Source organism: Tsukamurella pseudospumae (assembly GCF_001575205.1).
Taxonomy (GTDB): domain Bacteria; phylum Actinomycetota; class Actinomycetes; order Mycobacteriales; family Mycobacteriaceae; genus Tsukamurella; species Tsukamurella pseudospumae.
Map to the genome: position 1 here is coordinate 109,471 of NZ_LSRE01000002.1, position 55,580 is coordinate 165,050.

The following is a 55,580-nucleotide window of genomic DNA, read 5'->3' on the forward strand; positions in this document are numbered from 1 at the left end:
GAGCTGACGATCCGCCTTCTCGAGTCCCCGGTGGACCAGACGAAGCTGCAGCTCGGCATCCACAACACGGCGAAGCACACCGTCGACTACTTCGCCGGGGACCCGTACTGGTACGGGCCGCTGGACAGCGTGACCTTGAAGCGCTCGGACATGGTGCTGCAGCCCGACGGCGTGACCTACCGGGGCACCGTCGACGTGTGGAACCCGACGGACTCCCTCGGCTGGCTGGAGTGGGCCAACGGACAGGAGACCGCGCCGTTCACGTGGAAGATCCCGGACGCCGTGAACCCCGATCTGACGCCGGGCCGGCTCGTCCCGCTCACCCCGAACGGGCCGCTGCAGCCAGGCCAGGAGTTCCTCGTGCAGACCTACCCGACGAAGCCGCGAGTGCTGTGCCGTGACGACTCTCTCGCGGGGTGGGCGAACTTGCGCGGCATGGAGTTCGACAACCCGCTCCCGCCGGAATTGAACACGCCGGTGTCCCTGCCGGTGGAGCTCGTCGGCGGCTCTGCGACGTCGCAGATCACGTGTTACATGCCGCGCCGGTGGGAACGGTTCGTCGGCGGCGAGAGCGAGGACCTGTGACCGCACCAGCGCTGCTCGAACCGGACCAGGTTCGCGCCTCCCTGCTCACGGTCTGCGCGGACATGGTCCGGCAGGCCCACGCCCCCCGGAAGATCTGGATCTACGACAAGAACTGGACCGAGCGCACCCGCATCTTCGGCGAGATCAGTGGCAAGTTCGTCCACAAGCTCAACGACTCCGGTGAGGGCGAGCTCGAGCTGTTCGGCGATCACCCGATCCGTGACTGGGTGGTCGACGAGCTCGGCGAGGACGAGGACCTGCACATCGTCGTCGAGACCGCTGGCGTTCGCTGGTCGGGCAAGTGCACCACGATCACCGAGGAGGACCGCGACAACGGCTTCTCCTACCTGAAGCTGCAGTTCATCTCGGAGTTCGAGCACGTCAAGAAGATTGTGACGTACTGCAATCCGTTCCTCCCCGCGGAGGTCCAGTGGCCGAAGATCTGGGCCACGGCAGGCCCGGCGGCCAGCACCAGCCTCATCGCGATCTTCCTGAACCTACTGCGGCGGTTCGCGCTGCCGTGGACGTTCTCCGACAACATCCTCGACCCGGGGTCGTGGGTGGCGAACCTGAACCCGGAGAACTGGCCGATCATCATCAAGCCGATCGACGTCCTGCAGGACACGTCGATGTGGGCGGTGATGGCGACCCGGTTCGGCCTGCTCTACGACATGATCCTGCCGACGCTCAAAGACGCTGGCCTGCAGCTGAAGGCGGAGCGGTGGCTGCCAGGCGACCCGCAGCCCGCCGAAGACTGGTACACGCTCGAAAAGCCCACCTTGGTGCTGTCGATCGAGAACAAGTCGGGGTACCGCGGCCTGACCGGCACCGTCCTCGATGGCTTGGCGTACCTGGTGCTGCAGATCACCGAGGACTTCATCAACGAGACCGCCCAGGAGATCCAGGGCGTCCCGAACCCGTCCGAGTACTCGCGGCCAGGCTGGAAGGGCTCGCTGAAGGACTTCCCGTGGGTGAATTTCCGCAACATCAAGCGGACGCACGGCATCTCGGGGGTGAAGTCGAAGGCGACGACCATCCACAAGGCGTCCGCGTCGGCGGTGGTCACGGGCGGGAAGTCGCCTCAGTGGGTGAACTCTGGGCTGAAGCTCCTGCTCAACGCGACGCTGGGGTATCTCGGGCAGGTCATCGGCAACCCGAACATCTTCGTCGACATCGTGTACCCGCAGGTCGAGGACGTGATACTTGCGTTCGACCGCATCCCGAACCCGTTCCGGCAGACCAGGATGGGCCTGAACGGGCCGCCGTTCGGGGAGGTGTGGGAGGCGTCCGGCGGCACCGGCTTCTCCCTCAGTGCGTTGCAGAGCGTGCGCACCGGGTTCTGGAAGTCCCGGGCGTACACGTCCACGAAGGTGGAGGTCGAGAACGGCGCCCCGTACCTCATCGGCCAGCACTTCGGGCTCGGCGACCGCGTCGCCACCGAGGTCGGCCGCTCCGGCTGGTACTACGTCGACCAGGTGTACACCGTCGAGGACTCCTGGTCCCGCACACAGGATCCGATCTTCCAGGTCTCCATCGGCAACGACCACCTCGAGGACACGCCGGGTGCGCTGCTCGCCCGTCAGGTCGCGAACATCCGGTCCGTCGTCCAAGCGCTGGGGGTGTCGTCATGACCAGAAAAACGCGGGTCTAGTCCGAGTAGTTCAACGATAGGAGGCGTCGTGGCGCGACGCAGGAACAAGGAAAAGAACAAGCTGAACAAGGGGATTCACCGCAACGCGGACGGCGTCGTCGTCGCCCGCGAGACCCGGCATCCGCTCGCGCACTACTTCCGCTCGGTGCCGATGGGCGAGGGCCTGCCGGACATGTCCATGACCGAGCACACCGCGCAGGTCCTCGCGATGCACGTCTTCGACAACCTTGACTGCTCGGCGCCGCGGCAGCCGCGGTACAAGGCGATCCCCCCGGAGCACGGGCCCGACGTGTGGGACAACCCGCCGCGGTGGGTGCCGATCAAGGACGAGGCGGAGGAGTCCCGCGTCGGCCGTGACCCCGTGGAGGACCCGGACTTCGACGCCTCCCGTGTCCCTGCGCTCGACGAGCTGACCGACGACGAGCTTGACGTCCTCGAGTCGCGGCTCCTCGCGCGCCGCAACCAGCTGGTGCAGGAGGAGAACCTCGACGGCGCGGGGTTCGACGCGGATCCTGCGGCCGGCGCGCCGGAGGGCTTCGACTTGTCGAAGGAGCCGGAGTGGGTGCAGCGCGCTGCGGGCCGGATGGCGGCTACGGAGGGCAAGATCCGCGCGCAGCAGGCGCAGGCCGCCCGCGACCGTGTCGAGGCGGCGAAGAAGCGTGCCGACGACGTGCGGAACGGCGTGTTCGACGCCACCGGTGAGGACGAGGGCGGTGATGCCCCGTGACGTCCCCCGACGGTGCCGCCCCGCCGGGCACATTCCCGGCGCAGCTGCTCAACACCCTGCAGGACATCCAGGCCTGCGGCGTCGGCAAGGAGGGGAAGCTCCTCATCCAGGCCCTTGCCGCGTTCGGCGACGGCATCACTCGCGAGTTCTATCACGGGTTCACCAACGTGGTGGACGCCGTGCAGGCCGGGTTCGACGCGCTCGGCGAGGCCCTGTCGGGGGAGCCGGGCATGGGTGGGATCCTCGGGTTCGCTAGCGACATCCAGGGCACGCTGCTCGGCGCGATCGAGCTGTCCGAGGTGCTGCTCGGCGACGTCACGGAGATCCTCAAGCAGCTCGCGCTGGGGCTCGGCTGCAACGACGTCACGGGGCCGATCGCGGAGAACATCGGGCAGGCGCTCCGCGATGCGCTGAACAAGCTGACCGCCGTCATGCGGATGCTGTTCACGCTGATCGAGGTGATCGTCGGGATCCCCGGCGCGACCATGGAAGACCTCGCGGCGTTCCTGTCGGGGAAGTGGGACGCGATCGGCGCCGTGTCGGCGCTCGCGGGCCGGATCCGCGACATGATCTTAGAGGCGTTCGGGTTCACTCCGACCGGGGATGACGCGGCGGACCTGCTGGGTGCGCTCACGTCGATCCCGCAGCAGGCGGTCGCCGGGCTGCAGGGCGCGCTGTCGTCGATCAACACGTACATCCAGGACCTGGTGAACGCGATCCTCCGCGCGATCCGCGGTATCCCGGTGGTGGGCGGCACCCTCGCCGACATCATCGCCGAGATCGGCGGGCTGCAACAGAAGGCGGTGGACGCGGAGTCCTCTGCGACCGCTGCTCACTCCACCGCGGCCGCCGTCGCGTCGTCTGCGCTCACCACCACCGTGGTGAATCCCAATGAGACGATCACCCGCACGGTGTACGGCCCGGGCACCACCACCTGGAACCGGCCCACCGCGTCGTCCGGCAAGAAGATCACCAAGTTCGGTATCCACGTCATCGGCGCGGGACAGGGCGGCGGCAAGGCCGAGAAGGGTAACGGCCAGGGCGCCGCGGACGGCATCGACGGCGGCGCCTACTACCTCGAGGTGCTCCCAGCAGACATGCCCGCGAGTCTGTCGGTCGTCGTTGCGAACGGCGGCGCGGGCGCCACGTCGACCGGCCCTGGGGCCATGCCGAGCGCAACGCGCGTCATGAACGGCGCCAGCGTGTTCGCCGAGGCGACGATGGGCGCCGCCTTCGCGAAGCTCGCCGGAGCCGTGCCGGTGCGCCTGGAGACCAAGCCCGGCCGCGGCGGCCGCGGCGGCGACGCGCTGCTCAAGGACGTCAGCACCGATAGCAACGGAGCGGTGACCGGCAAGTCGTACAGCCGCGGCGACGGCGAGGACGGCGAATCGTGCGCGGGCGGCGTCGGCGGCGCGGGCGGGCGTTCGTCGGGCGGCTGGCTCGGCGGCTCGACCACGAACGCGGCGGCGGGCCCGGCCGCGCGCACCGATCCGGTGTACCGCTTCGGCGCTCCCGGCGGTGGCGGCGGGTACGCCGGCGCGAACTCCGCGACGACGTCCGGCGCAGGCGCCGCGGGAGGCAACCCGGGCGGTGGTGGAGGTGGCGGCGGCGGATCGCCCTACACCGGCTTCGGAGGTGGAACCGGGAACGGCGGAGCTGGCGGCCCGGGCGAGATCACCTTCTACGTCTTCGAGGAACCGCTGTGACCGATCAACCAACGACAGGAGATTCAGTATGAGCAGTCCACTCGGCGGAGGAGCGACGCTCCTCACGCACCGGCCGGTCAAGGCGGTCATCGAGGTCTACCCGGGGCAGGACATGGAGTTCTTCCTGGAGGTCCCGGCGGGCGGTGAGCCGTGGCCGGCGGGCACGTCGGCGGAGTTGCGCTTCTACGCAACAGCAGCCGCGGACGCTGCGACGGTCGACACGGTCACGTTGGAGGTCGACGCAGCCGGGGCGTTCATCTACGGCCGGATGGAGTCCGCGGACCTCGCGGCCCTCCCCACTGGTGCGGTCTTCGCGGTGTACGCGTCGTTGCCGACCGCGCCGACCACCGACTACCTGATCGTCACGGGTGTCACGAAGCCCGGGAAGCGGGGCTGACATGCCACCGGTGAACAACGCATCGCTGCAGGCGATGTTCGTGACCTTCAAGGGGCAGGGCGACGTGCTCACCCTGCACACGGCCGACCCGGGCACGACCAAGGCCACGGCGCGCGTGGCCGGGAACACCGACCAGGTGACCACCTGGCCCGCGGGCTCCAACGGTTCCGGCACCGGCTCGACGGTGGCCTGCCCGGTCAACGCCGGGCAGACGGTCACCCACGTGTGCCTGTGGCACTCGTCCGGCCAGCACGTCGCGACGTACGCGCTCCCGACCGCAGCGGTGTACTCGTTCGCGGGCGTGCTGAACGTGACGCCGACGCTCACCGTCCTCGCGGGGTAGTCCGATGGGGTGCACGCGGATCACGGTGCCGTGCCCGGCGCCGCGGCCACAGCGGGTCGTCGTCGGGTGCCCGGGACCCCGGATCACGGTGCCGCGCCCGGCGCCGCCTCGGCCCGCTGTGGCCCGACCGCGCCCAGCCAGCCTGCCGGCGGACCTGCCCGAGCCAGCGCGGCTCGCGGCGCGCCCCGGCGCGGCACGCCTCATCGTGGCGGCCCCGCGCGCCGCGCACACGGTCCGCGTGATCGTGCCCCGGCTGGCACCGCCCCGGCTCACGGCACGCCGGCCGCGCGCCGCCGTGGCCGTGCCGGTCCCGGCGGTGCGCGTCGCCGTCGCGGTGCCGCGCGCGCCGTCCGCGTCCGTCGGCCGGCCCGCGGTGTGGGTGACGGTGGCACGCCCGCGCGTCGCGGTCGAGGTGTGCGCGCCGCCGATCTGGTGGCGGATCCTCGCGGAGTACGCCGCCACAGCGTCGTTCGGCGCCGACCTCACCGCGGCCATGAGCGTCGCGACCGAGCTCTCCGCGGCCGGGAGGCTCACCGCCGAGGTGGAGCAGAGCATGACGCACGCCGCCACGCTGGCCGCGGCGGGGAAGCTGACCGCGGCGCTGGCCCAGCACTACGTCGCCGCGCCCCTGATGGGCTGTATGGCAAAGTTCTCCGCCGCCGTTGCGCAGCGCTACAACTCGAGCATATCTGCGCGCGCGGCCGCTGCGATGACGGCGCAGGCCACCGAGGCCATGAACGCCGGGCAGACGGTGCCGATCGCGGCGACCATGAGCGTCGCCTGCTCGCAGCTCCTCAACGCCCCGGCCGCGATCGGGGCCCAGGCCGCGATGACCTGCGCCATCGCGTGGATGGACCGGTGGGAGGGTTCCCGCGGCGCGACGACCCTCAACCACGCCACGTGGACGGACCTGTGCAACTACACCGCGAAGGGCGCCGGCACCGGGACGGTCACGTTCACCGTCGCGCACTCCTGGGGCTCGAACGGCCTGCACTGGGCCTCCGAGCAGCGCGGCATCCGCATCCTCGTCAACGGCGTCCAGGTCGCCTCCCAGATGCAGACATACACCACGTCGTCGTGGTCGACGACGCTCACGCAGTCCGGTGTCGCGGTGCCCGCCGGCGCGACGGTGCAGATCCAGGGCTACGGCGAGACCACCGTCTACAGCGCCTGCCGCACCGTCACCGTCAGCAGCGCGTCCATGACCGTCCAGGGAGCGACCCCATGACCGAATACACCATCGCCGACATGCACGACGCGCACCTCCTGCTCGCAGGGCCGGACCACTGGCTGATCGTCGACCTCGTGCCCGACCAGCCGATCCGTATGGAGCGATTCGACGACGAGGCAGCAGCGCGCGCCGCCTTCGGCAACTGAACTGCCGCGGCGCGATACCCTTGGGGTGAACAAGCTGCTGGCGTTGGGCCGGGCACCTTCTCACTCGATGAGGTGATCCCGGTGGCCGCTACCCACGCTGCGATCTGGCTGGTCGGCACCAACGAGCCGTTCCCCGCCGACGCGCGGAAACCGCTCGGGATGATGCGTGGTGTCGCCGACGAGCTCGACCGGCTCGCGCCGGGCCGGTTCGAGCACTGGACGCCCCGCTACCTCGCTCAGTACGCGAACCCGAATTCGTACGGGGAGTCGCGCGCCGACGGTGTGCAGCGGGCGCACGCGGCGATCGAGCTGGTGCGCCGCCGCGGGCTGATCCCGTTCGTCGCGGGCTACAGCCAGGGCGCGGCGTCCGCGAACATCGCGACGGACGAGTCGCCGTACGTGCCGTGCGGGTACCTGCTCAGTGACCCGCTGCGACCCGCAGGCGCGAATCGCACCGGGCAGGTTGGCGATCCCGGGTACCGGGCGCAGCCTGATCAGCACGAGTTCCGCGGGTTCGGCGTCGGCGGCCAGCACCGCGTCGGGCGTGCCCGCTGGTACAGCATCCCGGGCGACGTCATCACCGACTGCTCGCCCGGCTCGCTCGTGCGGGACTTCGCCGACGTCTCGGAGTGGTTCTCGATCGCCGGGCCGCAGGGCGTACACACCTGGGCCACCGAGACGCTGGAGAAGGTCAAGGGCGGAGCGTGGCAGAACGCGCCGTTCTGGGCCCGGTTCTTCGCTCGCGGCGACCTGGCGAAGGTGCTGCCGCAGCTCCCGCAGATCGCGGCCACCAGCCTCGCGGAGGCCACCGGCTATCCGAAGGTGCACACCGCGTACGGGGCGCGGAACTTCCCCGGCACGACCTACACCTACGTCCAGCAGATGGCACGGGACATGTTCTTCGACAGCGCGTATGGGAGTGGTGTCCTGTGACAACTCGGTACTGGCCGCTCGACCGCGGCTGCATGGTGACGTCGCCGTTCGGGCCGCGCGACGGCGGCTTCCACACGGGGATCGACTTCGGATGGCCGGGCGGCTCGGCCGGGCGCGCGGTGTACGCGGTACAGGCGGGCACCGTCATCAAGGCCGGTGCGGCGCAGGGCTACGGCGGCCCGGACCCCGCGGGCTGGCTCGTCATCGACTCCACGGACGAGCAGGGCTCGGGGTGCTTCGAGTACGGGCACATCGTGCGCCAGGTCGGCGTCGGCGCCACGGTGGCCGCCGGCCAGCGCATCGGCTACGTGAACCCGAACCAGGCGACGAACGGCGGCGTCGCGCCGCACTGCCACGTCTCGTTCTGGCCGCGCGCCTACGGCGGGCCGGAGGGCAAGCAGGACTGGAAGGACAAGCTCGCGGCTGCGATCTACCCCGGTGACACGCCGCCCGCGCCGGAGCCACCTACGGGGATCGACGCCGCGACCTTGGCGCAGGCGATGGGCTGCAGCCTGGCGCGAGCCGCCGAAATGCTGCCCGGCTACGTCGTAGCGATGGAGGCCGCCGAGATCACGAACGTGAATCGCGCCGCGATGTTCGCCGCGCAGATCGGCCACGAGTCCGCCGGCCTGGTCTACATGGAGGAGATCGCCGACGGCTCGCAGTACGAGGGCCGCGCCGACCTCGGGAACACCCAGCCGGGTGACGGCCGCCGGTTCAAGGGCTCAGGCCCGATCCAGCTGACCGGGCGCCACAACTTCACCCTGTTCTCGCGGTGGGCCTACGACCACGGGCACATCGCGTCGCCGACTCTGCTCGTCGAACGGCCCGAGCTGGTGCGCTCCGACCCGCGGCTCGGGTTCCTCGCGGCGTCCTGGTACTGGACCGTCGCCCGCCCGAACATCAACGCGATGTGCGACCGCGGCGACCTCGACGGCGTGACCCGCGCGATCAACGGCGGCCTGAACGGCATCAACGACCGGCGCGCGCGGTGGAACAGGTGCCGCGCGCTCGGCGACCGACTACTCCCACCCAACGACGGAGGTTTCCTCATGGCGCTCACCGACGCTGAACAGCGTGAACTACTCGACGGCATCCGCTGGCTTCGGGACCAGTTCGGCCCGAAGCTCCCCTCCTGGGGCGAAGGCTCCTCGATGGGGAAGACCCCCGACGGCAAGGAGCTCACCGTCCGCGACGGCCTCGCCCAGATGAAGCGCACCATCGAGGGAGGTTCGAAGTGAACGCCCTGAACATCCGCACGTGGGGCGACCTGCGCGCGTTCATCCACGCAGCCGCGCCCGCGCTCGCCGCGGTCCTCCTCGGCTCCGCCGCGTTCACCACGCACACTGCGCAGCTCGTCACCGCCGTCGTCGCGCTCGTCGTCGCCGTCACCGACGCGAGCCTCGCCACGATCAACACCACCGACGGTCTCCGCCGCTGGCTGTACCCGGTTCTCGCCGCGCTCGGCGTGCTCCTGGTGATCGTGGGCCTCGCCACCGACGAGCAGTGGGCGCTCGTCACCGCCGTCGTCCCGATCCTCCTCGGCGGCGGGACCGCGGCCGCGAACACCGACACCACCCCCGCCTACGGGCGCCACGCGGGCGGCCCCCGGTGATCCGGCGCGGCTCGTGGGTGCCGCTGCTCCCGCCGGCCGCGCGGTACATCGTGATCGGCCTGGTACCGCTGGAGCCGATCGGCCGCGGCTACGACTACGTGACACCGGGGGCCGAGAACGCGGCGTCCCTGTCGCTCGTCGAGGAGCTGTTTCCGCTCAGCGTGTGGGGCGTGGGCTGCCTCGTCGCGGGCATCGTCGCGTTCGTTGGCCTGAACATGCGGTGGCCGGTGCCCGCGATCCTCGGCCTGTTCCTCGCGGGCTGCGTGGAGGCCACGCTCGCCGGGGGCCAGTGGGCGGCGGTCGCCGGCGTGCCCTGGCTCGACGGCATCCGCGGGCCGATCATCACCAGCATCTTCGCGCTCGCTCAGTTCGGCATGGCCGCGGGCTACTTCCAGCAGGCGCTCAACGACCGCGACGCGCGGGAGGCTCCCCATGCTGGCAAACAGTGAGGTACCGGAGGGAACTCCGTGGTGGATCGCGATTGTCTTCTTGTCGCTGACCGCGGGCGGCGGCAGCTTGGCGGTGCTTCTCCGCTCGGGGATGGCACAGGTGCCGGGCATCTGGGGCGCGCTCGCGCGGCGTCGGCAGGCGAAGGCGGCGGAGCGGCGCGCACGGGCCGCGGAGCTGCCGTCGGAGCGGGTGACCAACGCCGAGATTGAACGGCTGGAGCGCCGGTACAACGAGCTCGCGAAGGACTACGAGGAGGACAAGCGGAAGGCGGACGAGCGCGCCGAGGCCCAGGATCGGCGCGCCGAGGCCCAGGAACGGCGCCTCGACGAGCTAGAGCGGCGGATCACCGTCGCGAACAACCGGTTCTTCGTGCTGCTCGGGTTCACGCGGCAGGTGATCGACGTCGTCCGCCGATTGGACGCGAACCACCCGCTGCCCGAGGTGCCACCGGACCTGCAGGAGTGGTTCGGGCACGGATAGCCGGAGCTCGGGTGACCTGGGACTTCTGAACCATCGACTCACCACCGCCGCCCGCCGTGATCACCACGTAGTAGCTACGAGTGCCGCGCGTGCGGGCACCGGACGTATGTGCTGCACCTGCGGCACCCCACCAGCATCCGGCGCGGCCCGAACCGCGAACCGCACGCCTCGCACCGCTCCGGCCCCACCTCGACCCATGCCATGCCCGCGACGGTACGACTGAGCGGCGACAAGCCGGGCGGGAACCGATCGCAGGGCTGGTGCGTCCAATAGGTATGAGCCTCGTTCGCTATGGCCTCGTCCGAGTCCGCGGCTGGTGCGCCCTCGCGGTGGCCGGCCGCGGACGTGGTGCCCCGCCGGCGCCGGAGAAGGACGCCCGGATCGTTGCGGCGATCCGCGCCGCCGCGCCGCCACAGCACCACGAACCCAAGGACTAGTTCCCGAGGGTAGAATACTCGGCGTGAGACCATACGGCTGGAACCGCGACGGCACCATCATCGACGACGAAGCCGGCCACCTCCGCTACATGGCCGACTGGATCGCCCGCGGAGAACCCGTTCTCCCACTCATCGACGACCTCAACGACCGCGGCATCCAGACCGTGTCCGGCAAGCCCTGGCGGCGCAGCACCATCAAACAGGCCCTGCTCAACCCCCGCATCGTCGGCAAACGCGACAAGGCCGGCAAGCTCGTCGACGCCGACAACGAACCGATCCTCGACGACGACGTGTGGCAGAAGATCCGCGGCATCTTCGCCGACCCCGAGCGGCAGAAGTTCATCGCCCCGAAGGACCCGAAGACCCGGCCGCTGCTGGCCGGCGGGATCCTGCGCTGCGAGTGCGGTGGCCCCATGTACGGCACCTCGCCGCAGCAGAAGGGCGCCCGGCCCGCCGTCTATCAGTGCCGGTCGACGGGCGGCGAGTGGTGCAACCGCCGCTCGATCGTCCTCGACACTGCCGACGCGGAGGTGACCCGCCGCGTCCTCGCCCGGATCGTCGACCCGCGGCTCCGAGAGGATCTCGCCACCGCGATCGCCGTGTCCGGGATGGACGCCGACCGGAAACTCATCGCGCAATACGAGTCGCGGCAGCGGGCGCTCGGCAAGAGCTTCGGCGACTTGGAGGTCGACGAGGTCGCGTTCGTCGCGGCGTCGCAGACGCTCGCGGAGAACCTGGAAGCCGCATCGGGCCGGGTTCGAGCCCGCGAGGTTCTGACGGATGTCCCGGAGCCGTCGGTGATGCAGATCGCGAGCTGGTGGGAGGCGGCGTCGATGGACGCTCGTCGTGAGGTGATCGACGTGCTGGTGCGCCGCATCGACGTCACGTCGAAGGTGGCGGGGGAGCCGGACCGCCTCCGTGTCGACTGGCGGTACTGGCCGAAGTAGCTCCAGACGGCCGCGGCCCCGCACCTCCGAGTGGAGGGCGGGGCCGCAGTGGTCTGGCGCGCGCTACTTCTTGGTGTCGACGCTGCCGGAGCAGGATGCGGATGCACCCGTGCCGCTGGCGGTGTTCTCGATGATGACCTTGCCGCCGACGATGACCTGGCAGGTGATCTTGCCGTTGTCGTACATGCCGTTGGTGGCGGACAGGGTGACGGTCTTGACGAAGCCGGTGACCTGGGTCTGCTTCTCCCAGGGCAGCTTGACGCCGGTGTCCTGGGTGATGTTGTCGTTGATCGTGTAGGTGATGAGGGCACCGGTGGCGGGGCCGGTGACCTTGTAGGTGACATCGACCGTCTTGTTCGACTCGTCGCTGATGGACTTGGCGGCTCCGCCGATCATCGCCATGCAGCCTCCGGCGAGGGCGACGATGAGGATGAAGATGCCGAGGAGCACCCAGGGCCACTTCTTCCGCTTCTTCGGCGGCTGCTGGGGCGGGTACGGCGGCTGCTGTCCGGGGTAGGGCTGCTGCGGCGGGACGGGCGGCTGGGTCATGAGTCCTCGTTTCTCGGGATGGGTGCGACGAGGACCACAAGCGCCCCCCGCGCGTGAGCGGAACCATACACGGACGGTCTCCGCGAAACGGACGTATGGGTTCAGAACCGTCCGGTGAGACTGAACCTATCGGAACAGTCAGCCTCGATCATCCGGCCGTCGCCGATGACCATCGCGACGTGGCCGCTCCACACGGCGAGGTCGCCGGGGCGCACGTCCGAGGCGCTCACCGCCGCGCCGATGCCCTGTTGGTCCGCGAGCCGCGGCAACTCGATCCCGGCCTGTCGGTACGCCCACTGGGTGAACCCGCTGCAGTCCAGGCCCACGCCCGGCGTCGTCCCTCCCCATTGGTAGGGCACGCCCAACTGAGTGAGCGCCGCCTGCACCGCCGCCGCGGCCTTGGCATTGGGCGCCTTGACCACGGTGCCGTCCGGTAGGCGCACGTCGTACCCGCCCTTGCCGTCGGCGGTCACCGTCGCCCTGCCGGACCGGCGGGAGGCGCTCACCGTCTGCGCCCGAGTGGTCCCGCCCGTGCCCTTCCCCTTGCCCGATCCCGATCCCGATCCCGAACCAGCGCCCGTGAGCGCGGAGGCGAGTCCGCTGAAGGGGGAGGATCCGGACCCGCCGCCGGAGCTCGTCCCGGAGCCCGTCCCGCCGCCGCTGCCCGACGGGGAGGCGCTGGCCGGCGCCGTCGACGCCGAGGTCGAGGCGGGCGTCGTGGCCGCACCACCGTCGACGGTGCCGGGCGCCGTCGGCGTCGCGGACGCCAGAGCGGTGACGGTGCCGGACTCGCCGTCGAGCTCGCCGCGGACTCGGCGCAGGACGTCGAGCGCCTGCTGCAGGTGGTCGGCGGCGAGCGTGAGGACGGCGATCAACCCGGTGGGATTGAGCAACGTGGGATTCGCGGCCTCGGCCTTGCTCACGAAGGAGTCCAGGATGGCCTTGAGCTCGGTGTGCCCCGTGCGCACCGCCTCCGCCGCGACCGTCACGGACTGCCGGAGCGCGCCCGTGTGCTGCGACAGGGCGTTCGCGACGCTGCCGCCGTCGCCGATCGTGCGCTGCGCGGACGTCGCGTCCTCGCCCGTCCACGCGTTCCCGACGGTGACCCGCGTCGCCGTGGTCTGCGCGCCGACCCGCGCCAGTTCCGCCTCGACGGCCTTGATCGCGGCGTCGATTCCCGAGGCGTTCAGGTCGCCGGTGCCGAACGCGTCGAGCAGCGCGCGCAGCGGCGCCGCCAGCGCCGTGACGATGCCGCTCACGACGCGCCGCCCAGCAACCCGAGGAGAGAGCTCGCGCCGCCCGCCTCCACCGCGACCGCCGACGCGGCCGTGCGGGCCGCCCCCGCCGACGCCGAGGTGTAGAACGCTGCCAGCCGTACCAACTCCGCGTCGGTCGACCCGATCGCGCCCAGCAGCTCCGCCAGATAGTCACCCCCGACCACGCCGAACACCGGCGTCAGCGCCGCTGCCGATGCCGCCCCGGCCCCCGCCGTGGCGGACACCGCAGTGGCCAGCGCACCCAGTTCGCCGCCGGCCGCCGTCACCGAGCCCACAGTCATCTCGAACGGTTCCATCGCAATACCCCCTCAATCATTGGACGGCTCAGGGGCCCGCTCGGTTCCCGATACGCTTGCCGCATGCAGATCACCGTGGTCGACCACCCCCTGGCCGCCGTCCGGCTCACCGCCCTCCGCGCCGTCTCCACCGACAACGCGTCCTTCCGCGCCGCGCTGAAGGAGCTCACCCAGATGCTGGTCTACGAGGCCATGCGCGGAGCGCCCGTCGCCTCCACGCCGGTGACCACCCCGCTCGAGGTGACCGACGGTGCCGCCCTCGCAGCTCCGCCGCTGCTGGTGCCCGTGTTGCGGGCCGGTCTGGGCATGGTCGATCAGGCGCACGCGATGCTGCCCGAGTCACAGGTGGGCTTCGTCGGCATGGGCCGCAACGAGGAGACGCACGTTCCCGAGCCCTACTTCGAGTCGCTGCCCGCAGATCTCACGGACCGCCCGGTGTTCGTCCTCGATCCGATGCTCGCGACCGGCGGATCGATGGTCGAGACGCTCGGCCTGCTCGCGCAGCGCGGCGCCACCGATGTCACCGCGGTGTGCGTCGTCGCCGCTCCAGAAGGTGTGCGGGCGCTGGAGGAGTGCGGTCACCCCGTCCGGCTGGTGACGGCCACCGTCGACCGTGGTCTGAACGAGAGCGCCTACATCGTCCCGGGCCTCGGCGACGCCGGGGATCGTCAGTTCGGTCCGCGCTGGACCTGACCGGTCAGGGTGCCGCCCAGAATCCCGTTGCGGGTTCGGTGAATTCGCCGTTCGCAGCGCTGATCACCAGGCCCGCCGGGGTGATGTTGATCGTCGCGTCGGGAGCGCGCGCCACCCAGCCGGGGCCGGCGGGCAGGACGCCGTCGATCCTGGTGCCGGAGCCCGTGTCGGTGCGCCAGCCCGCGTAGTACAACGCTCCCGCGTGGTCGCACACGACCGCCTGCGAGGTGGCGGTGAGCACCATCATCTTCGGCCGGTCGCCGTCGGCGCAGCGCGCCGTGGTCCCGAGGAAGCCCAGAGCGTCGGTCCCCGGGATCGACGGTGCCGCCGTCGGCGCACCGGACTGCTCCACCGAGGTCCCCGAGGTCCCCGAGGTCGACGGTGCCGCCGCGGACGCGGGGCCGGCGACCGACTCGGCGGGCTGTCGCTGGCCGCTGACATAGGCGGTCGCCCCGGCCGCCGCAGCGATCACGATGAGCACGCCCACGACCACGGACACGACGATCACCCGGCCGCGAGCGGGATCGGCCGGGCGTGCGGGGCGGCTCACCCGAAGGCCGCCCACTCCTGGACGGTGTCCGTCACCGTCGCGAGTCGCTGCCGGGCGCGCTCGCATGCGGCGCTCGTATCGTTCGGGTCCGTCACGGGCTCGATCACCTCCAGGTAGAACTTCGCCTTCGGCTCGGTTCCGGAGGGACGCACGGTGACCCGGACGCCGTCGCCGCGGAACACTAGCGCGTCCGTCGCGGGACGAGCCGTCAGGAGATCCTCACAGCCCACGACGATGTTTGCAACTTCAACGGGCGGATCGGCGCGCAGCGCGGCCATGATCGCCGCGATCCGCGAGACGTCCTCGACCCGGAGCGCGTACTGGCCCGTGAGGTACACGCCGTGCCGGCGGTAGAGGTCGTCGAGGGCGTCGGGCAGGCCGCGTCCCTGCGCCTTGAGTGCCGCGGCGTATCCCGCCGCGACGACCGCAGCGGAGATACCGTCCTTGTCGCGCACCGTCGACGGATCGACGCACAGGCCGAGCGCCTCCTCGTAGGCGAAGACCAGTCCGTCCCCGGCGCGGACGAGGTTCTTGAAGCCGGTCAGGGTCCGCGCGTACCGCGCGCCGTGCGCCTCGGCGATCGCGCCGAGCAGCTCGGAGCTGACGATCGTCGTCGCCACGAGGGGCTCGGACGACGGTGCGCCGGCGAGCGGCTCGTCGAGCATGTGCGCGCCCAGCAGCGAGCCCGACTCGTCGCCGCTGAGCATCCGCCAGCCGTCGGGGAACCGCGCGCCGAGCGCGCACCGGTCCGCGTCCGGATCGAGCGCGACCGCGAGGTCGGCGTCGACCCGCTCCGCGAGCGCGAGCAACAGGTCCGAAGCGCCGGGCTCCTCCGGATTGGGGAAGGTCACCGTCGGGAACTCGCCGTCCGGGGCGAACTGCTCCTCGACCACGTGAACATCCTGGAAACCGCTGCGCCGCAGTGCCTCCACCGCGACCTTCCCGCCGACGCCGTGCATCGGCGTCAGGGCGATCCGGAGCGACGTGGCCGGGGCCGGGCGCAGTGCGGACACTCGGCGCAGGTACGCGTCGACGACCTCGTCGGCCCGCGGGTCGACGGGGGCCGGCGTGCGGGGAATCGTCTTCGCGCCGGGTGCCGTGCGAATGAGCTCCTCGATCTCCGCGTCGGCGGGGGAGACCAGTTGCGCCCCGCCGTCGAGGTAGACCTTGTAGCCGTTGTCGGCGGGCGGATTGTGCGAGGCGGTGATCTGCACGCCGGCGACGGCGCCGAGCGCCTTCGTGGCGAACGACACCCAGGGTGTCGGTCCCGGCTCGGGCAGGGCGACCACAGCGAAGCCCTGCGCCGCGAGCACCTCGGTCGCCGCGGCGAAGAAGGCCTCGGAGCCGCGCCGCGCGTCGCGCCCCACGACGACGGTGCCCCCGCCGAGGCACTTCGCCTTCAGCCACTCGCCGAGCGCCCACGTCGTGCGGGTCACCACCGCGACGTTCATGCCCGACGGTCCGCCGCGCACCGGTCCGCGCAGCCCCGCGGTCCCGAACGAGAGCGGGGCGGCGAACCGCTCCGCCAGCGCATCGGCGTCGAGGGCGTCGAGCTCGGCGCGGGTGACGGGGTCGGGGTCGGCGTCGATCCAGGCGAGGACCTGCTCCGCCAGTTCGGCGCCCACCTACATCGCCTCGATCACATCGGCGAGGAGGCCGCCCATGCGCGCGGCCGCCTCGCGCCCCGCCTCGAGGACCTCCTCGTGGTTGAGCGGCTCGCCGGTGATGCCCGCGGCCAGGTTGGTCACCAGCGAGATGCCCAGCACCGCGGCGTCCTCCGCGCGGGCGGCGATGGTCTCGTGCACCGTCGACATGCCCACCAGATCGGCGCCGAGAGTACGCAGCATGCGGATCTCCGCGGGGGTCTCGTAGTGCGGGCCGGGAAGGCCGGCGTAGACGCCCTCGTTCAGCGACGGGTCGACCTTCGTCGCGAGGCCGCGCAGTGCGGGGGAGTAGGCGTCCACGAGGTTGACGAACTGCGCGCCGACCAGCGGGGACCGCGCCGTCAGGTTGAGGTGGTCGGAGATCAGGACGGGCTCGCCGACCGACATGCCCTCCCGCAGGCCGCCCGCGGCGTTGGTGAGGATCACCGTCGACGCGCCCGCCGCGCAGGCGGTGCGGACCGGATGCACCACCCGCGAGAGGTCGTGGCCCTCGTACGCGTGGGTGCGGCCGAGCAGGACCAGGACGCGCTTGCCGCCGACCACGAGCGCGATCGCCGTGCCCTTGTGGCCGGCCGCGCTGGGCGGCGCGAAGTGGGGCAGCTCCGCCATCGGGACGGAGCCGACCTGCGTCCCGCGGGTCGCGAGCGCGTCCGCGGCAGGGGCCCAGCCCGAGCCCAGGACGACGGCGACGTCGAAGCGTTCACCCCCGGTCGCCGTGATGAGTCGATCGGCGGCCTCCCGGGCCGCTGCGGACGGATCGTCGATGCCGAGGTCACGTGGCGCCATGCCTGTCGATGCTAGCCGCTATCGTGATCGCCATGCCTTACGTCACGCGGACCGACGACGTCTTCACGCTCTACCTCGGGGACGAGGGGGTCGAGCTCTCGGAGTCCAACCCCGAGAACCGCTTCACCCCGGACTGGGTCGATGCCGTGCACGCACGGCTCGACGAGGTCGAGGCGCAGGCCGCCGGCGCGCCGGCGGCGCTGGTGGTGACCGCCACCGGCAAGTTCTTCTCCAACGGGCTCGACGTGATGTACATCCTCGCGAACGTCGGCGAGCTGCCCGCGTACCTGGACCGCGTGCACACGGTCTTCAGCCGGCTGCTGACCTTCCCGATGACGACCGTCGCGGCCGTGAACGGCCACGCCTTCGGCGCCGGCGCCATGCTCGCGCTCTCCTGCGACTTCGCGGTCATGCGCGACGACCGCGGGTTCTTCTGCCTGCCCGAGGTGAGTCTGAAGATGGGCTTCACGCAGGGCATGGCGACGCTGCTGCGCTCGCGCCTGCCGTACCAGACCGCGATCGAGGCCATGACGACCGGACGCCGCTACGGCGGCGGCGATGCCGTGGCCGCGGGCATCGTGCAGGCCGCGACCCCCGAGGCGGAGCTGCTGCCCGCCGCGACCGCCCGTGCCGCCGCCAATGCGGCCGCCGACGGCCCGACGCTGAACAAGATCAAGAACGACCTGCACGCGCCGCTCATCGCGGACCTCGCCGTCGCGACCACCGAAGTCAAGTTCGGCTGACCGTGACCGGGCGCGTCACCTCCGTCCTGGAGGCGCTCACCGGCACCGTCGACCGCGTGCACAGTGACCTGATCTCGATCAGCCACGAGGTGCACGCCCGGCCCGAGCTCGCGTTCGAGGAGCACTTCGCCTCGGCGCTGCTCGCCGACGCACTTGCGGGTCAGGGCTTCGCCGTCGAGCGCGGCATCGCCGACCTCGACACGGCGTTCGTCGGACGGTCCGGGACCGGGCCGCTGCGGGTCGCGGTGTTCGCCGAGTACGACGCGCTGCCCGGCATCGGGCACGCCTGCGGGCACAACATCATCGCCGCGGCGGGGCTCGGCGCGGGCATCGCCCTCGCCTCCGTCGCGGACGACCTGGGGCTCACCGTCGAGGTGTACGGCACGCCCGCGGAGGAGTCCGGGGGCGGCAAGGTCCTCATGCTCCAGCGCGGCGCGTTCGACGGTGTCGCCTGCGCGGGGATGGTGCATCCCGCGCCCTTCGACGTGGTGCGCACCCGCACGCTGGCCCTGGCCGACCTCGCGATCCGGTTCACCGGGCGGGAGGCGCACGCCTCCGCTGCCCCGTGGGCCGGCCGCAACGCCGGCGACGCGGCGACCGTCGCACAGGTGTCTCTCGGCCTGCTCCGGCAGCACCTCGAACCCGGCCAGCAGCTGCACGGCATCGTCAGCGAGGGCGGGACGGCGCCGAACGTCGTGCCGGCCGCGGCGGAGCTGCTCTACTACCTGCGCGCCGACGACGCGGAATCGCTGGGCCGGCTGGCCGCGCATGCCGAGGACTGCTTCGCGGCGGGCGCGCTCGCGACGGGCTGCACCCACACCGTCGGCGAGGTCTCGCCCGCGTACACCGAGCTCCGGAGCGACGACGCGCTCGCGGCCGCGTACCGCGCGGCGGCCGTCGCGATCGGTCGGTCGCCGGTGGCCCCGGAGTACGAGCGACTCGTGCCGCTGGGGAGTACCGACATGGGCAATGTGAGCCACGCTGTACCGTCGATCCATCCGCTGATCGGCCTGGAGACCGACGGGGCCGTGACCCATCAGCCGGAGTTCACGGCCGCTGCTGCCTCCGAATCCGCCGATCGGGCCGTGCGCGACGGTGCGCTGGCCCTGGCCGCCGCGTTCGCGGCGGTCGCAGAGGACGAGGACGAACGTGCGCGGCTGGTGACCCGGGCCGCGCACGGCGGTGGCAGTGATGGAGGCGGACGGTGAGCGGCAGTACGGCGGAGGCACACGTCGACGAGTGGTTGCAGCGCAAGGGCGGTTGGCTGCGTGAGTTCCGTCGTGACCTGCACGCGCACCCCGAGCTCTCCTGGCGGGAGAAGCGCACCACGAACGCGGTCTTCGAGACCCTCACCGCGGCCGGCCTGCACCCGAAGCGCCTGTCCACCACCGGGCTGGTGTGCGATCTGGGGCCGTCGACGGGGCCGCGGGTCGCGCTGCGCGCGGACATGGACGCGCTGCCCATCCATGAGGCCACCGGCCTGGACTTCCAGTCGACCAACCCCGGCGTCTCGCACGCGTGCGGGCACGACGCGCACACCACGATCCTGCTCGGCGCCGCACTCGCGCTGGCCGAGCTCGACGCCGGCCCCGGCCTGCCCGTCGGCGTGCGGCTGATCTTCCAGCCCGCCGAGGAGGTCATGCCCGGGGGCGCGCTGTCTGCGGTCCGCGACGAGGTCATGGCCGGCGTCTCCCGGATCTACGCGCTGCACTGCGACCCTCGGATCGAGGTGGGCAGGATCGGTGTCCGGTCCGGCGCGATCACCTCGGCCGCCGACCACATCGAGGTCATCCTGCACTCGCCCGGCGGACACACCTCGCGCCCGCACCTGACCAGCGATCTGATCTACGGCCTCGGCACCGTCATCACCGGCCTGCCGGGTGTGCTGTCGCGCCGTATCGACCCGCGCTCCGGCACCATCATGGTGTGGGGCGCCGCGAACGCCGGGTCCGCTCCCAACGCGATCCCGCAGATCGGCGCGCTGCACGGCACCGTGCGCACGGGTGAGCACCAGATCTGGGAGTCGCTGGAACCGCTGGTCCGCGAGATCATCGGCGAGCTGCTCGCGCCGCTGCGGATCAAGCACGAGGTCAACTACACCCGCGGCGTGCCGCCGGTGATCAACGACCACCTGGCCGCCACCCGCCTCGCCGCGGCCGCGCGGGCCGTCTCGCCCGACGGGGTCGTCGACACCCCGCAGTCCGGCGGCGGCGAGGACTTCTCCTGGTACCTCGAGGAGTCGCCCGGCGCCATGGCGCGGCTCGGTGTGTGGTCCGGCGAGGGACGCCAGTACGACCTGCACCAACCGGATTTCGTCCTCGACGAGCGCGCCCTGGAGATGGGCGTGAAGGTCCTCACGAACGTGGTCTTCGGCTCCGTCGACTGACTCGGCCAAGCCCGGGCCTACCGGGCGTTCAGCGTCGGCGGCGATGCTGGGGACATGACCGCAGCGATCCGCCTGAACCGCCGGGGCTCGTGGCTGACGGCGAGCATGATCCGTCCGGTCGTGCTGCTCGACGGCCGCCCCGTGGTCACGTCCTTCGGCTCGACGGTGCTCCCGGTTGCCCCCGGTTCGCACCGGCTCGACGTGCGGGAGGGCACGCTCGTCAACGGTGGATTCGTCTCGCTGCTGGTCGCCGTGGCACCCGGCCGGCTGGTCGACGTCGAGTACGCGCCGTCGCGGTGGAGCGGCAGGCGCGGGCGTCTCGGCTTCGGTGGGCAGGAGCGCCCGGATCGGACCGGAGCCACCGTGTCGTACGTACTGGCAGCGGCTTTCCTCGGTGTCCCGGTGATCGCTGTGGCCCTGTGGGGGTTGGTGTCGCTGCTCGCGCGGTGATCGAGTGAGCGGCGATGGGGACAAGTGAGCGGTAACCGCGCGTTCAGAGCGTCCGGTGATGCTGTGAGCATGAACTGCGCGATTCGCTTGATCCGTCAGGGCTCCTGGGCGACGACGAGCATGGTGGCGCCCGACGTCCTCCTTGACGGTCGGCGTGTGTTCACCGCGATCGGCCCGACGCTGCTCCCCGTCCCGCCGGGCGCGCATCGGATCGACGTCGTGGAGAACTACCTCGGAAGTAGCACACCTGTCGCGACGGTCGTGAATGTCGCCCCCGGACAACTGGTCGACGTCTACTACGCTCCGCCGTTCACGCGATTCACATCCGGACGAATCGGCGTCGTACCCCAGGAGCGTCCCGGGCAGGGGCCGGCGGTGGCGGTGTACACCTACGTCGCCGTCAGCTTCGTGGTCATGCTCATACTGATGATGATCTCCTGGGTCGCGGTGCTCTCCATCTGATCGCATCCTGGTGCAGCGATGTTCACATGCGAGCCCGGCTGTGGAGCAGGGCATCGCCGAGGGCGGTGCGGCGGTAGAGGACTCGTCGACCGTAGCGAGAGCTCTCGACGATGCCGTTGGCGCCCAAGACCTTCAGGCTCTGGGAGATCGCCGACGGTGAGACTCCCAGTGCCCGAGCCAGATCGACGACGGCGGCGGGTTCGCCGAGGGCCGCGAGGAGGTCGGCCTTGGCGGTGCCGATGAGCCTGCGGAGCGCATCGTCGGCGACCGGAGGCGAGGACTCCGCGAGAGTCGCCGACCCGCGCGCCGGGTAGCCGATGTGCGGCGCGGTTCGGCGGGGGTCGTGCGCGATGGTCACCCGGCTGATGAAGACGCTGGGCATGAGGATCAGTCCGCGTCCGCCGGAGGAGAACCGGCCCGAGCTCTTCGTGCAGGCGAGGTCCACGCTGAGTTCCCCGGTGCGGGTCCACTCCACGCGCGGGCTGAGCGACTCGAACAGGCGGGCCGGACCGCCGATGGCCAACTCCCGGCCGCGGTGCGTCACATCGGATTCCAGGATCCGATGCACGGCGGGCCAGACGGGGGCGATGGCCGCGTCGTAGTAGGCGGCCAGGGCCTCGGCGATGACCGGTGCGGGGTCGTCGAGGGCGAGGAGCCGCGCGAGCGCGGGCGACGGCGGCCCGTCCTCGGTGAGCTCGGCCAGCTCGGCGTGCGCGGCCTCCGGTGTGGTGGCGGCGAGGTCGGCGAGGTGTACCTCGAACGACGGCCGGCCCGCACTGGGAGCGGTGATCGGAGTGAGGAAATCGGGGATCTGCTTGCCGGACGGCGAGACGAGCGCGTCGACCAGCTCGCGATCGTACCGATCACTGCAGGCGTCGGCCTCGCGCCGCCAGGCGGTGAGGTGCTGTGCGGTTCCGTGGACGTGGTTCAGGTGGAACAGGCTCAGCGCCGTTTCGTTCAACGGCGACACCACGAATCGGGCGTCGGCGAGGTCGCCGACGTCGAGCAGGTAGGTCAACATGTAGGCGCCACCTAATTCATTGGAACCGCACCGCCGGTTCGTGTGTGCTTCTCGTATGAGCGAATACAGAGAGCACTGGAACCTGACGGCGGATCCTCCGACTGCTGCAGTCTACGCGCGGCTGGCGGACATCCACGAGCGATCGGCAGGGCGGCGCACCGTCGACCTGCCGCGACGGGGCCTGCGTCCCGGGCTGGCCCGGGCCCTGCGGCGCCTAGCGTCGGCGATCGAGCCGGCACCGTCGACCTGCGGTCCGGACGCGGTCTGAGCGGGGACTACTCCGCGCCGTCGGCGGCGGCGCCCGGGCCGGGGCCGACGTTGCGGGACTCGCGGGTGCGGATGTCGAGGACGTAGTCCTCGGGGGCGCCGGCGATGTAGGCGGCGTCGGCCATCACGCCGAGGTAGCGGGCGGAGGGCAGGCCGCCCTCGAAGGCGTCGACGACGTAGAGCCAGGCCAGGGTGGAGCCCCCGTCGATGAGGTCGACGCGGGCCTTGAGCTTGACGTGGATGCCCAGCTCGGAACCCTCCCAGCGGTCCAGGGACAGCTCGTCGTCGGTGGTCACGTCGTAGAGCACGACGAAGACCTTGGCGTCGGGATCGGAGCGGTCCTCGGAGACGGTCGCGAGGGCGCCCTCCCAGCCGATGTCCTCGCCGGAGAAGGTCAGGCGCCAGCCCCGCAGCCACCCCGTACCAGCCATCGGCGAGTGCGGGGCGCGCTCGGCCATCTGGTCGGGGTGCATGTTGGAGCCGTAGGCGGCGTAGATCGGCACACCTGGACTTTACCGCCTCCGTCCGCGCGTGAGGCTCTGGCGACGGTGCCCGACACGACGGCGCGTGAAGACGATAGCGTTGCGGGCATGACGAACATCGTGATCATCGGCGGCGGTCCGGCGGGGTACGAGGCGGCACTCGTGGCGGTGGCGCACGGGGGCGATGTCACGGTCGTCGAATCGGACGGCATCGGCGGCGCGTGCGTGCTGTACGACTGCGTCCCGTCGAAGACCTTCATCGCCTCGACGGGCATCCGCACCGAGACCCGGCGCGCCGTCGACCTGGGGATCGAGCTGCAGTTCGAGCGCGTCGAGATCGACGTCGAGCGGATCAACACGCGCGTCAAGGAGCTGGCGACGGCGCAGTCCGCCGACATCCGGGCCCGGCTCATCGGCGAGGGCGTGCGGATCATCCGCGGCAGCGCCTCGCTGGCGCCGACCAACCCGGGCATGGCGCAGCACGTCGTGAACGTCGTCACGCCGACCGGCGGCGAGCAGACCCTCGAGGCCGACGTCGTGCTCGTCGCCACCGGGGCCTCGCCGCGGGTGATGGAGTCGGCGAAGCCGGATGGGGAGAAGATCCTCACCTGGCGCCAGCTCTACGACCTGGAGGAGCTGCCCACCCATCTCGTGGTCGTGGGCTCCGGCGTCACCGGAGCCGAGTTCGTGCACGCCTACACCGAGCTCGGCATCAAGGTGACGCTCGTGAGCTCCCGCGACCGCGTGCTCCCGAACGAGGACGAGGACGCCGCGCTCGTGCTGGAGGACGCGCTGGTCGACCGCGGTGTCTCGCTGGTCAAGCGGGCCTACGCGGAGAAGGTCGAGCGCACGGACGGCGGCGTGATCGTCCGGCTCACCGACGGTCGCACGGTGGAGGGCTCGCACTGCCTGATGACGGTCGGATCCATCCCCAACACCGCCGACATCGGCCTCGAGGACGTGGGCATCGAGCTCAACAAGGGCGGCTACATCCCCGTCGACCGCGTCTCGCGGACGAAGGTGCCCGGCATCTACGCCGCTGGCGACTGCACCGGCGTGCTGCCGCTCGCCTCGGTCGCCGCGATGCAGGGTCGCGTCGCGATGTACCACGCGCTGGGCGAGGGTGTCTCGCCCGTGAAGCTCAAGACCGTCTCGTCGGCGATCTTCACGCGCCCCGAGATCGCCACCGTCGGCGTCTCTCAGGCTGCGATCGACGACGGTACCTACCAGGCGCGTACCGTCATGCTGCCGCTCGCGACGAACCCGCGGGCCAAGATGTCCGGGCTCAAGCGCGGCTTCGTCAAGGTCTTCTGCCGCCCCAACACCGGCCTGGTGATCGGCGGAGTCGTGGTGGCGCCCAATGCTTCCGAGCTGATCCTGCCGCTCACCGTGGCGGTGCAGAACGGCCTGACGGTCGACGACGTGGCCCAGACCTTCTCCGTGTACCCGTCGCTCTCCGGCTCGGTCACCGAGGCGGCGCGGCAGCTGATGCGCCAGGACGACCTGGCCTAGCGCCGGATGACCGACCGGGACGCCGTTTTCGAGGCGCTGCGGCCGCGACTGTTCGGGGTGGCCTACCGCGTGCTCGGCTCCGCGCCCGACGCCGAGGACGTGGTGCAGGACGCCTGGCTCCGGTGGCACCGCGCCGCGGGTGAGGCGCGCGATCCCGAGGCCTTCCTCGTCGTCACGGTGACCCGGCTGGCGCTCAACCTCGCACAATCAGCGCGGGCGCGCCGGGAGCAGTACGTGGGCGAGTGGTTCCCCACGCCGGTGGACACCGCCGCCGACCCCGCGCTGGGCGCCGAGCGGTCCGAGGCGCTCGAGCTCGCGGTCGTGCATGTGCTGCAACGACTCTCGCCCGAGGCGCGCGCCGCCTACGTGCTGCGCGAGGCCTTCGATCACCCCTATCACCGGATCGCGGAGATCCTGCAGCGCCAGGAGCCGACGGTGCGCAAACTCGTCAGCCGGGCCCGCACCCAGGTCGCGGGGGAGCGGCGCACCACCACGAGCCGCGAGCGCGTGCGGGAGCTCCTCGAGGCTTTCCTCGCCGCGGCGCGGTCGGGAGACGTCGCGGGCCTGGAGGCGGTGCTGGTCGCGGACGTCGTCAGCGAGACCGACGGTGGCGGTGCGCGCCGCGCGGCCCGCCGCCCGGTGGTCGGCGACAACGCCGTCGCCAGGTTCGTGGCGGGCTTCTCCACGCGGTTCCTGGACGGCATGTCGACGCGGATCGTCGAGGCCAACGGGCTGCCCGCCGGCGTCCTCGAGGTCGACGGTGCGCCGGTGGCCCTGCTGTGCCCGACGGCCTCCGACGACGGGCTCACCCGGCTGATGTGGGTGATGAACGCCGAGAAGCTGACCGGATTCTCCTGACGGATCTCGCCGGACGGGTTTCGCCCGACGGTCACAGCGGGACGTGCTGTCCGGTCCTTGTTGTGAAGGCCCGAGCGGTTCGGGCTCGATCGAGAGGGCATGAGATGGCGAAGTTCGTGGTGATCGGCGGCACGGGGTTGATCGGGTCGAAGGTGGTGGCGCGGCTGGCCGCGGCCGGTCACGAGGCAGTGGCCGCGGCGCCCAGCACCGGGGTGAACGCCGTGACAGGCGAGGGGGTCGACGCGGCATTGGCGGGCGCGGAAGCGGTGATCGACGTGGCCAACGCGCCGGCGTGGGGCGACGACGAGGTGCTGGCGTTCTTCACCGCGTCCACGACCAACCTGCTTACCGCAGAGCGGCAGGCGGGCGTGCGCCGGCACGTCGCGCTCTCCGTGGTGGGGACCGAACGCCTGCTTGAGAGCGGCTACTTCCGCGGGAAGATGAAGCAGGAGGAGCTGATCCGCGCCGGCGACGTGCCCTTCACGATCGTGCGGGCGACCCAGTTCTTCGAGTTCGTGGCGGGCATCGCCGACGGCGGCACCGTAGGCGATGAGACCCGCCTGCCGGGCGCCGGGATCGCGCCGATCGCCTCGGACGACGTGGCGGACGCTGTCGTGCGGGCCGGCCTCGCCGAACCGGTCGGCGGCATCGTCGAGGTCACGGGACCGGAGGTCTACCCGATGGACGAGCTGGTGCGCCGGATGTACGCCGAGCAGGGGAACGGGCGCACCGTCGTCCGGGATCCGGAGGCCACGTACTTCGGCACGCACCTTGAGGACAGCTCGCTGCTCGCCGGACCGGGGGCGGAGGCGGGGGAGCAGAGGTTCTTCGCGTGACGATTCCGAACGAAAAATGACAGAAACGCTCGTCGACGATGTGCGAGCCTGTTAGATTTCGTGAGAATTCGTCCGTAAGACCAATGGAGGCGTGATGCTCCTCGCCGATGGTGCGCTTCGACTCAACGTCGGAATGCTCGACTACGTGCTGGTCGCGATCTACTTCGTGTTCGTGCTGGGTATCGGTTACCTGGCGCGGCAACAGGTCGCCTCCAGCCTCGACTTCTTCCTCTCGGGCAGACGCCTCCCGGCCTGGGTCACCGGCATCGCCTTCGTCTCCGCGAACCTCGGCGCGGTCGAGATCATGGGCATGTCGGCGAACGGCGCCCAGATCGGGCTGTCGACGATGCACTACTACTGGATCGGCGCGATCCCGGCCATGGTCTTCCTCGGCCTGGTGATGATGCCCTTCTACTACGGCTCGAAGGTGCGCAGCGTCCCCGAGTTCATGCGCCGCCGGTTCGGAACCGGTGCGCACCTGGTGAACTCGCTCAGTTTCGCGGTGGCCCAGGTGCTCATCGCCGGCGTCAACCTGTTCCTGCTCGCCACCGTCGTGAACGCGGTGCTGGGGTGGCCGCGGTGGGTGTCGCTGATCGTGGCGGCAGCGGTCGTGCTCACCTACACCGCGCTGGGCGGCCTGTCGGCGGCGATCTACAACGAGGTCCTGCAGTTCTTCGTGATCCTCGCGGCACTGGTGCCGCTCACCGTGATCGGCCTGATCAAGGTCGGCGGCTGGAGCGGCCTCAAGGCCAAGATCATCGACACCGCCAAGCCCGACGGGACGGTGACGGCCACCGTCGAGCAGCAACTGCACACCTGGCCCGGCCAGGCCCTGAGCGGCTTCTCCTCGCCCGTGTGGTCGGTGGTGGGCATCGTCTTCGGCCTGGGCTTCGTGCTGTCCTTCGGCTACTGGACCACCAACTTCGTCGAGGTGCAGCGTGCGATGGCGTCGAACTCGATGTCGGCGGCGCGCCGTGCTCCGATCATCGGCGCCATCCCGAAGATGTTCATCCCCTTCGTCGTCGTAGTCCCGGGCATGATCTGCGCCGCGATGATCGGCGACATGATGCACCTCAAGACCACGGGCGCAGCCGACGGCGTGACCTACAACGACGCGATCCTGCTGATGATGCGCGACGTACTGCCCAACGGCCTCCTCGGTGTGGCGGTCGCGGGCCTCATCGCGTCGTTCATGGCGGGCATGGCGGCGAACGTCTCGGCGTTCAACACGGTCTTCAGTTACGACCTGTGGCAGCAGTACGTGGTCAAGGACCGCGAGGACGGCTACTACATCCGCGTGGGGCGCATCGCCACCGTCGCGGCGGTCGTCATGGCCATCGGCACCGCGACCATCGCGGCCGGCTACTCGAACCTCATGGACTACCTCCAGACCCTGTTCGGGTTCTTCAACGCGCCGCTGTTCGCCACCTTCCTGCTCGGCATGTTCTGGAAACGGATGACACCCACGGCCGGCTGGGTCGGCCTCGTCGCCGGAACCCTCTCCGCCGTCACGGTGTTCGTCCTGCAGGAGGTGGGAGTCATCGACCTACCCGGCCAGGGCATGCCGTTCATCGCGGCGTCCGCCGCATTCATCGTGGACATCGTGGTGTCGGTGCTCGTCTCGACGGTGACCGCGCCGAAGCCCGAGGCGGAACTGGCCGGCTTCGTCTACTCCGCGACCGACCGGAGCACGCTGCGGGGCGACGCGGACGCGGCGGCGGCCTGGTACGCCCGCCCGGTACCCCTCGGCGTGGCGGTACTCGCCGTCACCGCCGTACTCGGCCTGATCTTCCACTGACGAGGAGCTGACAACAATGACGAACGACGACACCGGCTCGGCCCCCGCGGAGAAGGCGGAACGCTCGATCCTGGCCCTCCTCTTCGACATCCGCGCCATCATCGCCGCCCTGCTCGGCATCTACGGCGTGCTCCTCCTCGTCGCCGGTATCGCGCCGGGCTTCGCGGAGGCGGGCGCGAAACATTTCCAGCACACGCCCGATCGCGCCGACATGTCCGCGGGCAGCGCGGGCAACCTGTGGGTCGGAGGTGCCCTGGTGCTCGTGGCCGCTGCCTTCGCGGTCTGGGCGCTGATAGGTTCGCGGCGTGCTGGCAGCTGAGAGACGCAGGGTGATCCTCGAGGCGGCGGTGGCCACGGGCGCTGTACGCGTCATGGACCTCGCCGTGGAGCTGGGTGTCTCGGAGATGACGATCCGCCGCGACCTGGACCGTCTCGAGGAGGCGGGCGAGCTCACGAAGGTGCACGGCGGCGCGGTGCGCTCCGGCGGCTCCACCGGTCGTGGCGTCGAACCCCGCTCGGCGCTCAAGGCCGTGCGCGACACCGCCGAGAAGCGGGCGATCGCCGCGGCCGCCGTCGACCTGGTGGGGGACGGCATGACCGTGGCGGTCGGCGCGGGTACGACCACCGTCGAGCTTGCGCGCCTGCTGCGGGGCCGCGCCGTGTCCGTGGTGACCAACTCGATCTCGATCTTCCACGCACTCACCGACCCCGACCACGACGATGCGGACGGCGACCCGACGGTGGCCGCGGCCGTGCAGCTGACCGGCGGGCAGCGGACGCCGTCGGACGCGCTGGTCGGGCCGGTCGCGAACGCGATGCTCGAGCGGGTCCGGTGCGACCTCGCCTTCCTGGGCTGCCACGGCATCGACCCGGTCGCCGGCTTCACCTCGCCCAACATCGGTGAGGCCGAGACCAATCGACGCCTCATCGCGAGCGCACGCTCGACGGTGCTGCTCGCCGATCACACCAAGTTCGGCGAGATCGGAGCGCACCTGTTCGCCCGGTTCGCCGACGTCGACGGGCTGATCATGGACTCGGGGACGCCACGCGCGGCGCGCGAGGGCCTGGCCGCGGTGATCCCGCTGACGCTGGCCCCGGGCGGTGCAGCGTGATTCGGAACATGCAGGCGCCGTTCGCCTCCCGGCTCGCCGACGGCCGCGAGATCCTGTTCTTCTCGTCCGATGGCGCGCCGCTCGTCGGCACGGATCGCCGGGACCTGCCGCCCCGCCCGACGGTGCCCACCACCACCGTCCGGCGCGACCCCACGACCGGCGACAACGTGATCATCGCGCCCGCCCGGCAGGAGCGGACCTACAAGCCGCCGCGGACCATGTGCCCGCTCGACCCCGATCCCGCCGGGCTGTCGAGTGAGATCCCCGCCGAGGACTACGAGGTCGTGGTCTTCGAGAACCGCTTCCCCTCGCTCTCCACGCCCGAGGGATGGGTGGCGGACGACTTCCCGCAGGCGGATCCGCTGCGCGTGCAGTGGCCCGGCCTGGGCCGGTGCGAGGTGGTCTGCTTCACCAGCGATCACGACGGCTCCTTCGCCGGCCTGACGCAGCGCAGGGCCCGGCTGGTGCTCGACGCCTGGACGCATCGCACGGCGGAACTGTTCGCGCGCAGCGACATCGAGGAGGTCTACTGCTTCGAAAACCGCGGCGAGGAGATCGGTGTGACGCTGACGCACCCGCACGGGCAGATCTACGGCTACCCGTTCCGGACCCGCCGCACCGCCTCTCTGGTGCGCACCGCCGCGCAGTACCGGCGCGAGCACGGGCGGGACCTGTTCGAGGCGGTCCTCGCGTCCGAGATCGCCGACGGTGACCGGATACTCGTGCGCACGGACCTCACCACGGCGTTCGTGCCCTACGCGGCGAAGTGGCCCGTCGAGGTGCACGTGTACCCGAATCGGCACGTGCGCAACCTGACCGAGATCACCGATGCCGAGGCGGACGACCTGGCCGCGGTGTACCTGACGCTGCTGCGGGCCTTCGACGCCCTCTACGATGCGCCGCTGCCGTACATCGCGTCGTGGCACCAGTACCGGACCGACGAGCCCGAGGGCTACCTGCACGCCGAGCTGTTCTCGATCCGCCGCAGCGCGGACAAGCTCAAGTACCTCGCCGGGTCCGAGTCGGGGCGTGACGCCTTCGTCACCGACAAGACGCCCGAAGCGATCGCCGACGAGCTGCGTGCGGTGATCGGATGACGGTGCGCGCCTACGCCCCCGGGCGGGTGAACCTCATCGGCGAGCACACGGACTACAACGACGGCTTCGCGCTGCCCATCGCCCTGCAGGTCGGAACTGTCGCCGAGTTCGACGGTGCGCCGTCCGGCGCCACGATCGAGGTGTCCTCCGCGCAGGAGCGCGGGACCGTCGTGATCCCGCTGGACACCACCCCGCACGGCGTCGGCGGCTGGGCCGCGTATGTGGCGGGCTGCGTGTGGGCGCTCCGCGACCACGGGATCGACGTCCCACCCGGCGAACTGCGGCTGAGCTCGGACGTGCCGGTGGGAGCGGGCCTCTCGTCGTCGGCCGCGCTCGAGTGCGCGGTGCTGCTGGCGTTGGCACCGTCGAACGGCCTGGACCGGACCGAGCTGGCGCGGGTCGCCCAGCGCGCGGAGAACGCGTACGTGGGTGCCCCGACGGGACTGCTCGACCAGATGGCGAGCCTCTACGGCGAGGACGATACGGCGCTGCTCCTCGACTTCCGCAGTCTCGCCGTCGATCCCGTGCCGATGCGTCTGGGCGACGACGTCCTGCTCGCGATCGACTCGCGGACGCCGCACCAGCACGCGGCGGGGGAGTACCGCCGCCGGCGCGAGGCGTGCGAGGCCGCTGCGGCGCAGCTCGGTGTGGCGTCGCTGCGGGACGCGCCGGGCGACGCCTGGGAACGGTTGGCGGACGACGAGATCCGTCGTCGCGCCCGACATGTTCTCACCGAGAACCGCCGCGTCCTGGACGCGGCGGCAGCCCTCCGTGGCACGGATCACTCGGCTTTCGGGGTGCTGATGAACGCCTCGCAGGCGTCGATGCGCGACGATTTCGAGATCACCGTTCCCGCGATCGACCTCATCGCCGCGACCGCGGTGGGCCTCGGCGCCCACGGCGCCCGGATGACGGGCGGCGGGTTCGGCGGCACCGTCATCGCCCTGGCGCCGGAGGATGCTGCGCGACGGATCGCGGACGAATTGCCCGGGCTCGTCGCTCGGGCGGGCCATCCCGTCCCGACGGTGGCCGCGGTGCGGCCGGGACGCGGTGCGCACGTCCTCCCCGAGGTGTGACCGCGCGGGTGCCACCGTTCTGCCGTATGTCCGGAATTCGGAGTGTAGATTCCACAGGACGGAATCGAGCTCGATCGTGAGCCGGGCGGAGAGGTGCGACATGGCGGTACGGGGCAGCGGGCTGGTGGCGGGGTTCATCGCTCTGACGATGGCGGTCGCCGGGTGCGCGACCAGCGGTGACGGTGCCGCTGTGAGCTCGTCGGCCGCCGCGGCGCCGGCGAAGAAGATCGTGCTGATCAACCCGAACTCGAGCGCGAGCGCGACCGCCTCGATGGTGGAGCTGGCGGCCGCGGAGGCGGGCGGCGCCGCGACGATCGTCGGGGTCACCAACGAGGGCGTGCCTGCGCTCCTGACGACCCAGGACGACATGGTCGCCGCGGCACGTGGCGTGCTGAAGCGCGGTGTCGAGGCGGCGACGGACCCGAGCGTCGCGGCCATCGTGGTCTCCGCCTTCAGCGACCCGGGCCTGACCGAGCTGGACGACGCGCTCACGATCCCCGTGTTCGGCATCGGCACCGAGGCCTTCCGGGAGGCCTCGCAGGGCGGCCGCGCGTTCGGAATCGCCACCGTCACCTCGGATCCTGCGCTCGTCGAGTCCTTCCGGGCCAAGGCCGCAGCGCTGGGTGTCGAGGGGCAGTACCGGGGCGTGCGGGTCACGCCCGGCGACGCGACGGAGCTGGTGAAGTCCCCGGACCGGCTGGACGCGGCGCTGCGGGAGGCCGTCCGGCAGTCGGTGGACCAGGACGGTGCCGCAGCGGTCATCATGGGCGGCGGGCCGCTCTCGCCGTCGGCCCTGCGCCTGCAGCCGACGGTGAACGTACCGCTCGTGGTCGCCGTCAACGCGGCGGTCCGGAACGCGCTCAAGGTCATCGGCTGACGGCTCGGCTCAGCCGAAGAAGGTCGCGGCGTCGTCGTAGCGTTCCCGCGGGACGCGCTTGAGCTGCTTGACGGCGTCCGCGAGTGGTACGAGCCCGATGGACGTGCCGCGCAACGACACCATCTGCCCGAACTTCCCCGCGTGCGCCGCGTCGGCGGCGTTGACGCCGTAGCGGGTGGCCAACACCCGGTCCGCGGGCGTCGGGGTACCACCGCGCTGCACATGACCGAGGACGGTGGTGCGGACCTCCTTGCTGATCCGCTTCTCGATCTCCACCCCGAGTTGGTGCGCCACCCCGGTGAACCGTTCGTGCCCGAACTCATCGGTCCCGCCGACCCGCAGCTCCATCGTGCCCTCCGCCGGTTTGGCGCCCTCGGCGATCACCACGATGAAACTCGAATGCCCCCGCTGGAAGCGTCGTTTGATCAACGCGCACACCTCCTCCACATCGAAGGGCACCTCCGGGATGAGCACCATGTGCGCGCCGGACGCCAGCCCGGAGTTCAGGGCGATCCAGCCGGCGTGCCGGCCCATCACCTCCACCAGCATCACCCGCTGGTGTGATTCGGCGGTCGAGTGCAACCGGTCGATGGCGTCCGTGGCGATGGTCAGGGCCGTGTCGAACCCGAAGGTGACATCGGTGCAGTCGATGTCGTTGTCGATGGTCTTCGGCACCCCCACGACGGGGACGCCCTCGTCGGCGAGCCAGGACGCCGCGGTCAGGGTGCCCTCCCCACCGATCGGGATCAGCACGTCGATGCCGTTGTCGTCGAGGGTCTGCCGGATCCGGTCCAACCCGGCCCGCAGGATGTCCGGGTGGGTGCGGGCGGTGCCGAGCATCGTGCCGCCCTTGGTCAACAACCGGTCGTTGCGGTCGTCGTTGGACAACTGGATGCGTCGGTCCTCGAGCAGGCCGCGCCACCCGTCCTGGAACCCGACCACCGCCGACCCGTACCTCGAATCACTGGTGCGGACCACCGCCCGGATCACCGCGTTCAACCCCGGACAGTCACCACCACCGGTCAGCACTCCGATGCGCACTTCGCTCTTCCCTTCGCCGCCGGAACGGGGCCGTCGGGCCTCGTCGTACCCGCCCATCAGACGGGGATCGGAACGTTTCGACAACGAGGGCGCCCATATGGGCGCGAAATCGGGCATCGCGGATCTACGCTGGAGCGGTCGGGGCGGCCGTCCCCCGGCGCCACGAGGAGGCACTGATGGGGTCCATGGGGCCGGCCGAGGTGGTCCGGGCCGCAGCGATCGCGCGGCGGTTCTACTTCGACGGGAAGTCGAAGATGGAGATCGGCGCGGAGTACGGGCTGTCCCGGTACAAGGTGGCCAGGATCCTGGACGCGTGCATCGAGTCGGGCCTGGTCCGCATCGAGATCAACACCGACGCCGCGATCGAGGCGGATCTCTCCGAGCGGCTCCGTCAGGCGTACGGGCTGCGCCGCGCACTGGTCGCCACCGGCTCGTTCACCGACTTCGACGGTCTGCGACACGGGCTCGGGCGGGTCGCCGCCGACTTGCTCAGCGAGGTCGTGACCGAGACGGATGTGCTCGGCGTCGGGTGGGGGCGCACCCTCGACGCGATGGCGCAGCACGTCCGGGACCTACCGCCGTGCACCATCGTCCAGATGTCGGGGGTGGTGGGCGACGTCCAGGCCAGCTCCGTCGACCTGGTGCGGCAGTTGACCTCGGTCTCGCGCGGGCCGCAGTACCCGATCTACGCGCCGCTGATCATGTCGGATCAGCGGATGAAGGCTGCCCTCGCGCGGCAGCCGGGGGTCGCCGCAGCGATGGACCTGTGGAAGCGGATCACGGTGGCCGTGGTGGCCGTCGGGAGCCTGGACCTGACGGGCTCCCAGGTGTACGCGATGCTGTCGGATCAGGGACGGGCGGAACTGGATTCGCTCAGCGTGGCCGCGGAGCTCTGCGCCATCCAGTTCGACGCCGCCGGGCGCCCGGTGCGCACCAACTACAGCGGGCGCACGCTGGCGATCTCGTACCGCGAGCTGGCCGCGGTCGACGAGGTCATCGCCATCGCCGGCGGCCACCAGAAGGTGGAGGCCATCCGCGCGAGCCTGATGAGCGGAGTCGTGACCTCGCTCGTCACCGATCGGGAGACCGCCATCTCGCTGCTGCGCGTCGCGCCCGCCGAATCCGCGGACCGCGCCTGATGCCCATATGGGCGTGATGGTTGTCACGTCCATCGCCGGTGCATACCTTTCGTCGTGTGACTCGTCGAACCAAGATCGTCTGCACTCTGGGCCCTGCCGTCGGAACCGAGGAGAAGGTGCTCGCTCTCGTCGAGGAGGGCATGGATGTCGCCCGCCTGAACTTCAGCCACGGTGAGCACGCAGACCACGCCGCGAACTACGCGCGGGTCCGTGCCGCCTCGGACAAGACGGGCCGGGCCGTGGGCATCCTCGCGGATCTGCAGGGCCCGAAGATCCGTCTGGGGCGGTTCGCGGGTGATGGGCGCACCGTCTGGGAGACGGGTGAGACGGTCCGGATCACGGTCGATGATGTGGTCGGGACGCATGATCGGGTGTCGACGACGTACAAGGAGTTGGCGCAGGACGCCCGCCCGGGCGACCGGTTGTTGGTTGATGACGGCAAGGTCGGTCTGACGGTGTCGTCGGTGGACGGCAACGATGTGGTCTGTGAGGTCACTGAGGGTGGCCCGGTGTCGAACAACAAGGGCGTCTCGTTGCCCGGGATGAACGTGTCGGTGCCGGCGCTCAGTGAGAAGGACATCGAGGATCTGGAGTTCGCGCTGCAGTTGGGTGTGGATTTCATCGCGTTGTCGTTCGTGCGGTCGCCGGCGGACATCGAGCGGGTGCATGCGGTGATGGACCGTGTGGGTCGTCGGATCCCGGTGATCGCGAAGTTGGAGAAGCCGGAGGCGATCGAGAACCTCGAGGCGGTGATCCTGGCGTTCGATGCGGTGATGGTCGCCCGCGGCGACCTCGGCGTCGAGCTGCCGCTCGAGGAGGTACCGCTCGTCCAGAAGCGCGCGATTCAGATCGCCCGGGAGAACGCCAAGCCGGTGATCGTGGCGACGCAGATGCTCGAGTCGATGATCGAGAACAGCCGTCCGACGCGTGCGGAGGCTTCGGATGTCGCGAACGCGGTGCTCGACGGTGCGGACGCGGTGATGCTCTCGGGTGAGGTGTCGGTGGGTAAGTACCCGATCGAGACCGTCCGGACCATGGCCACCATCGTGCGCGCGGTCGAATGCGGGCCCATCCGCATCCAGGACCTCGCCCACACGCCACGGACCAAGCCTGGCATCATCTCCTACGCCGCCCGCGACATCGGGGAACGACTCCAGGTCGCCGCACTCGCGGCGTTCACCGAGTCCGGCGACACGGTGCGCCGCCTGTCCCGGCTCCGCACCCACCTGCCGCTGCTGGCGTTCACGCCGCACCGTCAGGTCCGCGACCAGCTCACCCTGTCGTGGGGCACCCAGACCGTCCTCGTCGACCCGGTCAGCAGCACTGACCAGATGATCGCCCAGGTCGACGCCGCCCTACTCGGACTGGGCGAGTACGCGCGCGGCAACCAGGTCGTGGTCGTCGCCGGCGCCCCGCCGGGCACCGTCGGCTCGACCAACCTGATCCGGGTGCACCGGATCGGCGAAGACGACCACTGATCCACGGCCCCAACGCAATCAACCCAGATGGTTGCCGCCCCGGCATCCACGGAGAGGATTCACCATGCCCATCGCTACCCCCGAGGCCTACCGCGAGATGCTCGATCGTGCTCGCGAAGGTGGTTTCGCCTACCCGGCGATCAACTGCACCTCGAGCGAGACGATCAATGCGGCGATCAAGGGTTTCGCTGATGCCGGTAGTGACGGGATCATTCAGTTCTCCACCGGTGGTACGGAGTTCGGTTCGGGTCTGGGTGTCAAGGACATGGTCGTGGGCGCGGTGGCGTTGGCGGAGTTCGCGCATGTGGTGGCGGCGCAGTACGACGTGACGGTGGCCCTGCATACGGATCATTGCCCGAAGGACAAGCTCGATGGCCTGGTGCGGCCGTTGCTGGAGATCTCCGCGGAGCGTGTCCGCAACGGGCAGAATCCGTTGTTCCAGTCGCACATGTGGGACGGTTCGGCGATCCCGCTGGAGGAGAACCTGGAGATCGCGCAGGAGCTGCTGGCGAAGTGTAAGGCGGCGAACATCGTCCTGGAGATCGAGATCGGTGTGGTCGGTGGTGAGGAGGACGGTGTCGAGAACGAGATCAACGACAAGCTGTTCACCTCGGATGAGGATTTCGCGAAGACGGTCGATGCGCTGGGCACCGAGGGCTATCTGCTGGCGGCGACGTTCGGGAACGTTCATGGTGTGTATAAGCCGGGGAATGTGAAGTTGCGGCCGTCGGTGCTCGGGGACGGGCAGAAGGTGGCGTCGGAGAAGTTGGGGTTGCCGGTGGGGAGCAAGCCGTTCTCGTTCGTCTTCCATGGTGGTTCGGGTTCGCTGAAGTCGGAGATTGAGGAGTCTCTGTCGTACGGGGTGGTGAAGATGAACGTCGACACCGATACGCAGTACGCGTTCACCCGTCCGGTGGCCGGGCACATGTTCGCCCATTACGACGGTGTGCTCAAGGTCGATGGGGAGGTCGGGAACAAGAAGACCTATGACCCTCGCGCGTATTTGAAGAAGGCCGAGGCGTCGATGGCTGAGCGGGTGGTGGAGGCGTGCAACGACCTGCACTCCGCCGGGAAGTCCACCAGCACCACGTAGCCGGAATCGGCTGCACCACAATCTTATCCCCGCCCATCGCAGTGGAATCCACGCGGAACGGGCACCCTCGAAAGGAACAAGCTCATGACGATTCGTGTAGGCGTGAACGGATTCGGCCGGATCGGCCGCAACTTCTTCCGTGCGGTCGCCGCGCAGAAGGCGCTCGGTACCACCGACATCGAGATCGTGGCGGTCAACGACCTCACCGACAACGCGATGCTCGCCCACCTGCTCAAGTTCGACTCCATCCTCGGTCGCCTCGACGCCGACGTGGTCGCCGACGGAGACACCATCCGCGTCGGCGACCAGGTCATCAAGGCTCTGGAGGTCCGCGAGGGGCCGGCGGCGCTGCCCTGGGGCGACTTCGGCGTCGACGTCGTCATCGAGTCGACCGGCATCTTCACCGCCCGCGACAAGGCCCAGGGGCACCTGGATTCCGGTGCCAAGAAGGTGATCGTGTCCGCACCGGCCGACGGCGCCGACCTGACCGTGGTCATGGGTGTCAACGACGACAAGTACGACGGCAGCCAGGACGTGATCTCCAACGCCTCCTGCACCACCAACTGCCTCGGGCCGCTGGCCAAGGTGGTCAACGACGAGTTCGGCATCGTCAGCGGCCTGATGACCACGGTCCACGCCTACACGCAGGACCAGAACCTGCAGGACGGCCCGCACAAGGATCCGCGCCGCGCCCGCGCCGCCGCCATCAACGTCGTCCCCACCTCCACCGGCGCGGCCAAGGCCATCGGCCTCGTGTTGCCCGAGCTGGCGGGCAAGTTGGACGGCTACGCCCTGCGCGTGCCGATCCCCACCGGCTCCGTCACGGATCTCACTGTGCAGCTGGAGAAGAAGGCCACCGTCGAGGAGATCAACGCGGCCATGAAGGCCGCCGCCGAGGGGAGTCTCAAGGGCATCCTCAAGTACTACGACGCCCCGATCGTCTCCTCCGACATCGTCACCGACCCGCACAGCTCGCTGTTCGACGCCGGCCTCACCAAGGTCATCGACGATCAGGCCAAGGTGGTGTCCTGGTACGACAACGAATGGGGCTACAGCAACCGCCTCGTCGACGTCACCGGCCTCGTCGGAAAGTCCCTGTAGCGAGTTCGACGGGTGCTCGGTCCGATCAGAGCACCGTCGACAGCCTCCGGACGGCCTCGCGGAGCTCATCCGGTGGGGACGTGGTGAAGCAGAGGCGGAGGGAGTGGGCGAGGTCGCGCTGCACGGCGAACGCGGAGCCGGGGACGTAGGCCACGCCCGCGTCCACCGCCTCGCCGAGGTTCGCGGACGTCGCTGTACCGTCGGCGAACTCGCCCCACAGGAACATGCCGCCCTCGGGTGTGGTGAGGCGCAGCCGGTCGCCGAAGGCGTCGGTGAGCGCCGTGTGGAGGGCGCGGGCGCGCTCGCCGTACACGGATCGGATCGTTTCGACGTGGCCGTCGAGCCACACGGTGTCGGCGAGTAATTCCGCGGTCACCGCCTGGGTGAGGCTCGAACCGCAGAGATCGGCGCCCTGCTTGAGGCGCTCCACGAGCGCGAGCACGCCTGCGTCGCCGTGCATCCAGCCCACCCGCAGTCCGGGTGCCACGATCTTGGACGCGCTGGACAGGCGGATCACCCGATCGGAGAACGCGGCGACGGGCGGCACCGTCGGACCGGCGAACCGAAGCTCTCCGTACGGGTCGTCCTCGACGATCCAGAAGCCGAATTCGTCGGCGAGCCGGGCGAGTTCGCGTCGCCGTTCCTCGGTCAGGGTGGCGCCGCCGGGGTTGTGGAAGTTCGAGACCGTGTGCACGATCCGGACCCGCTCCCGCTGCAGGATCGACCGCAGCTCGTCGACGCGCATGCCGCCGGCGTCCAGGGGCACCCCGACCACCCGGGCGCGGGTCGTGTCGAAGGCCTGCAGCGCGCCGATGTACCCGGGATCCTCGACGATCACCGTGTCACCCGGGTCGAGCAGCGCCTGCGCGAGCAGCGAGAGCGCCTGCTGGGAACCGTGTGTGATCACGACGGTGCCGGCGTCGCGGCCCAGCTTCGTGGACTCGCGGGCGTGCACCACTTCCCGCAGCGGCGGCGCGCCCGCGGTCACCCCGTACTGCAGGGCGGCCGGCGAGGCGAGCGCCGCCTGCGCGGCGCGGGCCGTGCGTTCCGTCGGCAGCAGCTCCGGGGCGGGCAGCCCGCCCGCGAGCGAGAGGACACCGGGCTGTTCGACGACGGCGAGCAGGTCGCGGATCGCCGAACCGCGGACGGCACGGACGGACAGGGAGCCTCGTTCCTCGGACATGGAGGAACCATCCCAGATTCAATCCCAGCTGTCGAAACAATAATCCCAATTATTGGGATGGAGATGCTCAGGCCCAGTTCAGCGTGCGGTCCACCGCGCGGTTCCACTCGCCGAAGAGGTGCTCGCGCTGCTCGGCGGGCATGGTCGGCAGCCAGCGCCGGTCCTCGGCCCAGTTGGTGCGGATCTCCTCGAGGGTCCACACGCCCGTCGCGTAGCCGGCGGCGTACGCGGCGCCGAGCGCCGTGGTCTCGATGACGCGCGGGCGGATCACCGGCACGTTCAGGATGTCCGCCTGGAACTGCATGAGCGTGTCGTTGACCACCATGCCGCCGTCCACCCGCAGCTCCGTGAGCGGGATGCCGCTGTCGGCGTTCATGGCGTCGATCACCTCGCGGGATTGATAGGCCGTGGCCTCCAACGCCGCCCGCGCGATGTGCCGCTTGTCGGAGAACCGCGTCAGGCCCACGATCACTCCGCGGGCGTCGGGCCGCCAGCGCGGTGCGAACAGCCCCGAGAACGCCGGCACCACGTACACGCCGCCATTGTCCGGGACACCCGTCGCGAGCTCCTCCACCTCGGGCGCCGCCGAGATGATGCCGAGATTGTCGCGCAGCCACTGCACCAGCGAGCCGCTCACCGCGACCGAGCCCTCCAGGGCGTACACCGGCGCACCGTCGCCCAGTCGATAACAGACGGTGGTCAACAGCCCGTGCTCGCTGAAGACGGGCCGCTCGCCCGTGTTGACCAGCAGGAAGTTCCCCGTACCGTAGGTGTTCTTGGCCGTTCCCGGATCGAGCGCGGCCTGGCCGAACATGGCGGCCTGCTGATCGCCGAGGATACCGGCGATCGGCACGCCGCCGAAGACGCCGCGCTCGCGGACGAGCCCGTAGACCTCCGCGCTCGAGCGGATCTCGGGGAGCATCGCCATCGGGATCCCCATGGCCGCGCAGGTCGCGGGGTCCCACTGCCCGGTCTCGAGGCTCATCAGCATGGTGCGGGAGGCGTTGGTGATGTCGGTGATGTGCAGCGGGCGGGCGTGATCGCCGCCGGCGGTGCCGAAGTCGTCGTCGGTGGTCAGGTGCCACACCAGCCACGAGTCGATCGTCCCCGCGCACAGTTCGCCGCGCTCGGCGCGTTCGCGGGCACCGTCGACGTTGTCGAGGATCCAGGCGATCTTCGGCCCGGAGAAGTACGTGGACAGCGGCAGGCCGCAGGACCGCTTGAACCGTTCCCGGTCCGGCTCCTCGAGGCCCACGGACGCGAGTTCCTCGCACAACTCCTCGGTGCGGGTGTCCTGCCAGACGATGGCGTTGTGGATCGGCTCGCCGGTGGCCCGGTCCCAGACGACCACCGTCTCGCGCTGATTGGTGATCCCGACGGCCGCGATGTCGGCCGCGGTGAGGTCGGCGGTCGCCAGCGCCTGCGAACACACCAGGCGCGTGTTCACCCATATCTGCGTGGCGTCGTGCTCCACCCACCCGCCCCGTGGGAAGATCTGGTCGTGTTCCCGTTGTTCGGAGGCCACGATGGTCCCGCGCCGGTCGAAGATGATGCACCGCGTCGAACTGGTGCCCTGATCGATAGCGGCGACGAACTGCGGGTCGCGAGATGTAACTGCCACGCCCGAATACTGACATGGTGATCACTGATGAACGCTGCCAACCCTGAAACTGCCACTGCCGCGGGCACGCCCGCGGGGGTCTCGACCACCGCGCCGCTGCTCTCGCCGGAGTACCGGGCACAGGCCTGGGACCGGCTCGGGTCCGAGGAGTTCGACGTCGTGGTGATCGGCGGCGGCATCGTCGGTGTCGGGTCGGCGCTGGACGCGGCCACCCGCGGGCTCAAGGTGGCGCTCGTCGAGGCCCGCGACTTCGCGTCGGGCACCAGTTCGCGCAGCTCGAAGATGTTCCACGGTGGCCTGCGCTACCTCGAGCAGCTGGAGTTCGGGCTGGTCCGCGAGGCCCTGCACGAGCGTGAGCTGTCTCTCTCGACGCTCGCGCCGCACCTGGTCAAGCCGCTGCCCTTCCTCGCGCCGCTCACCAAGCGCGTGATCGAGCGGCCCTACATGGCCGCCGGCATGTTCCTCTACGACACCATGGGCGGCGCCAAGTCCGTGCCCGCGCAGAAGCACCTCACGCGCGCCGGCGCGCTCCGGCTCGCCCCCGGGCTCAAGCGCGACGCGCTGATCGGCGGCATCCGCTACTTCGACACCGTCGTCGACGACGCCCGGCACACCATGACCGTCGCCCGGACGGCAGCGCACTACGGAGCCGTGGTGCGCACGTCGACGCAGGTCGTGGACTTCCTCCGGGAGGCCGACCGGGTCTCCGGCGTGGTGGTCCGCGACAGCGAGACGGGGGCCGTCACCGAGATCCGTTCCACCGTGGTCATCAACGCCACCGGCGTCTGGACCGATGAACTGCAGGCCCTCTCGCATCAGAAGGGGCGTTTCCGCGTCCGGGCCAGCAAGGGTGTGCACATCCTCGTGCCGCGCGACCGCATCGTCAGCGACGTCGCACTGATCCTGCGCACCGAGAAGAGCGTCCTGTTCGTCATCCCGTGGGGAATCCACTGGATCATCGGCACCACCGATACCGACTGGAACCTCGACCTCGCGCACCCCGCCGCCACCGCGACGGACATCGACTACATCCTCGACCACGTCAACAAGGTGCTCATCACCGAGCTGACCCGCGACGACATCACCGGTGTCTACGCGGGCCTGCGCCCGCTGCTGGCGGGGGAGTCGGACGAGACCAGCAAGCTCTCCCGCGAGCACGCCGTCGCCGCGATCGCGCCCGGCCTCGTGACCATCGCGGGCGGCAAGTACACGACCTACCGGGTCATGGCCTCGGACGCCGTCGACGCCGCGGAGGCCTACCTGCCGCACAAGGTGCCCGCGTCCTGCACCGAGAAGGTGCCGCTCGTCGGGGCGGACGGCTACTACGCCCTCACCAACCAGACCACGTCGATCGCGCGCGAGCACGACGTGCACCCGCACCGCGTCACACACCTGCTGGACCGGTACGGCTCGCTCATCGGCGACGTCCTGGCGCTGGCCGACGCCGACCACGGCCTGCTCGAGCCGCTGGCCGGCGCCCCGCAGTACCTGCGCGTCGAGGCCGTGTACGCGGCCAAGGCGGAGGGCGCGCTGCACCTCGAGGACGTCCTGGCCCGCCGCACCCGCATCTCCATCGAGTACCCCGACCGCGGGCTCGAGGCGGCCGCCGAGGTCGCGGAGCTCGTCGCACCGGTGCTGGGCTGGTCCGCGGCCGATGTCGCCCGCGAGCTCGAGAACTACGGCGCGCGTGTGGCCGCGGAGATCGAGTCGCAGAACATGCCCGACGACGAGACCGCCGACGCCCTGCGCGCCGCGGCGCCCGAGGCGCGCGCCGAGATCCTCGAGCCCGTCCCCGTCCCCGGCAGCACCACCAAGGTCGTGGGGCGCTGACGGTGCCCGGCGGGCCCCGGCGCGCACGGTAGGCCGAACGGCCGATCCCGCCCGCGCAGGTGCGTCCTTTCGGTCGATCCGCGAGGCGGGCACCGTCGGGAATCGTGAACGGCATGATCCGTTACCGATTCCTCGACGCCCTCCGCGGCTTCGCGCTCCTCGGGATCCTGCTGGTGAACGTGCTGGACATGACGACGCCGCAGGGCACGACCGGAGGGCCGGCCGGGCGTGAGGTCCTCGACCTCGCCGTCCAGAGCCGGTTCGTGCCGATCTTCACGCTGCTGTTCGGTGTCTCGCTGTACCTCATCGCCGGCGGGGCGCGACGCCGCGGCACGGCCGGGTGGTCCGCGCTGGCGCTGCGCATGATCGCGCTCGGGGCGATCGGCGCGGTGCACATGATCGTCTACCCCGGCGAGATCCTCCGCCTCTACGCGATCGCCGGACTCCTGGTGATCCCGCTCGTGGTGTGGGCGCCGGCGCGGATCAACCTGGCCCTCGGCGTGGTGCTCACCTGCCTGGCGTTCGGACCGAGCTCCGGCGGCGTCGAATCGCTGCCCGGCCTGATGCTCGTCGGCGCGGGCGCCGCGGGGCTGGGCGTGCCCGCCCTGCTCGAGGGATCCCGACGGTTCGCGGTGGGGCTGCTCGTGGTCGCCGCGGTGTTCGCGATCCCGCTCACCGCGGCGTACCTCGGGGCGGGCGGCGGCGATCCGCGGTTCAGTGCCGAGGGCTCGCGGGCGGGGCTCGCGACGGCGGTCGCGTACATCGCGGCGCTCGCGCTGCTGTGGCACTGGGGCCCGGCCCGGCGCGCGCTCGGGGCGGTCTTCGAGCCGCTGGGCCGGATGTCGCTGACCAACTACGTCGGGGCGTCGCTCGTCACCGTCGTCGCGGTGCCGGTGCTGGGCCTGTCCGCGGAGGCCACGATCCGGCCGACGACCGCGTTCGCGGTCGTGCTGATCCTGGTCCAGTCCGCGGTCTCCCGGCTGTGGCTCGGGCGCTTCCGGTACGGCCCGCTCGAGTGGCTGGTGCGGGCCGCCACCTGGCGCACGCGGCCCCCGTTCCGGCGCGACCCCGGGGCGTCGGACATGGCTGCGGTACGGCGGACCGTCGAACCCGCTCGGATAGGTTCGTGACATGAACCGTTCCGGCACGATCGGTTTCGCGGCGCTGGCCCTGATCCCCTGGGCGATCGGGGGCCTCCTGACGGCCGAGTCGGCGCGGGGCCTCACGGGCCACCGGGTGGCGTGGAGCCTGGCGGCTGAGGCTCTGACCTCGGTCGGCGCGGTCATCGTGCTGGCCGCCGTGGTCCGTCGATGGCCGATCGGTGTGGCGTGGACCGGCATCGGGCTGGCCCTGGTGACCGCGGTGACCGCCGCCACCGCCCCCGAGTACCCGATCTGGCCCGCCGGGGCGAGTTGGCTGTTCGTCCTCGTGGCCGGCGTCGCGGCCGCGCGGGCGGAGTCCGTGGTCGACGGTGCGGTGGTCGCCGCCGCGGCCGTGCTCGCCGTGCTGTCCATCGCGCCGTCCGCCCGGCAGGACCCGACGTTGTGGGGGGTTGCGCTGCTCGCGGCGGGCACGACGGCGGTCTCGATCAGCTTCGGGCATCGGCATCGCGCCGCGGAGCGACGGCTGGTGACGGCGAGAGCGGAGGCATCGGTGACCGAACGCAGGGCCATGGCCCGCGAACTGCACGACGTGATCGCCCACGAGGTGACCGGGATCGTCGTGCTGGCCCAAGCGGGGATCGCCGCCGGCGACGACCGCAGCGGCGTCCTCGCCCGCATCGAACGCAGCGGGGCGCGCGCCCTGACCGACATCCGGGCCATGGTCGACACCCTGCGCGACCCGGACGTGGTCGCGCCGCCCCGGGCACCGTCGGCCTCCGGTGCGGCGGGCCTGCGCGCGACACTGGAACCGCTCGCTTCCGCGACCGTCCTCGTCCACGTGGCACCGGAGGCGGACGGCGAGGACCTCCCGGACCTGGTGCGGCTCGTCGCGCACCGCGTCGTGTCCGAGGGCGTCACCAACGCGCGTCGGCACGCGGCGGGCTCCGTCGTCCGGGTCACCGTCGAGCGCGCCGACGGTGACCTGCTGGTGGACGTCGTGGACGACGGCCCCGTCGCGGGCGCGCCGCCCGGCCCCGGGCCCGGGGGAGGAACCGGGCTGATCGGCCTGACGGAACGGGCGGCGACGGTCGGCGGCACAGTGACCGCCGGGCCGGAGGAGAACGGATGGCGGCTCGCTGCGCGGCTGCCGGTGAGGCAGGACTGAATGACGATCCGGGTGGTGCTGGCCGACGACCAGGAGATGGTGCGGATCGGGTTCGCGATGATCCTCGGTGCAGCGTCCGACGTCGAGGTGGTGGGCCAGGCGGCCGACGGCGCCGAGGCCGTGGCGGTGATCGCCGAGACCCGGCCCGATGTCGCGCTCCTGGACATCCGGATGCCGCGCGTCGACGGGATCGAGGTGTGCCGGCGGGTGACCCCGGTGGGGACCCGGGCGGTGATGGTCACGACCTTCGGCGAACCCGACTACGTGGACGCGGCGCTGGCCGCCGGTGCGTCGGGGTTCCTGCTCAAGGACGCGGGCCCCGACCTGCTGCTCGCCGCGGTGCGGGCGGCCGCGACGGGGGACGCGCTGATCAGCCCCGAGCTGACCGTCGACCTGCTGCGCCGCAGCCGGGGCACAGGGCGGGCCGCGCCGGACTCGGTGGCCGCGCTCGCGGGTCTGACCGCGCGGGAGCGGGAGGTGGCGCGGTGCGTCGCGCGCGGCCGGACCAATGCGGAGATCGCCGACGAACTGGTGATCAGCCTGGGCACGGTCAAGACGCACCTCGGCGCGGTCGCGCGACGACTGGGAGCGCGCAACCGCGTCGAGATCGCTGCGGCCGTGTGGGCCGCGGGCGAGATGGAGTGACTACCGGGCCGCGGGTGCGGTGGCCGCGGAGCTGATCGCCGCGGTGGCGGACGGTGCGGTGGTGCCGGACGGTGCGGCGGTGGCGGACGGTGCCGCTGACGCGGAGGGCGAGCCGGCGGGGGTGAGGACGAAGGTCCACGAGCGGTTGTTGTCCGGATCGGTCAGCACGAGTTCGGTGCCGTTGCGCGACCAGATCCGCTGGCCCTTGAGGGCCTCGCTGATCGCGGTCTGGGTGCCCTTCGGGTCGGGGCAGTACATCATCGTGGAGGCGACGCCGTTGCCGAAGTCGACGCGGTCCGCACTGGCCAGCGAGGCCGCGCTGCCGTTGAGCGAGTTGCACGAGTCGTTGCCGGAGATGTTGGAGCCCTGGACCCGGAACCAGGCCTGGGGGTCGGACTTCAGGCGCCACTGCGAGCCCACGATCGAGGGCTTCGACGGCGCCGCGGCGGTCGGCTTCGCGGAGCCGGACGAGTTGGCGGGGTCGGCGCCCGCGGATGCGGCGCACCCGGCCGTGAGGACGGCGGCACCCGCGAGCAGAGGAAGGACGAGGGAGGCGGACTTACGCATCATGTGTGCGATTATGCCGCCTCCCTCGTCACAGGGGAAACTCCAGCAACAACCTTAGTGTGCCTTACCGATGTCGACCGGTGTCTTTCCTGCGGCGTCGTCGGAGGTCGCAGGAGCGCCTGACTCGGTCGTCGCGGCCTGCTGGTCGCCGTTCGCCGTGGCGTTGGGCTCCATGTCGATCGTGGTGCGCAGCGGCTTGTTCGGCAGGAACGCGACGGCGATCAGGGTGACGATCGCGCAGAACATCGAGACCAGGAAGATCCGGCCCGTGGCATCGCCGAACGCGGCGTTGGTGATCGCCCGGAACGCCGGGCTGTGCGGATCGGGGAGCACGCGCTGCTCGATCGCGCCCTGCTTGACCAGGTCGGTGACACGGGAGGTCAGCACGGCGCCGAGCGCCGAGACGCCGATCGCGCCGCCGAAGGTGCGGAAGAACGCGACGGAGCTCGAGGCCGCCCCGATGTCCTGCACCCGCACCGTGTTCTGTACCGCCAGCACCAGGTTCTGCATCAGGGCGCCGATACCGAAGCCCATGATCGCGATGTAGAGCTGCACCTGCCAGATCGGGGTCAGGTGGTCGATCGTGCTCAGCAACGCGAAGCCGATGACCAGGATGACCGCGCCGCCCACGACGAAGCGCTTCCACTTGCCGAACCGCGTGATCAACTGGCCCGAGGCGATGGAGGACAGGAGCATGCCGACCACCATCGGGATGGTGAGGACGCCGGCCATCGTCGGGCTGTAGCCGCGCGAGTTCTGGAAGTACAGGCCCAGGAACGACATCGCTCCGAACATGCCCACGCCGACCGCGATCGAGGCGATGATCGCCAGGCCCGTGGTGCGCTGGGTGATGATCTGCAGCGGGATGATCGGGTCCTTGGCGCGCAGCTCGACGAGCACGGTTGCGACCAGCAGCAGGATGCCTGCGGCCAGGTAGACGGCGGACGAGGTCGAGACCCAGCCGTAGTTCTTACCGGCGAAGGACACCCAGATCAGCAGGATGGACACGCCCGAGGTGAGCAGCAGGGCGCCCAGCCAGTCGATCGAGACCGTGTCCTTGCGGGCGGTCTGCAGGTGCAGGGTGCGCTGGATCAGGATGAGCGCGGCCACCGCCAGCGGCACGCTGACGTAGAAGCACCAGCGCCAGCCGATGTGATCGGTGATGACGCCGCCCAGGATCGGGCCGCCGGCCATCGACACGCCCATCACGGCGCCCATGTAGCCCGAGTACCGGCCGCGCTCGCGCGGCGGGACGATGCTGCCGATGATGGCGACGACGAGCGCCGTGAGGCCGCCCATGCCGATGCCCTGGATCACGCGGGCGACCATCAGGACCTCGACGTTCGGGGTCGCGCCGGCGAGGATCGAGCCGGCCACGAAGATGACGATCGCGGACTGGACCAGGACCTTCTTGTTGAACAGGTCGGCCAGCTTGCCCCAGATGGGGGTGGACGCGGCGTTGGCGAGCAGTGCCGTGGTGATCACCCAGGAGAAGGCGGTGGTGGACGCCCCGAGGTCGTCGATGATCTTGGGGAGTGCGGTCGACACGACCGTGGTGCTCAGGAGGGCCGTGAACAGTGCGGCGAGCAGGCCCGCCATGACCTCGAGGATCTCCCGGTGGGTCATGGGGGCATCGGACTGGGGTGGCGTTTCCGCCATGGTCTCGGACATCGGATCTTCCTTCTAAGCTCTAAGCAACAACGTGCAGGGTGCAACTGTAACTTCGGCGAAGATATTCCGCCACGTCTTTAGTGTGTGATCCGGCTCGCACTCGGTGGAACATGTTCTAGATTCGGGGCATGGCCTTCGTCATCGACCACACCCGCGAGATCGCGGCACCGCCGGCGCTCGTCTGGCAGGCGCTCACCGACTTCGACGCGTACCCGCAGTGGAACCCCTTCGCCGTCGCGGCCACCTGCGACCTGCGGCCCGGCGGCGCCATCACGATGCGCGTGGCGCTGCGCCCGCCGAAGCTGATGACCCAGAGGGAGTTCATCGTCGCGGTCGACGAGGGCCGCGGCTTCTCGTACGCGATGAAGCCCGCACCGGGCGGGCTGCTGCGCAGTATTCGCGAGCAGAGCATCGTCGACCTGGGGGACGGGAGGTCGCGCTATGTCTCGCACTTCCAGCTCGACGGTCCGCTCTCGCCCGTCGTGGGAGCCGTCCTCGCTGGGAATCTCCGACGGGGCTTCACGGGCAATGTCGACGGGCTGGTGCGACGCGCGGAGGAACTCGCGCGCTGACGGCTCGGGCCGGCTACTCGTCCATCCGGAACCCGATCTTCACCGTTACCTGGGTGTGAGCCACGGCGCCGTTCTCGATGTGGCCGCGGGTGGAGACCACCTCGAACCACTCCAGGTTCCGCATCGTCTGCGCGGCGCGACTCACCGCGTTGGCGACTGCTGCGTCGTACCCCTCGGTGGAGGTGCCGACGACTTCGATCACTCGGTACACGTTGTTCGTCATACCCGCCCATGCTCCGCTTTTCCGGCGGGCGGGGTGGCGGAACGGTGCGGTTGCTACCTCGCGCGGGCGCGACGGGTGAAGCGCGCGGAGGCGCGGGCGACCACCTGATCGTCGGCGTCGGTGACGCGGATGACGAACAGGTCCTCCTTCGGCAGGCGCTCGCCGATGGTCGCCTCGGCCCGCAGCGCATCGCCGAGCCGGGTGGGGCGGAGGTAGTCGATGTGGATCGCGCTGGCGACGCCGGTGTGTTCGTCGTCGTTCGCGGCCGCCGCGACGGCCGTCCCGACCAGCGCGAAGACGAACGCGCCGTGCGTCGTGTCGTGCGGGTTGAGGTGGTCCTCGGTGACGGTCGTCGTCGACACCGCCCGGCCGCCGCCGTGCCCCGCCACCTCGATGCCGAGGAACTGTGCGTACCGGTCCACGGGCTGCTGCGTGCTCATCGGTCCATCATCGCCGACGGCGCCGCGGGCCACGCACCGTCCTCCCCCACCCGATTCGTTCGGTCCCCGCCGGAACGGCAGGCGGATCGGTGGGGGCCGACCGGATCGGGGGGAGCGATGGCGTTGCGGGTGGCGGGCGATGGATCGGGTGGGAGCGGTGATCACGGGAGTGGCGGCACGACCAGACCATGACGGGCCATCGCCGGCAGGAGCAGCGCGTGCAAGGCTCCGGTCCGCGTGAGGTGTCGCCACGTCCAGCGGACGACCTCGATCCCGGAGTCGGTGAACTCCGCCGCGCGCTCCTTCTCCTCCGCCAGCGCCGCGGCCCGCTCGTCCGAGGTCTCCCCGTACTTGCTCTCGCCGTCGAACTCGCCGACCAGGGTCCCCCAGTCGAAGTCGGCGACGTACAGCCGACCGCCGATGAAATGTTCGGTTTGGAGCTTGGGACGGGGCAGCTTCCAGTTCAGCATGTCGATCCGCGACCAGGATTCGCCGGGCGACTCGCTGTGCTCGACCGACAGATCGAGTGCGCGCTGCGCGACCGCCGCACCCCGTCGGCCGCGGAGGCGATCGACGCAGGCCTGCAGTTCCGCGAGGGGCACGGACGATGGATCGTCCGGCTTCGGGTAGCGGCGGATGAGGCGGACGGCGTCGAACGCGCCAACACCGCGGATGAGGTCGTCGCACATCGCGACATCGACGGCCGTGCGAGCACGTGAGGTGACGAGGATTCCGTCCACCGTCGTGATCTCTTCGGGGAGGAGGGGACGCGGGTGCAGGTGCACCTTTCCGGCCTTGCCGCCTCGGACACCGCCACCGTGGTCACGGCCGGTGGTGAAGTGGACATGAGTGCGGGGCGGATTGATGAACGGGATGTCGTGGAGTGCCGCGGCGCTCTCGTGGCTGACGACGTGGATCCGGTTCACGCTGGCCGCTCGCACGCGCAGCAGGTATCTGACCCAGGGCTTGCTGTCGTCGGGCTCGGTATACACGCCACTCGCCAGCCATTCGAGTTCGCCGGCGGCCACTGCGCGACTGATGTCGCCGCTGCTCCATCCCGTCGATTCCAGATGCCCTCGCGTCAAGATCGTCCCCATATCCGCAGCGAACCAGATCACGCCGACGCGAAGGCCCCCGAAAAGCCGGCTATCCACAGGCTGCCCGAACCGGGCGACCTCGTTCGAGCGTTCCTCCACAGCCGTCCGCCCCCCCCCCGATTCATATGCTCCCCACTGGAACGCCAGGTGAACCGGTGGGGAGGGAACGGATCGGGGGGAGGGCTGGCGTTGGGGGTGGGACGGAACGAATCGGGTGGGCGTCAGCGGACGCGAAGGCCCTTGGGCGTGCGGGCGAAGCCGGCGGCGGCCAGCGCCCCGGCGAGGGGAGAGGTGAGGGCGGGCGCACCGTCGACCTTCTCGATCGTGAGGCCCCCGATCCCGGGCGCGGCCACGGCGAGCGCCGTGAACGCGGCGTCGGGCGCGTCGGTGAAGGTGAGCAGCGTGCGGCCGCCGCGCTCGACGAACAGGGCCAGGGCGCCGTCGACCAGGACGACGACGGCCCCGGCCTTGCGACCCGGGCGGGCGCCCTCGTCGCCGCGCTCCGGCCAGGGGAGCGCCGCACCGTAGGGATTGGCCGGGTCGGTGGCGGCGAGCACCAGCGCGGAGGTCTCGCCCCGCTGCTGGGCCTGTTCGAGCGCGGACGCCGCGTCGCGCAGGGCGTCGACGGTGCCGCCCCGTGCGAACTGCGCCGCTCCGAGCCGCTCGATGAAGTAGCCGCGCCGCGCCTTACCGGACTCCTCGAACGCCGCGAGGGTGCGGTAGACGCGGGCGAAGCCGCCCTCGACGTGCTCGCCCATCACCGCGCCGCGGGTCACCACGCCGTACCGCTCCAGGAGTTGCTCGGCGATGGCCGCCGACTGCTCGGTGGAGCTCGCCTCGGCCGGAGCGGGCGGCAGCGACCATCGCCCGGCGACCATGGGTGGCGCCTGGTCGACCGCCACCCGGAACCGGGCACGCGGCGCACGCCGTGGGGTGCGATGCGCCGTGGCGCGGCGGCCGCCCGCGAGCCGGGCGCGGATCGGGGCGAAGGTGTCGCCGGTGAGGCGGCCCGCCCAGACGAGGTCCCACAGCGCCTCCGGCGTGGCGCCGGTGAGCTGGCGGTAGAAGTACGCTCCGCCGCCGCGCACGGCGTCCTCGATCGCCTCGTGCGCCGCGGTGGTCTCCAGGGCGTCGGGCGGCGGCAGCGTGAGCGGCGCGAGGTCCGCGGGGTGGAGCGCGACCCAGCCGTCCTGCGCGCCGATCGCGCCGTGCCCGGTCCACACCACTTCACCGGTGGCGGTGAGCTCGTCGAGCATCGCGGGGGAGTAGTCGGCGACGCGCTGCGGCAGGACCAGGGACTCCCATGCGGAGGCGGGAATCGGCACACCCGCGAGCTGGTCGATCACGGTGGCGACGCCGTCGATGCCGCGCAGCGGGGTCTTCAGGTGGTGCCAGCCCGCGAGGAACTCCGCGTACGCCCGCTCCGGCACCGGCTCCACGTCCTGCCGCAGCCTGGCCAGGCTGCGCTGGCGGATGCGGCGCAGCACCTCCGCGTCGCAGAACTGGGGGACGCCGTCGGTGTCGGCGATGCCGTCGGCACCGTCGGACTCGGAGACGAACCGGCCCTCGATGACCCGGCGCGCGCCGACCAGCTCCGTGAGCGCACGCTGCACGACCGCGACGCCCAGCCCGTAGCGTCGAGCGACCTCGTGGGCGGTGAAGGGGCCGTGCCGCCGTGCGTAGCGCGACACGAGGTCGCCGATCGGGTCCGGCACTTCGGCGGTGAACGCCGACGCTATGCCCGGCTGCAGCGGCACGCCGAGCCCGTCGCGCAGCCGCGCCGCGTCCTCGACGGCGGCGATCCAGCCCTCGCCGTATTCGAACGCCCTTCCGGCGGTGAGGAGCTCATCGACCGCGCCCGGCGCACCGTCGGACCGCTCGGCGATCTCCGCGCGCGTGAGCGGACCCAGCTCGCGGATGAGATCGGAGACCTGCTCGACGGTGCGTGCGCGGTAGCCGGGCGCGGTGCGCTGCAGCTGCGCGGCGATCTCGGCGAGGACGTCGGCGTCGAGGAGCTCGGTGAGCTCGACCCTACCGAGCAGCTGGGACAGTACAGCGGGGTCGAGACTGAGCACGGCCGCGCGGCGTTCGGCGAGGGGCGCGTCGCCCTCGTACATGAACGCGCCGACGTAGCTGAACAACAGCGAGGCCGCGAAGGGCGACGGTGCCGCGGTCTCGACCTCCGCCAGCCGGACGGTGCGCGACGCGAGCGCCCGGTGCACGGCGATGAGCTCCGGCACGTCGTAGACGTCCTGCAGGCACTCGCGGACGGCCTCGAGGACGATCGGGAACTGCGGGAACCCGCGCGCGACCTCGAGCAGCTGACTGGCCCGCTGCCGCTGTTGCCAGAGCGGGGCGCGCTTGCCCGGGTCGCGGCGGGGCAGCAGCAGCGCCCGTGCGGCGCACTCGCGGAACCGCGACGCGAACAGCGCGCTCGAACCCACGGCCTCGGTGACCAGGTCGTCGATCTCGTCCGGCTCGAAGCGGAACAGCTCGGCACCGGGCGGGGCGTCGTCGGTGTCGGGCAGCCGGACGATGATGCCGTCGTCGGTCGCGGTGACGGCGCCGGCGAGGCCCAGCGAGGCGTTGAGCCGCGCGCCGATCGCGAGCGCCCACGGCGCGTGCACCTTCATGCCCAGCGGGGAGTGCAGGGCGACCCGCCAGTCGCCCAGCTCGTCGCGGAACCGCTCGACCACCAGTGTGCGGTCGGTGGGAAGGACGCCGGTGGCCCGCTGCTGCTCGTCGAGCAGGGCGATGAGGTTGTCGACGGCCCAGTCGCCCAGACCCACCTCCCGGGCCCGGGAACGCTGCTCGTCGGGGCCCAATGCGGTGAACTCGAGGGTGAACCGCCCGATGGCGCGGCCCAGCTCCGCGGGGCGTCCCACGGTGTCGCCGATCCAGAAGGGCAGCCGCCCGGGCCGGCCGAAGGCCGGCGAGACCAGGACGCGGTCGTGCGTGATCTCCTCGATCTTCCAACTGGTGGCGCCGAGCGCGAAGACATCGCCGACGCGGGACTCGTAGACCATCTCCTCGTCGAGTTCGCCCACCCGAGAGGCTTTCTCGCCCACCATGAACACACCGAACAGGCCGCGGTCCGGGATGGCGCCGCCGGAGGTGACGGCGAGCCGGCCCGCGCCGGGGCGGCCGGTGAGCGTGCCCGCGTCCCGGTCCCAGACGACGCGCGGCCGCAGCTCGCCGAAGTCCTCGGCCGGGTACCGACCCGAGATCAGGTCGAGCACCGCCTCGTACGCCGAGTCCGGCAGCGCCGCATAGGGATGCGCGCGCCGGACCAGCGCCAGCCAGTCGTGCACGTCGAGGACGTCCATGGCCGCGGCGGCGATGGTCTGCTGCGCCAGCACGTCGAGCGGGTTGCGCGGCACGACGAGCTTCTCGATCGCCCCCTCGCGCATCCGCTGGACGGTGACGGTGCTGTGCAGCAGGTCCGTGCGGTGCTTGGGGAAGAAGACGCCGCGGCTGGGCTCGCCCACCTGGTGCCCGGCGCGGCCCACGCGCTGCAGGCCCGCGGCCACGGACGGTGGCGCCTCGACCTGGATCACCAGATCGACGGCGCCCATGTCGATCCCGAGCTCGAGGCTGGAGGTGGCGACCACGCAGCGCAGCCGTCCGGACTTCAGATCGTCCTCGATGATCGCGCGCTGCTCCTTGCTGACGGAGCCGTGGTGCGCCCGCGCGAGAACGGGTTCTGCGCCGTGGCTCTGCCCGCTGGCGAGCAGCTGGGCGGGGGCGCCGCCGGCGACGTGCGGGTTCGGCGGGCCCGCATGGACGTTCAGTGCGAGCTCGTTGATCCGGGCCGTGAGCCGTTCCGCGAGGCGCCGGGAGTTGGCGAAGACGATGGTGGACCGGTGCCGCTCGATGAGCTCGACGATCGCGGATTCCACGTGCGGCCACAGGGATCCCTGCTGCACGGGCTCGTCCTGGTCGTCCCCGATCACGTCGAGCTCCGTCATGTCCGGCACAGGCACGCTGACGCTGAGCTCGAACCGCTTCTCCGAGGGCGGGCGCACGACGGCGGCCGGGCGGGGCCCGCCGAGGAAGGCCGCCACCTCCTGCGCGGGTTCGACGGTGGCGGACAACCCGATCCGCTGTGCGGGGCGCTCGAGCAGCGCGTCGAGCCGCTCCAGCGACAGTGCCAGGTGGGTGCCGCGCTTGGTACCGGCGACCGCGTGCACCTCGTCGATGATCACCGTGTGCACGTGCGTCAGCGTCTCGCGGGCCTGCGAGGTGAGCATGAGGTAGAGCGACTCGGGCGTGGTGATCAGAATGTCGGGCGGCGTGCGGACGAGCTGCCGCCGCTGCTGGGCGGGCGTGTCGCCCGATCGCACCCCGACGGTGACCGCCGGCGCCGGTTCGCCACGCCGCTCGCGGACCCGGGCGATGCCGGCCAGCGGGGCACGCAGGTTGCGCTCCACGTCGACGGCGAGGGCCTTGAGCGGGGATATGTAGAGCACGGACGTGCCGGGCCGGGCGACAGCGGCACCGTCGGGCTGCTCCGACGGTGCCCGGGCGGCGAGGCGATCCAGGGCCCAGAGGAAGGCGGAGAGGGTCTTGCCGGAGCCGGTGGGCGCGACGACGAGCGTGTTGCGGCCCTGCGAGATGGACCGCCACGCGCCGGCCTGCGCCGCGGTGGGAGCGGCGAAGGACTCGGTGAACCACTCGGCGGTGGCGGGCGCGAACGCCCGGAGGGCGTCCGGCATGCCTTCATCATGGCGCAGGGCACCGACACGCCCTGTTGCAGTCGTTGTCTGTGTTACTGGTGTGGTTCATGATGAACAGGAGGTAAGAGCCGAAGGAGCAGGTATGGCCACGCACATCTTCTCGAACGATCACCGTCGGGCCTGGGTCCGGGGCGCCGTCGCCGCGACGGCGATCGCGGTCGGCATCAGCGGCGGCGTGACGGCCGTCGCGAGGGCCGATCAGCAGGTGGGGCGCTTCCTGGTGAAGGGCCAGATCGAGGTCTCCTACTTCGCCACCGGCGGCACCCCGACCTGGGGCGTCCCGCTGATCCCCGAGACCAACGCCGGCCGCGGCGGCAAGTTCCAGACCTTCAAGAACCAGGCGTCCTTCTACTGGCACCCCGCGGCGGACGGCGGCAATGCGCACGAGATCGGCGGCGCGATCCGTGCCAAGTGGGGTGAGAACCGCTGGGAGAA

Annotated in this window: 58 protein-coding genes (2 of these 58 only partly in view); 41 read left to right on the forward strand and 17 right to left on the reverse strand. The window is 71.0% G+C overall.

Features of this window, described 5'->3' with window-relative positions:
• The 15 genes from AXK61_RS02720 to AXK61_RS02780 all read left to right on the forward strand — a co-directional run.
• Nucleotides 1–585: the 3' portion of a hypothetical protein gene (locus AXK61_RS02720; protein WP_068743694.1), read on the forward strand. Its footprint begins 381 nt before the window's first position; 585 of the gene's 966 nt are visible here — the last part of the coding sequence; its start codon lies off the left edge, out of view; it ends in the stop codon at nucleotides 583–585.
• Nucleotides 582–2,216, forward strand: coding sequence for a Gp37-like protein (locus tag AXK61_RS02725; RefSeq protein ID WP_068743695.1), 1,635 nt, complete (start codon nucleotides 582–584; stop codon nucleotides 2,214–2,216). The genes AXK61_RS02720 and AXK61_RS02725 overlap by 4 nt, the downstream gene beginning before the upstream one ends.
• Nucleotides 2,217–2,264: 48 nt before the next feature.
• Entirely contained in the window at nucleotides 2,265–2,963 is a 699-nt protein-coding gene (locus AXK61_RS02730) for a hypothetical protein (protein ID WP_068743696.1), read from the forward strand.
• Nucleotides 2,960–4,669, forward strand: coding sequence for a hypothetical protein (locus tag AXK61_RS02735; RefSeq protein WP_068743698.1), 1,710 nt, complete (start codon nucleotides 2,960–2,962; stop codon nucleotides 4,667–4,669). The genes AXK61_RS02730 and AXK61_RS02735 overlap by 4 nt, the downstream gene beginning before the upstream one ends.
• 28 nt (nucleotides 4,670–4,697) lie before the next feature.
• Entirely contained in the window at nucleotides 4,698–5,066 is a 369-nt protein-coding gene (locus AXK61_RS02740; protein WP_068743700.1) for an LtfC-like domain-containing protein, read from the forward strand.
• A 10-nt stretch (nucleotides 5,067–5,076) separates the two neighbouring features.
• Nucleotides 5,077–5,409: a hypothetical protein gene (locus AXK61_RS02745; RefSeq protein WP_156485534.1), complete on the forward strand. Its 333-nt coding sequence runs from the start codon at nucleotides 5,077–5,079 to the stop codon at nucleotides 5,407–5,409.
• Nucleotides 5,410–5,527: 118 nt separating this feature from the next.
• Entirely contained in the window at nucleotides 5,528–6,637 is a 1,110-nt protein-coding gene (locus tag AXK61_RS02750; RefSeq protein ID WP_068743703.1) for a hypothetical protein, read from the forward strand.
• Nucleotides 6,634–6,786 (forward strand): hypothetical protein, encoded by a 153-nt coding sequence (locus tag AXK61_RS24735; protein ID WP_156485535.1) that lies wholly within the window; start codon nucleotides 6,634–6,636, stop codon nucleotides 6,784–6,786. The genes AXK61_RS02750 and AXK61_RS24735 overlap by 4 nt, the downstream gene beginning before the upstream one ends.
• An 81-nt stretch (nucleotides 6,787–6,867) precedes the next feature.
• Nucleotides 6,868–7,719 carry a hypothetical protein gene (locus AXK61_RS02755; protein WP_156485536.1) on the forward strand — a complete coding sequence of 284 codons (852 nt, stop codon included), beginning with the start codon at nucleotides 6,868–6,870 and terminating at the stop codon, nucleotides 7,717–7,719.
• Nucleotides 7,716–8,960, forward strand: coding sequence for a peptidoglycan DD-metalloendopeptidase family protein (locus AXK61_RS25610; RefSeq protein ID WP_231855407.1), 1,245 nt, complete (start codon nucleotides 7,716–7,718; stop codon nucleotides 8,958–8,960). Before AXK61_RS02755 ends, AXK61_RS25610 begins: the two co-directional genes overlap by 4 nt.
• A complete protein-coding gene (locus tag AXK61_RS02765; protein ID WP_068743705.1) occupies nucleotides 8,957–9,334 on the forward strand; it encodes a phage holin in 378 nt (125 codons plus the stop codon). The genes AXK61_RS25610 and AXK61_RS02765 overlap by 4 nt, the downstream gene beginning before the upstream one ends.
• The gene (locus AXK61_RS02770; protein WP_068743706.1) at nucleotides 9,331–9,783 is read left to right on the forward strand and encodes a hypothetical protein; all 453 of its coding nucleotides are present in this window, start codon (nucleotides 9,331–9,333) and stop codon (nucleotides 9,781–9,783) included. Before AXK61_RS02765 ends, AXK61_RS02770 begins: the two co-directional genes overlap by 4 nt.
• Nucleotides 9,784–9,874: 91 nt before the next feature.
• Nucleotides 9,875–10,264, forward strand: coding sequence for a hypothetical protein (locus tag AXK61_RS02775; RefSeq protein WP_156485537.1), 390 nt, complete (start codon nucleotides 9,875–9,877; stop codon nucleotides 10,262–10,264).
• Nucleotides 10,265–10,539: 275 nt separating this feature from the next.
• Nucleotides 10,540–10,701, forward strand: coding sequence for a hypothetical protein (locus tag AXK61_RS24750; RefSeq protein WP_156485538.1), 162 nt, complete (start codon nucleotides 10,540–10,542; stop codon nucleotides 10,699–10,701).
• Nucleotides 10,702–10,724: 23 nt separating this feature from the next.
• A complete protein-coding gene (locus tag AXK61_RS02780) occupies nucleotides 10,725–11,648 on the forward strand; it encodes a recombinase family protein (protein ID WP_068743709.1) in 924 nt (307 codons plus the stop codon).
• A gap of 63 nt (nucleotides 11,649–11,711) precedes the next feature.
• Here the strand turns inward: AXK61_RS02780 and AXK61_RS02785 are convergent, their stop codons facing one another.
• From AXK61_RS02785 to AXK61_RS02795, 3 genes are all read right to left on the reverse strand, one after another.
• Complete coding sequence (locus AXK61_RS02785; protein ID WP_068743710.1) at nucleotides 11,712–12,197, reverse strand: MmpS family transport accessory protein; 486 nt, start codon at nucleotides 12,195–12,197, stop codon at nucleotides 11,712–11,714.
• 101 nt (nucleotides 12,198–12,298) lie between these two features.
• Nucleotides 12,299–13,456, reverse strand: coding sequence for a C40 family peptidase (locus AXK61_RS02790; protein WP_082789185.1), 1,158 nt, complete (start codon nucleotides 13,454–13,456; stop codon nucleotides 12,299–12,301).
• Nucleotides 13,453–13,770, reverse strand: a complete 318-nt coding sequence (locus AXK61_RS02795; protein WP_068570819.1) for a hypothetical protein — start codon at nucleotides 13,768–13,770, stop codon at nucleotides 13,453–13,455. The genes AXK61_RS02790 and AXK61_RS02795 overlap by 4 nt, the downstream gene beginning before the upstream one ends.
• Nucleotides 13,771–13,833: 63 nt before the next feature.
• Here AXK61_RS02795 and upp point away from each other — a divergent pair, with 63 nt between their 5' ends.
• Complete coding sequence (gene upp / locus AXK61_RS02800; protein WP_068570821.1) at nucleotides 13,834–14,463, forward strand: uracil phosphoribosyltransferase; 630 nt, start codon at nucleotides 13,834–13,836, stop codon at nucleotides 14,461–14,463.
• Between the two features lie 4 nt (nucleotides 14,464–14,467).
• Here upp and AXK61_RS02805 read toward each other — a convergent pair whose 3' ends face one another.
• From AXK61_RS02805 to AXK61_RS02815, 3 genes are read right to left on the reverse strand one after another with little or no spacing between them, the layout of a single operon-like run.
• Nucleotides 14,468–15,013 carry a hypothetical protein gene (locus AXK61_RS02805; RefSeq protein WP_156485539.1) on the reverse strand — a complete coding sequence of 182 codons (546 nt, stop codon included), beginning with the start codon at nucleotides 15,011–15,013 and terminating at the stop codon, nucleotides 14,468–14,470.
• Nucleotides 15,010–16,638, reverse strand: a complete 1,629-nt coding sequence (locus tag AXK61_RS02810) for a phospho-sugar mutase (protein WP_068570825.1) — start codon at nucleotides 16,636–16,638, stop codon at nucleotides 15,010–15,012. Before AXK61_RS02810 ends, AXK61_RS02805 begins: the two co-directional genes overlap by 4 nt.
• On the reverse strand, nucleotides 16,639–17,442 hold the full coding sequence (locus AXK61_RS02815) for a purine-nucleoside phosphorylase (RefSeq protein WP_068570858.1): 804 nt from the start codon (nucleotides 17,440–17,442) through the stop codon (nucleotides 16,639–16,641). It lies immediately after the preceding gene.
• A 53-nt stretch (nucleotides 17,443–17,495) separates the two neighbouring features.
• Here AXK61_RS02815 and AXK61_RS02820 point away from each other — a divergent pair, with 53 nt between their 5' ends.
• From AXK61_RS02820 to AXK61_RS02840, 5 genes are all read left to right on the forward strand, one after another.
• Complete coding sequence (locus AXK61_RS02820; protein ID WP_068570856.1) at nucleotides 17,496–18,206, forward strand: enoyl-CoA hydratase/isomerase family protein; 711 nt, start codon at nucleotides 17,496–17,498, stop codon at nucleotides 18,204–18,206.
• Nucleotides 18,207–18,208: 2 nt separating this feature from the next.
• Nucleotides 18,209–19,414: an amidohydrolase gene (locus AXK61_RS02825; protein ID WP_414929978.1), complete on the forward strand. Its 1,206-nt coding sequence runs from the start codon at nucleotides 18,209–18,211 to the stop codon at nucleotides 19,412–19,414.
• A complete protein-coding gene (locus AXK61_RS02830) occupies nucleotides 19,411–20,592 on the forward strand; it encodes an amidohydrolase (protein WP_082777920.1) in 1,182 nt (393 codons plus the stop codon). Before AXK61_RS02825 ends, AXK61_RS02830 begins: the two co-directional genes overlap by 4 nt.
• Nucleotides 20,593–20,646: 54 nt before the next feature.
• Nucleotides 20,647–21,042, forward strand: coding sequence for a hypothetical protein (locus tag AXK61_RS02835; RefSeq protein ID WP_068570827.1), 396 nt, complete (start codon nucleotides 20,647–20,649; stop codon nucleotides 21,040–21,042).
• 69 nt (nucleotides 21,043–21,111) lie between these two features.
• Complete coding sequence (locus AXK61_RS02840; protein ID WP_139057842.1) at nucleotides 21,112–21,504, forward strand: DUF4397 domain-containing protein; 393 nt, start codon at nucleotides 21,112–21,114, stop codon at nucleotides 21,502–21,504.
• Nucleotides 21,505–21,526: 22 nt separating this feature from the next.
• Here the strand turns inward: AXK61_RS02840 and AXK61_RS02845 are convergent, their stop codons facing one another.
• Nucleotides 21,527–22,525: an ArsR/SmtB family transcription factor gene (locus tag AXK61_RS02845; RefSeq protein WP_068570831.1), complete on the reverse strand. Its 999-nt coding sequence runs from the start codon at nucleotides 22,523–22,525 to the stop codon at nucleotides 21,527–21,529.
• A 55-nt stretch (nucleotides 22,526–22,580) separates the two neighbouring features.
• Between AXK61_RS02845 and AXK61_RS24755 the strand changes: the two genes are divergently transcribed.
• Nucleotides 22,581–22,793, forward strand: a complete 213-nt coding sequence (locus AXK61_RS24755) for a hypothetical protein (RefSeq protein ID WP_139057843.1) — start codon at nucleotides 22,581–22,583, stop codon at nucleotides 22,791–22,793.
• 7 nt (nucleotides 22,794–22,800) lie between these two features.
• Here the strand turns inward: AXK61_RS24755 and AXK61_RS02850 are convergent, their stop codons facing one another.
• Entirely contained in the window at nucleotides 22,801–23,295 is a 495-nt protein-coding gene (locus AXK61_RS02850) for a gamma-glutamylcyclotransferase (RefSeq protein ID WP_068570833.1), read from the reverse strand.
• Between the two features lie 87 nt (nucleotides 23,296–23,382).
• Here AXK61_RS02850 and AXK61_RS02855 point away from each other — a divergent pair, with 87 nt between their 5' ends.
• From AXK61_RS02855 to AXK61_RS02895, 9 genes are all read left to right on the forward strand, one after another.
• Nucleotides 23,383–24,786 (forward strand): NAD(P)H-quinone dehydrogenase, encoded by a 1,404-nt coding sequence (locus tag AXK61_RS02855; protein ID WP_068570835.1) that lies wholly within the window; start codon nucleotides 23,383–23,385, stop codon nucleotides 24,784–24,786.
• A gap of 6 nt (nucleotides 24,787–24,792) precedes the next feature.
• Nucleotides 24,793–25,644, forward strand: coding sequence for a sigma-70 family RNA polymerase sigma factor (locus AXK61_RS02860; protein ID WP_068570836.1), 852 nt, complete (start codon nucleotides 24,793–24,795; stop codon nucleotides 25,642–25,644).
• A 104-nt stretch (nucleotides 25,645–25,748) separates the two neighbouring features.
• On the forward strand, nucleotides 25,749–26,480 hold the full coding sequence (locus AXK61_RS02865; RefSeq protein WP_068570838.1) for an SDR family oxidoreductase: 732 nt from the start codon (nucleotides 25,749–25,751) through the stop codon (nucleotides 26,478–26,480).
• A gap of 94 nt (nucleotides 26,481–26,574) precedes the next feature.
• Complete coding sequence (locus AXK61_RS02870; protein WP_068570840.1) at nucleotides 26,575–28,278, forward strand: sodium:solute symporter family protein; 1,704 nt, start codon at nucleotides 26,575–26,577, stop codon at nucleotides 28,276–28,278.
• A 16-nt stretch (nucleotides 28,279–28,294) separates the two neighbouring features.
• Nucleotides 28,295–28,597: a hypothetical protein gene (locus AXK61_RS02875; RefSeq protein ID WP_068570842.1), complete on the forward strand. Its 303-nt coding sequence runs from the start codon at nucleotides 28,295–28,297 to the stop codon at nucleotides 28,595–28,597.
• Nucleotides 28,584–29,390: a DeoR/GlpR family DNA-binding transcription regulator gene (locus AXK61_RS02880; RefSeq protein WP_068570844.1), complete on the forward strand. Its 807-nt coding sequence runs from the start codon at nucleotides 28,584–28,586 to the stop codon at nucleotides 29,388–29,390. Before AXK61_RS02875 ends, AXK61_RS02880 begins: the two co-directional genes overlap by 14 nt.
• An 8-nt stretch (nucleotides 29,391–29,398) precedes the next feature.
• Entirely contained in the window at nucleotides 29,399–30,487 is a 1,089-nt protein-coding gene (gene galT / locus AXK61_RS02885; RefSeq protein ID WP_068570865.1) for a galactose-1-phosphate uridylyltransferase, read from the forward strand.
• A complete protein-coding gene (galK, locus tag AXK61_RS02890; protein WP_068570846.1) occupies nucleotides 30,484–31,563 on the forward strand; it encodes a galactokinase in 1,080 nt (359 codons plus the stop codon). The genes galT and galK overlap by 4 nt, the downstream gene beginning before the upstream one ends.
• Nucleotides 31,564–31,663: 100 nt before the next feature.
• Nucleotides 31,664–32,440 carry an aspartate/glutamate racemase family protein gene (locus AXK61_RS02895; protein WP_197466731.1) on the forward strand — a complete coding sequence of 259 codons (777 nt, stop codon included), beginning with the start codon at nucleotides 31,664–31,666 and terminating at the stop codon, nucleotides 32,438–32,440.
• 9 nt (nucleotides 32,441–32,449) lie between these two features.
• Here AXK61_RS02895 and AXK61_RS02900 read toward each other — a convergent pair whose 3' ends face one another.
• Nucleotides 32,450–33,481, reverse strand: coding sequence for an ATP-dependent 6-phosphofructokinase (locus AXK61_RS02900; protein ID WP_068743888.1), 1,032 nt, complete (start codon nucleotides 33,479–33,481; stop codon nucleotides 32,450–32,452).
• Nucleotides 33,482–33,657: 176 nt separating this feature from the next.
• Between AXK61_RS02900 and AXK61_RS02905 the strand changes: the two genes are divergently transcribed.
• The 4 genes from AXK61_RS02905 (at nucleotide 33,658) to gap (ending at nucleotide 38,292) form a co-directional block, all read left to right on the forward strand.
• The gene (locus AXK61_RS02905; protein WP_068743713.1) at nucleotides 33,658–34,620 is read left to right on the forward strand and encodes a sugar-binding transcriptional regulator; all 963 of its coding nucleotides are present in this window, start codon (nucleotides 33,658–33,660) and stop codon (nucleotides 34,618–34,620) included.
• Nucleotides 34,621–34,676: 56 nt separating this feature from the next.
• Nucleotides 34,677–36,098, forward strand: coding sequence for a pyruvate kinase (pyk, locus tag AXK61_RS02910; RefSeq protein ID WP_068743715.1), 1,422 nt, complete (start codon nucleotides 34,677–34,679; stop codon nucleotides 36,096–36,098).
• Between the two features lie 64 nt (nucleotides 36,099–36,162).
• Nucleotides 36,163–37,191 (forward strand): class II fructose-bisphosphate aldolase, encoded by a 1,029-nt coding sequence (fbaA, locus tag AXK61_RS02915; RefSeq protein WP_068743716.1) that lies wholly within the window; start codon nucleotides 36,163–36,165, stop codon nucleotides 37,189–37,191.
• Between the two features lie 84 nt (nucleotides 37,192–37,275).
• Nucleotides 37,276–38,292: a type I glyceraldehyde-3-phosphate dehydrogenase gene (gap, locus tag AXK61_RS02920; protein WP_068743718.1), complete on the forward strand. Its 1,017-nt coding sequence runs from the start codon at nucleotides 37,276–37,278 to the stop codon at nucleotides 38,290–38,292.
• Between the two features lie 25 nt (nucleotides 38,293–38,317).
• Here gap and AXK61_RS02925 read toward each other — a convergent pair whose 3' ends face one another.
• Complete coding sequence (locus AXK61_RS02925) at nucleotides 38,318–39,475, reverse strand: aminotransferase-like domain-containing protein (RefSeq protein WP_068743720.1); 1,158 nt, start codon at nucleotides 39,473–39,475, stop codon at nucleotides 38,318–38,320.
• A gap of 67 nt (nucleotides 39,476–39,542) precedes the next feature.
• A complete protein-coding gene (glpK, locus tag AXK61_RS02930; protein ID WP_068570447.1) occupies nucleotides 39,543–41,096 on the reverse strand; it encodes a glycerol kinase GlpK in 1,554 nt (517 codons plus the stop codon).
• 27 nt (nucleotides 41,097–41,123) lie between these two features.
• Between glpK and AXK61_RS02935 the strand changes: the two genes are divergently transcribed.
• From AXK61_RS02935 to AXK61_RS02950, 4 genes are all read left to right on the forward strand, one after another.
• Nucleotides 41,124–42,926, forward strand: coding sequence for a glycerol-3-phosphate dehydrogenase/oxidase (locus AXK61_RS02935; protein WP_231855408.1), 1,803 nt, complete (start codon nucleotides 41,124–41,126; stop codon nucleotides 42,924–42,926).
• 113 nt (nucleotides 42,927–43,039) lie between these two features.
• Nucleotides 43,040–44,056, forward strand: coding sequence for a DUF418 domain-containing protein (locus AXK61_RS02940; protein ID WP_139057810.1), 1,017 nt, complete (start codon nucleotides 43,040–43,042; stop codon nucleotides 44,054–44,056).
• Nucleotide 44,057: 1 nt separating this feature from the next.
• Nucleotides 44,058–45,194: a sensor histidine kinase gene (locus AXK61_RS02945; protein ID WP_068743721.1), complete on the forward strand. Its 1,137-nt coding sequence runs from the start codon at nucleotides 44,058–44,060 to the stop codon at nucleotides 45,192–45,194.
• Nucleotides 45,195–45,839, forward strand: coding sequence for a response regulator (locus tag AXK61_RS02950; protein WP_068743723.1), 645 nt, complete (start codon nucleotides 45,195–45,197; stop codon nucleotides 45,837–45,839). It begins immediately after the preceding gene.
• Here the strand turns inward: AXK61_RS02950 and AXK61_RS02955 are convergent, their stop codons facing one another.
• Both AXK61_RS02955 and AXK61_RS02960 read right to left on the reverse strand, forming a co-directional pair.
• The gene (locus AXK61_RS02955; RefSeq protein ID WP_068743725.1) at nucleotides 45,840–46,409 is read right to left on the reverse strand and encodes an META domain-containing protein; all 570 of its coding nucleotides are present in this window, start codon (nucleotides 46,407–46,409) and stop codon (nucleotides 45,840–45,842) included.
• A gap of 51 nt (nucleotides 46,410–46,460) precedes the next feature.
• Nucleotides 46,461–48,032, reverse strand: a complete 1,572-nt coding sequence (locus AXK61_RS02960; RefSeq protein WP_175399958.1) for an MDR family MFS transporter — start codon at nucleotides 48,030–48,032, stop codon at nucleotides 46,461–46,463.
• A gap of 173 nt (nucleotides 48,033–48,205) precedes the next feature.
• On the opposite strand from AXK61_RS02960, the gene AXK61_RS02965 reads away from it, so the two are divergent.
• Nucleotides 48,206–48,649 (forward strand): SRPBCC domain-containing protein, encoded by a 444-nt coding sequence (locus AXK61_RS02965; RefSeq protein ID WP_068570452.1) that lies wholly within the window; start codon nucleotides 48,206–48,208, stop codon nucleotides 48,647–48,649.
• Nucleotides 48,650–48,662: 13 nt separating this feature from the next.
• Here AXK61_RS02965 and AXK61_RS02970 read toward each other — a convergent pair whose 3' ends face one another.
• The 4 genes from AXK61_RS02970 to AXK61_RS02985 form a co-directional block, all read right to left on the reverse strand.
• Nucleotides 48,663–48,872: a dodecin gene (locus AXK61_RS02970; RefSeq protein WP_068570453.1), complete on the reverse strand. Its 210-nt coding sequence runs from the start codon at nucleotides 48,870–48,872 to the stop codon at nucleotides 48,663–48,665.
• A 53-nt stretch (nucleotides 48,873–48,925) separates the two neighbouring features.
• Entirely contained in the window at nucleotides 48,926–49,312 is a 387-nt protein-coding gene (locus tag AXK61_RS02975; RefSeq protein WP_068743890.1) for a hotdog fold thioesterase, read from the reverse strand.
• Between the two features lie 161 nt (nucleotides 49,313–49,473).
• Entirely contained in the window at nucleotides 49,474–50,409 is a 936-nt protein-coding gene (locus tag AXK61_RS02980; protein ID WP_068743892.1) for a type IV toxin-antitoxin system AbiEi family antitoxin domain-containing protein, read from the reverse strand.
• Between the two features lie 221 nt (nucleotides 50,410–50,630).
• Nucleotides 50,631–55,124 (reverse strand): ATP-dependent helicase, encoded by a 4,494-nt coding sequence (locus AXK61_RS02985; protein WP_068743726.1) that lies wholly within the window; start codon nucleotides 55,122–55,124, stop codon nucleotides 50,631–50,633.
• A 103-nt stretch (nucleotides 55,125–55,227) separates the two neighbouring features.
• Here AXK61_RS02985 and AXK61_RS02990 point away from each other — a divergent pair, with 103 nt between their 5' ends.
• Nucleotides 55,228–55,580 carry the 5' portion of an LGFP repeat-containing protein gene (locus AXK61_RS02990; protein ID WP_068743729.1) on the forward strand. Its footprint extends 268 nt past the window's final position, so 353 of the gene's 621 nt are visible here — the first part of the coding sequence; the start codon lies at nucleotides 55,228–55,230; the stop codon falls past the right edge of the window.

What these genes read in the sequence shown, in the direction of transcription:
- AXK61_RS02740 (WP_068743700.1), top strand. Translation starts at nt 4,698, where the DNA reads ATGAGCAGTCCACTCGGCGGAGGAGCGACGCTCCTCACGCACCGGCCG.
- AXK61_RS24735 (WP_156485535.1), top strand. Translation starts at nt 6,634, where the DNA reads ATGACCGAATACACCATCGCCGACATGCACGACGCGCACCTCCTGCTC.
- AXK61_RS02775 (WP_156485537.1), top strand. Translation starts at nt 9,875, where the DNA reads ATGGCACAGGTGCCGGGCATCTGGGGCGCGCTCGCGCGGCGTCGGCAG.
- AXK61_RS24750 (WP_156485538.1), top strand. Translation starts at nt 10,540, where the DNA reads ATGAGCCTCGTTCGCTATGGCCTCGTCCGAGTCCGCGGCTGGTGCGCC.
- AXK61_RS02785 (WP_068743710.1), bottom strand. Translation starts at nt 12,197, where the DNA reads ATGACCCAGCCGCCCGTCCCGCCGCAGCAGCCCTACCCCGGACAGCAG.
- AXK61_RS02795 (WP_068570819.1), bottom strand. Translation starts at nt 13,770, where the DNA reads ATGGAACCGTTCGAGATGACTGTGGGCTCGGTGACGGCGGCCGGCGGC.
- upp (WP_068570821.1), top strand. Translation starts at nt 13,834, where the DNA reads ATGCAGATCACCGTGGTCGACCACCCCCTGGCCGCCGTCCGGCTCACC.
- AXK61_RS02820 (WP_068570856.1), top strand. Translation starts at nt 17,496, where the DNA reads ATGCCTTACGTCACGCGGACCGACGACGTCTTCACGCTCTACCTCGGG.
- AXK61_RS02835 (WP_068570827.1), top strand. Translation starts at nt 20,647, where the DNA reads ATGACCGCAGCGATCCGCCTGAACCGCCGGGGCTCGTGGCTGACGGCG.
- AXK61_RS02840 (WP_139057842.1), top strand. Translation starts at nt 21,112, where the DNA reads ATGAACTGCGCGATTCGCTTGATCCGTCAGGGCTCCTGGGCGACGACG.
- AXK61_RS02845 (WP_068570831.1), bottom strand. Translation starts at nt 22,525, where the DNA reads ATGTTGACCTACCTGCTCGACGTCGGCGACCTCGCCGACGCCCGATTC.
- AXK61_RS24755 (WP_139057843.1), top strand. Translation starts at nt 22,581, where the DNA reads ATGAGCGAATACAGAGAGCACTGGAACCTGACGGCGGATCCTCCGACT.
- AXK61_RS02855 (WP_068570835.1), top strand. Translation starts at nt 23,383, where the DNA reads ATGACGAACATCGTGATCATCGGCGGCGGTCCGGCGGGGTACGAGGCG.
- AXK61_RS02860 (WP_068570836.1), top strand. Translation starts at nt 24,793, where the DNA reads ATGACCGACCGGGACGCCGTTTTCGAGGCGCTGCGGCCGCGACTGTTC.
- AXK61_RS02865 (WP_068570838.1), top strand. Translation starts at nt 25,749, where the DNA reads ATGGCGAAGTTCGTGGTGATCGGCGGCACGGGGTTGATCGGGTCGAAG.
- AXK61_RS02870 (WP_068570840.1), top strand. Translation starts at nt 26,575, where the DNA reads ATGCTCCTCGCCGATGGTGCGCTTCGACTCAACGTCGGAATGCTCGAC.
- AXK61_RS02875 (WP_068570842.1), top strand. Translation starts at nt 28,295, where the DNA reads ATGACGAACGACGACACCGGCTCGGCCCCCGCGGAGAAGGCGGAACGC.
- galT (WP_068570865.1), top strand. Translation starts at nt 29,399, where the DNA reads ATGCAGGCGCCGTTCGCCTCCCGGCTCGCCGACGGCCGCGAGATCCTG.
- galK (WP_068570846.1), top strand. Translation starts at nt 30,484, where the DNA reads ATGACGGTGCGCGCCTACGCCCCCGGGCGGGTGAACCTCATCGGCGAG.
- AXK61_RS02895 (WP_197466731.1), top strand. Translation starts at nt 31,664, where the DNA reads ATGGCGGTACGGGGCAGCGGGCTGGTGGCGGGGTTCATCGCTCTGACG.
- AXK61_RS02905 (WP_068743713.1), top strand. Translation starts at nt 33,658, where the DNA reads ATGGGGTCCATGGGGCCGGCCGAGGTGGTCCGGGCCGCAGCGATCGCG.
- fbaA (WP_068743716.1), top strand. Translation starts at nt 36,163, where the DNA reads ATGCCCATCGCTACCCCCGAGGCCTACCGCGAGATGCTCGATCGTGCT.
- gap (WP_068743718.1), top strand. Translation starts at nt 37,276, where the DNA reads ATGACGATTCGTGTAGGCGTGAACGGATTCGGCCGGATCGGCCGCAAC.
- AXK61_RS02925 (WP_068743720.1), bottom strand. Translation starts at nt 39,475, where the DNA reads ATGTCCGAGGAACGAGGCTCCCTGTCCGTCCGTGCCGTCCGCGGTTCG.
- AXK61_RS02935 (WP_231855408.1), top strand. Translation starts at nt 41,124, where the DNA reads ATGAACGCTGCCAACCCTGAAACTGCCACTGCCGCGGGCACGCCCGCG.
- AXK61_RS02940 (WP_139057810.1), top strand. Translation starts at nt 43,040, where the DNA reads ATGATCCGTTACCGATTCCTCGACGCCCTCCGCGGCTTCGCGCTCCTC.
- AXK61_RS02945 (WP_068743721.1), top strand. Translation starts at nt 44,058, where the DNA reads ATGAACCGTTCCGGCACGATCGGTTTCGCGGCGCTGGCCCTGATCCCC.
- AXK61_RS02950 (WP_068743723.1), top strand. Translation starts at nt 45,195, where the DNA reads ATGACGATCCGGGTGGTGCTGGCCGACGACCAGGAGATGGTGCGGATC.
- AXK61_RS02955 (WP_068743725.1), bottom strand. Translation starts at nt 46,409, where the DNA reads ATGATGCGTAAGTCCGCCTCCCTCGTCCTTCCTCTGCTCGCGGGTGCC.
- AXK61_RS02960 (WP_175399958.1), bottom strand. Translation starts at nt 48,032, where the DNA reads ATGACCCACCGGGAGATCCTCGAGGTCATGGCGGGCCTGCTCGCCGCA.
- AXK61_RS02965 (WP_068570452.1), top strand. Translation starts at nt 48,206, where the DNA reads ATGGCCTTCGTCATCGACCACACCCGCGAGATCGCGGCACCGCCGGCG.
- AXK61_RS02970 (WP_068570453.1), bottom strand. Translation starts at nt 48,872, where the DNA reads ATGACGAACAACGTGTACCGAGTGATCGAAGTCGTCGGCACCTCCACC.
- AXK61_RS02975 (WP_068743890.1), bottom strand. Translation starts at nt 49,312, where the DNA reads ATGAGCACGCAGCAGCCCGTGGACCGGTACGCACAGTTCCTCGGCATC.
- AXK61_RS02980 (WP_068743892.1), bottom strand. Translation starts at nt 50,409, where the DNA reads ATGGGGACGATCTTGACGCGAGGGCATCTGGAATCGACGGGATGGAGC.
- AXK61_RS02985 (WP_068743726.1), bottom strand. Translation starts at nt 55,124, where the DNA reads ATGCCGGACGCCCTCCGGGCGTTCGCGCCCGCCACCGCCGAGTGGTTC.